This window comes from Fischerella muscicola PCC 7414 (assembly GCF_000317205.1).
Taxonomy (GTDB): domain Bacteria; phylum Cyanobacteriota; class Cyanobacteriia; order Cyanobacteriales; family Nostocaceae; genus Fischerella; species Fischerella muscicola.
The window spans coordinates 1-49259 of record NZ_AJLK01000152.1; the positions used below are offsets into that span (position 1 = coordinate 1).

The following is a 49259-nucleotide window of genomic DNA, read 5'->3' on the forward strand; positions in this document are numbered from 1 at the left end:
ATATAAATAAATATATTAACAATTTTCAAATCTCTACTCTTCTCTGGTGCGTTCTCTGCGCCTCTGCGGTTAAATAAATGACTTTTTAACCACAGAGGACACAGAGTAAAAATTTAACAGTGCTAAGCGCCTTCTCGCAGCTTATCTAACACACTTCTATCCTCTAAGGTAGAAGTATCACCTGATACTTCTTGCCCAGCCGCCAGATTTCGTAATAAGCGCCGCATAATCTTACCAGATCGGGTTTTAGGCAAAGCATCAGTAAAACGAATCTCTCCAGGACGAGCGATCGCACCAATTTCACTAACGACGTGCTGTTTTAGTTCTTTATTGAGTGCTTCACTCGGATTATTACCACCCTCTAAAGTCACAAAAGCAACTATTTCTTCCCCTTTAAGTTCATCTGGTTTACCTACCACAGCCGCCTCAGCCACCGCAGGGTGGGAAACTAAAGCTGATTCGATTTCCATTGTTCCCAGACGATGCCCTGATACATTAATCACATCATCAACACGACCCATTACCCAGAAATAACCGTCTTCATCTCGTCTTGCACCATCGCCTGCAAAATAAATATACTGCCCATCTTTCGGGGGAATATGTTCCCAATAAGTACGGCGGAAGCGCTCAGGATCGCCGTATACTGTCCGCATCATCCCAGGCCAAGGATAGCGAACTGCCAAATAGCCGCCTTCGTTGTCGCTAACAGAATTACCTTCCAGATCCACCACATCGGCTAATATTCCCGGGAAAGGACGAGTTGCAGAACCAGGTTTGGTAGGAATTGCCCCTGGTAGCGGTGTAATCATAATTCCACCAGTTTCAGTTTGCCACCATGTGTCGACAATCGGACAGCGTTCGCCACCAATCACCCTGTGATACCACATCCAAGCTTCCGGGTTAATGGGTTCACCTACAGTTCCCAGCAAACGCAGAGAAGATAAATTCCGGGCTTTGGGTAAATGTTCACCCATTTTGATAAAAGCACGAATCGCTGTAGGTGCAGTATAAAAAATCGTCACACCATACTTTTCAATAACGTCCCACATACAACCAGGATTAGAAGCACGGGGCGCGCCTTCATACATTACCGTTGTGGCACCGTTGGAAAGCGGCCCATAAACAATGTAGCTGTGTCCCGTAATCCAACCGACATCGGCAGTACACCAGTAGACATCGGTATCTTGCAGATCAAAAATCCATTTAGTGGTCATGTGGGTGTACAGGTTGTACCCAGCAGTTGTATGCACAACGCCTTTGGGTTTGCCTGTGCTACCAGAAGTGTAGAGAATAAACAGCATATCCTCGCTGTCCATCTCTTGGGGCGGACAATCTGCACTCACACCCTTTTGCAAATCATGCCACCAATGGTCACGTCCAGGTTCGATGTTAATTTTTTGATTGGTACGCTGAACGACTAAGACGTTTTGCACAGTCGAGACTGTACCATCTGCTAATGCTTTATCTACTTGTTCCTTGAGGGGAACGATCGCATCTTTACGCCAACCACCATCAGCAGTGATTACTAGTTTCGCTTGGGCATCTATTAATCGATCTCGTAAAGCTTCGGCACTGAAACCACCAAACACAACACTGTGGGGTGCGCCAATTCTCGCACAAGCAAGCATGGCAATGGCAGCTTCGGGAATCATCGGCATATAAATACCAACGCGATCGCCTTTTTGCACTCCCAATTGTTTGAGGACATTGGCGAATTGACACACTTCCCGATGTAGCTGGGCGTAGGTGAGAGTGCGTGAGTCTCCTGGTTCTCCTTCCCAAATAATCGCAGCTTTATTTTTGCGCCAGGTAGTTAAGTGTCTGTCAAGACAGTTGTAAGAAATATTAATTTTGCCATTAACAAACCACTTCGCAAACGGTGGTTGCCAGTCTAAGACTTTGTCCCACTTAGCAAACCAGTTTAATTCTTGTTCTGCCAGTTGTGCCCAGAATTGTTCGGGATTGGCTTTGGCTTTTTCGTAAAGCTGCTGATATTCTTCTAAGCTTTTGATATGGGCATTTTGGGAAAATTCTGGGTTAGGTGAGAATAAACGTTTTTCTTGCAGGATTGATTCTATCGTTGGTTGAGACATAATCGCTTCAATGGTGTTCTGCAAACTATTCTGTATGGAGATTTGCCATAAGTGTTTTGATTTTCATGAAGATTGATGGAAAATGCAAGGATAAATAGAAAAGAGGGTAGGGATGTAAGAAGTCCAGATATGCAAACTGGCTAAAATAAACATAAATCAAGGGGGTACTACTTATGTCTGAACCTGGTACTATAGAAGTCGTCTTTAATGAAAATTCAGACGCAGAAGTTTTCTTTCCTCCCGGCGATTTATGGAGTGACGAACCACCTTTGGAAAGCGATCTACACCGCGATCAAATCGAACTCTTAATTAGTATCCTCAAATTGTGGTGGCGAGAACGCCAGGATTTTTACGCTTCTGGCAACTTAACGGTTTACTATAGTCCCAACCAGAAAAAGTCAGAGGATTTTCGTGGGCCTGATTTTTTTGTAGTTCTAGGAACCGAGAAAAAAGATCGTAAAAGTTGGGTTGTCTGGCAAGAAGAAGGCAAATATCCTAACTTAATTATTGAAATTTTATCTGACTCTACTGCTGCTGTTGACAAAGGCTTTAAAAAACAACTTTATCAAGACACCTTTCGCACCCCTGATTACTTCTGGTTTGATCCTGTTACACAAGAATTGCAGGGATTTCATTTGGTTGATGGCAAATATCAAGAAATTCAACCTACCGCTGATGGTAAATTATGGAGTCAGCAACTAGAACTTTATTTAGGAGTGCATGAAGGCAAATTACGTTACTTTACACTTGAACAAAAATTAATACCTTCTGCTGAAGAAATAGCCGAACAAGAAAAATTACGCGCCCAACAAGCCGAAGAACGTTTACAACAAACAGAGCAAGAATTATCTAGACTACGAGAGATTTTACGCGCCCAGGGAATAGATCCCGAGAATATTTAGGAACACGAACCAAATAAAATACACTACCTCATCCCTCTCTTTTTGGTATCCGAAAAACTCTGGGAACCTTTGCGCTGACTTTGCGTCCCTCTGCGTTTAAAAAAGCTACGATTTTATACAAAACTGTACTTAATATTACTCTTCAGTTTCGGCAAAATTTACTTTCTCGTAAAGATCATTCAAACTAATTTGAAACTGGATAGAACTTAATTCTAAAATTGTCTCTGGGGATTCATACTCAGTTAATAACCATTTCCCATCAGGGGTTTTCGTGTACTGCATCAGATAATATCTGGCTTGGTCACAATTTTACATCGCCGATATAGACGCGATAACTTTGTCCTCTCAAGCCAAATTTGAGATGAGCATAAAAATTTCCAGCAATTTCATTATGATTAGTTGTCCCTCCTGTCATCGGGATGATTTCTCCGTCGCATCTCAAAAAATGTAAATATTTGTCTTAATTGCGTAAATATCTCAAGCGCCTCCGATAAGTATACAAAGCTTTGATTGGGTGGTTCTACTTCCAGGTATTTGTCATATGTGTAACCATGCATTTTTGTCTGGAGATTTCCTGATGACTGCATTTAGCAATACCCAGCTTAATAAATACCTAAGTGAGCGATCACCAATTGTACAGATCATGCTATGTGTGTCTGCAAACATACCAAAAGATAGAAATTGAAACTACTCCAAAGGCAGATGAGGAAGAAAGTTAGGCAATTCAAAACAGAGGCAGCTATGTCTATTTATAGCTAGTAGCAAGTCAATCAATCAATTAACATCACTCGAAAATTTTCAGGACTATTTTAGGGATGGGTTTAGCAAATATCTAATTGCCTGGAATCAAATCTCTCAAACAAAACCCACCTCTACAAACAATTGATGCAAACAAATGAAAACATTCTTAATTTATGAATTTAACAAAATTTAGAAGGCAAGTTGTGGATTATGAAGACAAAAACATATTTACCTGGTTTGAAGACAGCTTTAGAATTCCCGCTACTAGAGGCGTTATTTGGTAGACGCGCTCGTCGCTTCTCTCTTGGTGCTGCAATTCCGGATGGGCCATTGGCGTTTACATCTCGCCATCAGCCTTTACCGCTTTCGGAACTAGAGCAGATAATGGTTCTGACCGCAGCAGCGGGTAACACTGGCTGGCACCACATGATTACACGTCATGCCAGATACGCCCCACACTTATCGAACTACTCTGCTGCTGCGGGCGGACGTACCTTTCCTTCAGCCGCAGGTTTCCATACCAGTGAAATATTTTTACCAATGACGATGGCGTCTATTTCTTTGCCACGCGCGATGCACACGCTTTAGTAGAACGGCAAGCAGACGAGGACATCAATCTGGATGCACTGTTAGCAGCCCATCGCCAACGGATTCGCAAGCTGAGTGACACTCGCTTGCATATTCCAGCTGCTGAACCCTACATGGAAGGACACAACACCTGGTGTGTTAATCGTCCAGGAAGTCTGCTGATTATTCCCGTAGGTGACATTGCCCAGCATATGATTGCTAACCTCTGCTTCTTGGTGCAAAACGGCTATTGCATTTATGACGATGTGAATCGAGAACAAATTCCAGGACTGGAAAAATTCAAACATCTGGTGAATTTAGACGAACCCTTCCCCATGACCTTCATTGATCAGTATGCTTTGACGGAATGCACTGCTGAGCTTTCGACCTGTTGTTACGCAGGTGTGCTAATGCTGCAAGCAATGGGGTTGGGTGGTTGGATGTTCGATGGCATTGACCGCCATGTTGTATTGGGTGCTAGTGGCGATCCGGATGTACCGGGTTTGGGTTTCCGCTACGACACCGACGAACGTTGGGCCCTACCTAACCCGACTGGTTTACCTGGAGTATTCGAGGCTTTTTGTCCGCCCCACTATCCCGATATGTGTGCAGCGGTAGAAGCCTTTGCCAAGCGGAAGTTCGGGCCAGGTGGACCATTCCACCCCGACACACCCGGGCCTTGGAAAGAAACCGCTAAGGTACGTAGAAGTGCGGAGGTTCACAGTGACGAGTTTAGAGAATGTGTTGCTGTGATGGCACAGTACATATACGACCGTTTCGGCAAATTCCCCGCTACTGTACCCAGTGTGTTTATTCTGACTTATCTCCAGGCTCATCACTTAGATTTAGAGTTCTACGACCATCACTTCCTGCCAGGAGCTTATCTAAAGACTCACGCTCAACATATGGCGAATTGGCATTCAACTAACGAGATATAAAGTAGCTAAGGAGAGAAATTATGGTTAACCTACATGTTGCCACTATTACAGGTGAAGAAACTGTTCTTGAACAAGCAGCAGTGGAAGCATTCAAGGCCAGCCTGCGCGGTGAACTGCTCTGTTCCACTGATGCAGGCTATGAGGGCGCCCGCAAGGTCTACAATGGCATGATTGACCGACACCCCCGCTTGATTGCCCGTTGTACCGACGTGGCGGATGTCATCAATGCTGTTAATTTTGCCCGTGAAAACAACCTACTCCTGGCAGTTCGAGGCGGCGGTCATAATGGTGCAGGCCTGGGGATTTGCGATCACGGCTTGGTTATTGACCTCTCGCTTCTGAAGGGGATTCGCGTTGACCCTGTAGCGCGTACAGTGCGAGTCGAAGGCGGTTGCACCTGGGGAGATGTGGATCATGCAACCCATGCATTTAGTCTAGCTGTACCCAGTGGAGCTATTTCTACTACCGGCGTTGCTGGACTAACTTTGGGTGGTGGACACGGCTATTTGACCCGTAAGTATGGCTTAACTATCGACAATCTACTCGAAGCAGACGTAGTACTGGCAGACGGGCATTTCGTTACTGCTAATTCAGAAGAAAATGAGGATCTGTTTTGGGCGTTGCGTGGTGGTGGTGGCAACTTTGGTGTTGTCACTTGTTTTCTGTTTAGGGCACATCCTGTGAGTACAGTTTATGCTGGGCCGACGCTGTGGCATTTGGATCAAGCAGCCGAAGTCATGCGGTGGTATCGGGAGTTCAGCATCAATGTGCAGGAAGATATGTATGGCTTCTTTGCCTTTTTGAAAGTACCACCGGGGCCACCATTTCCAGAACATCTGCATACAAAGACAATGTGCGGCATTGTTTGGTGCTACACCGGAGCATTGGAGAAAGTAGAGGAAGCGTTCCAACCGATCCGCAATTTTGCTACTCCAGCTTTTGAACACATTGGCCCAATGCCCTATCCTGCTTTGCAGAGTATGTTCGATTCCCTATACCCGGCAGGGTTGCAGTGGTACTGGAAGGGCGATTTTGTGAAGCAGTTGAGTGACGAGGCGATCGCACTACATCTAAAATATGGTTCGCAACTGCCAAGCTTGCTGTCAACGATGCATCTGTATCCGATTGATGGCGCAGCCAACCGAGTCGGCAATCAAGATACGGCTTTCAGTTTCCGTGAGGCGAAGTGGTCAATGGTTATAGCTGGCATCGATCCAGATCCGGCTAATCGCGATCGCATCACTAGCTGGGCAAAGGAATATTGGAGTGCATTGCATCCCCATAGCTGTGGCGGTGCCTACGTAAATTTCATGATGGAGGAGGGTCAAGAGCGCGTCCAGGCTACCTATCGCGACAATTACGAGCGTCTAGTTGTGATTAAGAATAAGTACGATCCAACTAATTTGTTCCGTGTCAATCAAAATATCAAGCCAGTCACGGCTTAGTATGGGTTTGCATTAATTTGTAGTGTTTTTAAACGCAAAGGATCGCAAAGGAAAGCGCACCAGAAGCGCAGAGTTTGGTTAGAGTCATTTTTACACTCTTGGGGAGCAAGGGTAAAGGCTTGTCTAGTGCCTTTAACTTTGTTCCCTTTACTTTTTCCCGGCTGCTGCAAGAAGTATCCTGCTTTTATAATGTGGCGATCGCGTAGAGTATCGCTGCTTGCGACGTTGCCACATCTGGTTAGAAATACTGCATTAGTAACCTATGGTTAATAGCGTGCATTCCTCGAGGACTAAAACATGTTTTAGCATGGATTTGAGTCCACTTGAGTGGACTTAGACTTTTAGCCAAGAAATAAATTTCTTGGCAGGAGATTAGGTTGGCGCAATATCTCAGTTAACCTGTACCCTTATGTGTTGCGATCGCTAAGTAAGTCGCTGAGAAAAATTCAATGTATATGAAGAAAAATAAATTATGTGTAGGGTGCGTTATGCCGTAGGAATCGCGCACCGTGAATTGCTGATGGTGCGTTGCGCTGCACGACAACGTACCCTACATTTAAATTTGTTAATCTAGCTTGAAATATTAACGCCGACTTACTTACACTAACCCAAGTCTTGAAAAAAACCGTGAACGTCTTGCACTTAGCCCATTTACCGGCAGAGAATAAATTCTCTAGCTAATAGCTTAACTCCACGCTTAGTGGACTCAAATCCTAAAATAAAATGGCAATGAAGAATGTAGACGCGCAAGCAGCTTCCTGAAGGGTAGAAGTCGGGGATCTTTTGCTTATTTTTCAAGATAAAACTTAGCTATCTTGCTTATTTATTTGCTCAAGTTCATCTAATGCTTTTTGAATAGCTTGGCGACAAAATTCTCGTGGCTCGTCAACCTGACTCAATCTATTTTTCATTGTTTTCGTAATCCGCATTGTCCATTGTTCAGTTAATGGTTCTTCTCTGTTAGTCACGAATTTTTTAAATTTTCAGGAGTTCCTTTAGGATTAGGCATTTTTGTAAAAATATTCAAATAGACTTGGATTAAATGAGTTTATCTAAAAAAAATATGTATTTTGCGCTTAAGTATCCTGGTTATTCAAATTTCGCTTATCTAAAGCCTCCTGGATAGCTTGCCTAACAAACTCTGGGTAATTTTCCAAAGTTTTCAATTCATTCATCATTGACTGAGGCACTCTAACAGTTAACTTTGCGGTTAACGGTTCTGGTCGATTAGTTGTTAATGGTTGAAGATTTTCTGGATTACCCCTTGGGTTAGGCATTGTTTAGAAATATAAATAAAGCTTGAATGATATGACGACATATATATAGATTCTATTAAAGGTGGTTATCTTCCGTCGTCAAACTTGCGATAACCACCTGTCCCAATAAACAATGAGACAACACTATGTTATCAAGAGAATACCTGGAAAAACTGGAACTTGAAGAATTACAATCGTTAGCCAAAAGCTATGGTGTTCAGCCGATTGGGAACTATGTTAAGCGAGAAGCTTGGATAAATGTTTTAGCCAACTTCCCCTATAAGGCAATTGACCAAATGAAAGATGGCATAGGATTACATAGTCCAGGAATGAATGCCTACTTTATGTTGACTACCGTGCTAGATATGCTTGGAGAACCGACAGATAGTCAACTGGCGCTAATTCGAGCAACTCGCAAAGATGAATGGTTAGTAGATGAGCAATGGCAATTCTACCAACATAAGCTGAATGAGCTTTACACGATTAAGACTATGCTGCAACAGATAGTTAAGATGCTTGCTGGTTAGTCAGTTTGATCTGAATTTTGGATTGTAGAGACGCGATGTGCCTCGCGTCTTTATAATCGTTACGGGACTAAACGAACTGCATTAGAACGCAGAGGACACAGAGAAATAAGAGTTTGAGAGGTTTTTTGTGTAATACCGTTTGACAAAAATCCTGATACATATTGGATTTATTAGGTCTGTTGCAAAAATCAGGATAATTGTTAATTACGAACACAGATGAACACGGATTTTATCGGTGTTTATCTGTGTTCATCTGTGTTCGTTTTTTTAATAAAATTTTGGATTGTAGAGACGCAAGGAACATTGCATCTCTACAATCATCTTAAGCAACTATGTCTTCCACGACAGCACCCTGCATTTTCTCAAAGGCATCTATCAGGGTTTGCAATTGCTGATCTGCCTTGAACACTCCCAAACCCCGTACTGTGACTTTTCCTGGTGAATAAACAAAACGAGATTTGAGATTTTCTGGTAAATTTCCTGCTAACAAATTCCAAGCAGGTTCTTCCATTGGTGTTTCTAAAACAACGTGTTGTTTTGCTTCTGGTTTAATGCGACTAAAGCCTAGTTTTTTAGCTAATTGTTTCAATTCCATCACCCGCAATAGTTGAGTAGCGGGTTTGGGAATTGTACCGTAGCGATCGCTCCACTCGGCAGCAATTTGTGTTAGTTCTTCTTTAGATTTGGCAGCAGCAACCGCACGGTAAGCGCTCATCTTTTGATCAATATCGGGGATGTAATCAGCAGGAACAAAGGCTGTGAGGTTGAGATCAATTTGGGTGTCCTCAACTTTGGGTATTTCTTGTCCCCGGATTTCCCGAATGGCTTCTTCCAACATTTCCATGTATAAATCGAAACCGATCGCTTCCATTTGCCCTGATTGTTCTGCACCCAACAAGTTACCAACACCGCGAATTTCCATATCCCGCACGGCTAATTGATACCCGGAACCCAACTGTGTAAATTCCTGGATGGCTCGTAGGCGCTGCCGGGCAGCATCAGATAATGTGCGTTGTTTCGGATAAAATAGCCAAGCGTGAGCCTGAATCCCTGCACGTCCTACCCGTCCCCGCAGCTGATACAACTGTGCTAAGCCAAAACGATGGGCATCTTCAATCAAAATTGTGTTGACGCGGGGGATATCTAAACCAGATTCAATAATCGTCGTACAAACCAAAATATCTGCTTCCGCACTACTGAAGGAAAGCATGATCGATTCTAATTCGCCTGCTTCCATTTGTCCGTGAGCGATCGCTATTCTCGCCCCTGGGATCATTTGCCGCAACTCATCTGTTCTTTCTTCAATACCTTCGACACGGGGTACGACATAAAACACCTGTCCGCCTCTGTCGAGTTCTTGCCGAATGGCACTGCGGACTGTTTCTGGGTTCATTGGTGCAAGATGAGTTTTGATGGGACGGCGGGATGGTGGCGGTGTAGTAATCAAACTCATCTCCCGGATACCCGATAAAGACATATATAAGGTACGGGGGATGGGTGTGGCTGAGAGAGTCAGTACATCCACTTGAGTTTTCAAAGTTTTAATTTTTTCTTTTTGGTTCACCCCAAACCGTTGTTCTTCATCCACCACTAACATTCCCAAATCTTTGAAATTGACATCTTTACTCAATAGTTGGTGCGTACCCACAACCACATCTAATTCACCGGATACTAGGCGTTTTTGAATATCGCGGCGTTCTTGGGGACTGCGGAAACGGTTCAGTAAACCAATGTTAATTGGGTAAGGCGCAAAGCGTTCTTTAAGAGTGTGATAGTGTTGCTGCGTTAGGATAGTAGTAGGTGCAAGGAGTGCCACTTGTTTGCCGGCGGTGACTGCTTTAAAGATAGCGCGGATAGCCACCTCAGTTTTACCGAAACCGACATCGCCACACACTAAGCGATCCATCGGGCGATCGCTTTCCATGTCCCGTTTTACATCTTGTACAGCTTTAAGCTGATCGGTTGTGGGTTGGTAGGGGAATGAATCTTCTAGTTCTTGCTGCCAAGGCATATCTACCGGATAGGCAAAACCTTTTTGTTGCGATCGCGCTGCATATAATTTCAGCAAGTCCACCGCCAGTTTCTTTATGGCTTTGCGGACTTTATTCTTGGTATTTTCCCAAGCCTTACCAGTCATTTTATTTAGTTCTGGCGGCTTGTCGCTGGTGGTACGAAAGCGTGATAAAGCATTGACTTGATCTGCTGCTACCCGCAACAAACCATCTGCGTATTGCACGACCAAATAATCACGGGTTTCATTGTTAACAGTGAGACTTTCCAACTTGAGGAATTTACCGATGCCGTGATTTCTGTGAACTACATAATCACCGGGACGGAGTTTGTTGGGGTCTACTTGCTTAGAAGCAGCTTTACGACGCTTGCGGACATAACCGAAAGTTGCTAGAGTATGTTGCCCGTAAAATTCCCGGTCAGTGACAATCACTGTGCGAAAAGTCGGCAGGATAAAACCTTCCAACTCTGCCAAGCCGGAATATTTCAGAGCAACTGGTACGTGATTAACTTGCAACTTGTCAATCGCTTGGTAGTCGCGGGGATTAGGGATAAACTGGGCAGGACAATCGTGTTCTTGCAACAGCGAGACAGAACGGCTAGGTTGTGCCGAAATTAACCAAATTGAGAAATTGCGATCGCGCTCTTGTCTAAGTGTTTCGGCAATTTTGGCATAGGAGTGCGGTGTCGTCGGTAGTCCACGACAAGCAAGATTTATACCTTGATTTTCTTCGGTAATTTCTGATAGATATACCTTTTTAAATGCTTGGGAAGCAGCTAAACAATCCTCAAACCAACAATGAATTTTAGGTAATTGGTAATTGGTAATTGGTAATTGGTTGGATTCTTCCTGATTCTCGCTTGCCCACTGTTCCTCGGCATTTTCCACCCAGCGATCGCTATGAGCATGACACTGTTCTGGTTCATCAATCGCGACTAAAGTATTAGCTGGTAAATAATCTAATAACGAAGCAGGTTGGGTGAAAGCCAAACCTAAAAACCGACGGCTACCTTCTAAAGATGTACCTGCTTCAATCTGTTCTTGTTCGGTTGCGGAAAGATAAGCTTTCACTTTTTCTAGCCTCTCTCCACTCAAAGCTGCCATCACCACAGGCGCAAAGCTAGTGGGAGTGAGAATTAACTGGTCAATTTTATCTAAAGCCGAACGTTGAGTTGCGGGATCGAATTCTCGGATTTGCTCGATTTCGTCACCAAACCACTCCAAACGTACTGGTAGTTCAGAAGACACGGGGAACACGTCAACAATATCACCGCGGCGACTCCACTGCCCCTCTGTTTCTACTAAAGCAACCCGTTCGTACCCCAGACTTGCTAGTTTTTCACTGAAACTATTTAAATCCAACTCCATTCCCTGTTTGAGGGTGAGACACAAAGGAGCAAATCTCTCTGGTGGCGGTAAGTGGGGTTGTAGGGCCGCGTGGGTGGCGATGATGGCCATTCGGCTGTTAGTGATGGGGTGATGGGGTGAAACTGTCTCCCCATCTCCCAACCTCCCCACCTCCCTATCTTCCTGGGTTCCAAATCTTACCAGGTCTGCCAATACCTGCATCTGTCCCCAAGTCAGTTCGGTTTCAGGGTCAAAAGGTTCGTAAGGGGACGCTTCGGATGTGGGATAAAAATGTATAGTTTGCCATCCCATCGCCTCTAGTTGTGCTGTCCAGCGTCCGGCTTCCTCCAGAGTGGCACAGACCACAAATAAATTTTGTCCTTCAGCTTGAGCCAGTGCCGAAGCTAGCAAGCCTTTTGGCAGGCGAGGAATGCCATTTAAATGTAAATTTTTTTGCCGATTCAGCTTAGAGATAAATTCTGTGGTGAGCGGCGATCGCCCTAGAGCGCGCACAATGGAAGAAAATGCCATAACTTTTTAAATAGGTGGGAGTCGTTCTGACCAGCAATGCACAATGATAGCGTTTACTTTAACTATTTTAGAAATGTCAACGATGATAGAGCTTACCTTGAAAAAATGTTAGTCCCTAGTACAATTACGACTGGACAATAGCTAATATACGTAAACAGTAGTTTTTTACCATTGACAATTGGCTATTGACTTTACTAAGTAAAGCTAAGTAAGTGTTAAATAACGCATACAGATTCAAATTAAATTTAAGTGTGGTTGCCGATAGCATCGGCAATTTTAAATAATGTCACCAACTGCTGAAATTTTACTTGTTTTATTACTAATCCTCGCCAACGCCCTGTTTGTCATGTCAGAGTTGGCTATTGTCTCAGCTCGAAAGGTGCGCCTGCAACAACTGGCAGAACGGGGAGATCAAAAGGCTCGTGTGGCGTTGGAACTGGCATCTTCCCCCAATCAATTCTTAGCAACTGTCCAGGTAGGGATCACTCTGTTAGCAATTTTATCTGGTGCTTTTGGTGAATCAGTGATCGCCAAGAGACTGGTTCCTATTTTTAGTTCTATCCCTTTTTTGGCACAGTATAAGGATGCTGCTGCTTCTGTCATAGCGGTTTTAATCATTACCTATCTCACATTGATTATTGGTGAATTGGTTCCGAAACGAGTAGCATTAAACCACCCTGAACCAATTGCCTCTATAGTTGCTATTCCGATGCGGATGTTGTCAACAATTGGCTCACCAATTGTTTCTTTATTAAGTATTTCTACTGATGCAGTGCTACGTATATTAGGCATTAGACCATCCACAGAACCACAAATCACAGAAGAAGAAATCCGGGTTTTAATCGAGCAAGGTACTGAAGAGGGGACTTTTGAAGAAGCGGAACAAGATATGGTAGAGCGAGTATTTCGCTTAGGCGATCGCCCTGTCAGTTCTTTTATGACACCGCGTCCGGATATTGTCTGGCTAGACTTGGATGATTCTCCCACAGAAAATCGTCAAAAGATAATTGAAAATGGTTATTCTCGGTATCCGGTTTGTCAAGGAGGACTAGATAATGTTCTCGGTATAATTGCTGTAACTGACTTGTTGGCTAGGAGTTTGTGTGGAGAACAGCTAGATTTAACTGTAGCATTGCGAAAGGCTGAATTTGTTCCAGAAAGCACCCGTGGCTTGAAGGTTTTGGAGTTGTTCAAACAAACTGTCACTCACATGGCGCTGGTAGTAGATGAATACGGTGTGATTCAGGGATTAGTCACTCTCAACGACGTGATGATTGAAATTGTTGGTGATGTTCCTACAGCAGATGAACTAGAGAATCCTCAGGCTATACAACGGGAAGATGGTTCTTGGTTATTGGATGGAATGTTATCTGTAGAAGAATTTTTTGAAATGTTCGACCTTGAGGAGTATCTACGAATTCATCAAGGAAATTACCAAACATTAGGTGGTTTTGTAATTACCCATCTCGGCCGAATTCCGGCAGCAGCCGATCACTTTGAATGGCAAGGTATGCGTTTTGAAGTGATGGATATGGATGGTAATCGTGTTGATAAAGTCCTGGTAATACCAAAACAGATGCGATCAGCTGACCGGGGAGATTAGGAGATGGGGAACTCACCGGCCCCCACTCCCCCAAGGGAGTGGGGATTAGGGGCAGTGGGGTGATGGGGTGATGGGGTGATGAGAGGGGTATGAGGGGTGTGTAGACACGTAGCGGCTTCCCGTAAGGGTGGAGTATGAGGAGTATGAGGAGTATGAGGAGTATGAGGAGTATGAGGAGTATGAGGGGTATGAGAAGAAAAGGCATTATATATCTTCTTTATTCCCCCACTCCCCCGTCTCCCCACCTCCCCCCATTTCTCACACTTCTCACACTCCCCACACTCCCGACTCTAGGCTGTTTTAAAAAATCTGATAATCTCACGAACATGATCGAGAAATTGCCCATCGGTAGAAAGTTGAGTGATCGCAGCCCTTGCTTCTCTTGCTAAACGTTCGTGTTCTGTTTGATTTGTGGCGCGTAATTCTTCTAAATTGGCAGAAAGACGAGCTAATTCTTTGCGCGTTTCTTCTGTGTAACGTTGCTGATTTGCTACTAACGAGTAGGAATTTTCGGGGTCTAGTTGTTCTTCTATCCGTTTAATCCTGTCTTCGTTGACATCAAAGCGGTTACGGAGTTCAACAATATCTTGGCGAGGATACTTCCATTCATTACCTATCGTAGTTAGGCGTGTATATAAGTATTCATAAGCACTGATCGCTGGACGTAAACCTGTTAGGAGTAAAGCCGCACCAGAACCAAAATATCCAACAGCACTAATACCTTTAAGAGCAAGAATATAAAGACCGATTGCTGATATTAAGTGTAAAGCAATGGCAATTAAGAGCGATCGCTTGGCCAAAATCTTTACATAATCCACTTGTTTATCATCAACAGGAATTTCTTTTTCTGTTGATTGTTCTGCCTCTGCTAATACTTCTTTAGCTTTAAAATAGACATTCCAAGGCACTGTCACAATCACTAACAACCACCAAAAACTTGCACCACCAATCACCCAATCCAAAAAGTTGCCAGAAGGTAGATGAAACCATTGGAATATACTAAAAATTAGCAATACGGAAACTACAATTCCAATACTGGAACTGAGAAAAAAGTTAAAATACATAATGCTTGAGTTCCCATGCTGGTATTTTTTCCATCATGGCTTTTGGCTAATAGAAGAACATAAAAGCTTGTGATGGTTTTCAGAGCTACACACAGTCATGGGTAATGGGTAGTTAATTGCCAATGCTACAAAAGTAATCACACATTTTGCATACCCCCGTTGCTGAAGAAATTGCTTTAGCCTAGCTGCTTTTATGGATTAGTTGTCGGCTTTAGGAATAGCCATGCGACAAAAAATGTGGCTGCTGTAAATAATTGCGTTAAATCCAATGCAGATAGATATCCATCTGCAAAGGAAGCAATACTTCTGTCTGTAATGCCAAACAACCAAGAAGAAATGCCAAACAACCAAATTCCATTCTTAAGATAGCCGACAAATTCCTTGGATTCAGAAGGTTGCTGCTTATTCATGCTTTTTTGTCTCCGTTAGTTAATAAATACGCAAAGAACCTAGATATGACGAAAAACCACCAGTAGCTGTCTTGGCTACCAGTGAAATATCCCTGTGATATTGATTACATGTGCGCTTTTTTCCTGGGTACTATTAATTTCTGTATAACTATATTAATAAATATTTTAATGTATTGACATAACTATCCAAAGGTACATTGTGATCAAACCATGTCAAAAGCAAAAGGTTTGAGGTTAAAGTGACTTTGATGAATTTCCTTTCCCCTTACCCCTCTCCCACTGCCAAGCCCCAAAAAATAAAACTTTATACTTGAAGAAGAAAGAGTAGTTTTCAATAGGAGGGGAGAGCAATGGCTCCCAATCCCGCCATCATGCAAGCTGTAGAACGGTTGGGTTATCGTGTCACAGTGGGCGATGTGGCATCCCAGGCAGGATTAAATGTCGAAATCGCAAGTGCTGGACTATTAGCACTCGCCTCAGATGCTGGCGGACATATGCAGGTAGCAGAATCAGGCGATATTGTTTACCTGTTTCCGCGCAATTTTCGAGATATTTTGCGTAACAAATACTTGCGGTTGCAGTTGCAGGAGTGGTGGAGAAAAATCTGGAGTATCCTATTTTATATAATTCGGATTTCTTTTGGTATTCTACTCATAGCTTCTATCGCCTTGATTTATATCACTATTCTCGTGATAATTATGTCTGCTAACTCTGATCGCGATAGTGGCGATCGCGGTGGTGATTTTGGCGGAGGCTTTTTCTATTTTCCCAACTTATTTTGGTATTTCAGTCCCGATTACGACACCTACTACCAAGAAAGACAACAGCAACGCAGACAAAGCGATCTGAACTTTTTGGAAGCAGTATTTTCATTTTTGTTTGGTGATGGGAACCCCAACGCCAACTTAGAAAAACGTCGTTGGCGCACAATTGCAGCAGTCATTCGCAATAATAAAGGCGCAGTGGTAGCTGAACAAATCGCTCCCTACCTTGATGATATTGGTGAAACATATCAACAAGAGTACGAAGACTATATGCTGCCAGTTTTGACTCGATTTAATGGTAAGCCAGAAGTAAGTCCAGAAGGACAAATTGTATACTATTTCCCAGATTTACAAGTGAGTGCTGCGAAAAAACGCGATCGCTCAATATCACCCTATCTAGAAGAGTTACCCTGGCGTTTTAGTGCAGCTTCTTCAGGACAAATTCTCCTCAGTGCTGGGTTGGGTGTAGTCAATATTGTCGGTGCTTTAATTCTGGGAAGCTTGTTAAGAGATGGTACAGCAGCAGCAGTTTTAGGCGGATTAGTAGCTTTCGCCCAAGGAATTTATTGGCTACTGTTAGCTTATGGTATCGGTTTTTTGGGAATACCCTTAGTACGTTATTTTTGGATTCAATGGCGTAATCGTAAAATAACTGAACGCAACCGTACTAGACAAGCACGAGCCAGAGTATTAGCAAGTGCAGATACTCAATTGCAACAAAAAATAGCCTATGCAGGACAGTTTGCAGCCGAAAAAATAGTTGGTAAAGAAGATCTGGTGTATTCTACTGAAACCGACTTGCTAGAACAGGAAGTAGAACGCAGTGATCAAATTGACGCAGAATGGCAGAAGCGTCTTGAGGAAGGGAGTGGGGAATAGGAGATGGGGAGATGGGGAGATGGGGAGATGGGGGAGTGTGAGGAGTAAACAACTAACTACTGACTACTAACCACTAACTACTAACAACCAACCACCAACAATCAACCACCAACAATCAACAACTAACCACCCCATTGTGAAAAGGGGTTTTTGACTAAATTACTGTTGAAATATCTGGGATCTTCTGAAACTTCTTCACCAATCCAAGGTGGTAGTTCAATTTGTTGTGTTTCTTGAGTGAGTTCTACTTCTGCTAATATTAGCCCTTTATTAACACCTTCAAACTCGTCTATTTCCCAAACTAAACCACCCCAGCCTATTTTATATCTAGTCTTTTCTATTAAAGGGCGATCGCACAACTTATCCAGCATTTCTTGAGCATCTTCAATCGGAATAGAATATTCAAACTCAGACCTAGAGTAGTTAATACTGGGGCCTTTTATCGTTAAATAACCTTGGTTGCCTACTGTGCGGACACGTACAGTAGCTTGTTTTTGTGTAGCAATGTATCCCTGACGATATACACTACCTTTAGCCAGTTTTCTCCACTCATCTCCTTTAACTAAAAATTTACGCTCTATTTCTTTCGCCATAATAATCCCTTCATTAGTTGGTGTTTTGTTGGTAGTAGTTATTAGTTATTTGTTGTTTAGAGAAGTGTAATTTTGATATATAACGTCAATTTACTAAGAGCAATAATATTTCAATAGTAATGAATAATTAACAATCAGCAATTACCACTCAACCATCAACGCATAACCTATCTGTAATCTGTGTTTATCGATGTTTATCGGTGTTTATCGGTGTTCCTTTCTAAAACAGAAATTTTCTTACCGCCTTAATTCATATCAGACATAATTTATATTTATTTACATATCATATTGATTTCTGGAATTTTATTTAGCTATCTAGTAGTTCTATCTAAGCTTAAGTTTTTTTGAGAATTGTTTGGGTCTTGCCTTAAAAGTGCATAAATTGATTTAACTGCATCATATAGTTAAATCAGGAAATTTTTGAGAAATTTTGAAGTGTTCCCAAGCATTAGTGTGGTTGATGAAAAAGCTTGACATAAACTCTACTCTATAAAGGAGAATTTATATGTCGAAGAATGCCGAGCATGTATTTGTAGATGTTGTAGAGACTAATCACAAATCAGTAGTTCAAAGATATCTACAAAATCCCTTTTCTATTGCATGGTCAAAATTGGCTGCTTTAACACAATCTGCCCGCAGCCGCACAGCAGAAGTACAGCAAGATAATCAATCCGAAGAAGACAAATCAGATTCTACCCAAGAGCGATATTTATACCGTCCCTTCACAGACCGCATTGACCCATCGCTTTACTATGCGATTTTCTTTCACAACCAACACTTATAAGCTTAGGTGAATAGAAATTAACAGAAATTAAAAGCTGTTTATTTATCCAGTCAGCTTACGTTTGTACCCATGATTAGCCATCATTCGTGAACGATAGGCAAATCACTAGCTTTGTTATTCCCATAGAAAATAAGCAGCTTTTACTTTTTACAACCATATCACCGCCTCATTGTAGTGAAACCTATATTGAAAATAGGGTAAAGGTTGAAGGGACGACAAGCTTGATAAAGTCCTTGCTGTATGAGATCCATGCTTGGTGGTGAAATTTTTTATTGGGACTGGCTTCTACTTAATTTCCGGTCTATTTGTGTAAAACGTGTAATGATCTAGTAAGTGCTGCTAAATGCTGCTTGTGCAGTTACACTACCATTGTTAAAGCTAGAATAATTTTTATTTATAGATCGTGAAGAACAATCTTTCCTGGGAGTTAATTAAAATTCTTCACTTCAATTCCCAAACACACCAAGAAGAAGTACACGCTCCGCCATTATCGGCCCTTAAAGAGCGTGACTGGAAGGCATTGAAAGAACTTTTTGACAGGAAAGATGGTGATGAAATTGAAGCAGATATCAACAGTAAATTGTGTTTGATGGTTCCAGAACCATGTTGGGAAGATGAACCCTTTGATTTCTTGCGCGAATATCTTTAAATGATTTGTTGGTGGTTAGTGGTTAGTTGGTGGTTGGTGGTTGGTTGTTGTACCAGACGTGTCGTGGCACCTCTGTACAGTGGTTAGTAGTTAGTGGTTAGTAGTTAGTGGTTAGTAGTTACTTATTCTTTAAACTACTTACTCCCCCCACCTCCCCACCACTCCATTCAGGCGACTCAGAAAAGTACGCAGGCGATCGCTTCGGGGATTTGAGATCACTTCACTAGCCGGGCCTTGTTCTGCCACAATGCCTTTATCCATAAAGATAACGCGATGTGCAACTTCACGAGCAAATTGCATTTCATGGGTAACAACTACCATTGTCATGCCCTCAGTTGCTAATTCCTGCATTACTTGCAAAACTTCTCCGACTAGTTCTGGATCTAGGGCGCTGGTGGGTTCATCAAATAGCATTATTTGGGGATTCATGCATAAACTGCGAGCAATAGCTACCCGTTGTTTTTGTCCACCAGAAAGCTGTTCGGGATAAGCCGATGCTTTGTCAAATAGTCCCACTTTTTCTAGATAAAACCCTGCTTGTTGTGTACTTTCTTTGCGGGTTATACCTAAGACTTTGCAAGGCGCAAGTATTAAGTTTTCCAAAACTGTGAGGTGAGGAAACAAGTTGAATTGTTGAAAAACCATGCCAACTTGAGTGCGTAATTGTCGCAGTTGCTTTTGATTGAATTGGGGATGGGATAAATTAATACCGTTGACTGTTAAATGTCCGCTATCAATTTTTTCTAAGCGGTTGAAGCAGCGCAGTAGGGTACTTTTTCCGCAACCAGAGGAACCGATGACAGCGACTACTTCGCCTCGGTTAATTTCACCGCTAATTCCTTTGAGGACTTTGAGGGAACCGAAGTTTTTTTCAATGTTATGAAATGTGATGACGGGGGTGGAGGAGTTCATGAAGGGAAATGATCGGTGTTAGGTTTATTTAGTTTATTTCAAAAAACCACACAGACGCAGAGGGCGCAGAGGAAAGAGAAGATGAGGGTTTTAAGCTGGTTGCGGTTTAGTTTGATTGTGGGGATGTGTTGTTTTTTATTGCTTGGTATTGATAGTTTTAACAGTAGTCTTAGTGTTGCACAGAAAACTTTGAAGGTGGCGACGGAACCTGCTTTTCCTCCTTTTGAGTTTATAGGGGAGGGTGGTCAACCCCAAGGTTTTTCTTATGATTTGATGAGGGCGATCGCTAAGGCGGCTAATTTTAATGTTAATTTCCAGAGTATACCGTTTGATGGGATTATCCCAGCTTTACAAGCAAAAACAGTGGATGCAGCGATTAGTTCGATCACTATTACGGAGGAGAGGGCGCAAGCTGTTTCTTTTTCCCGTCCTTATTTTAAGGCGGGGTTAGCGATCGCTATTCGTGCTGACAATCAAGATATTACTAATTTTGCAAGTTTGCAGAATAAAAGAATTGCTGTGCAAATTGGTACTACTGGTGCGAAGAAAGCTCAAAGTATTCCAGGGGCGAAAATTCGCAGTTTTGATTCTGCACCTTTGGCATTACAAGAGTTGGCAAATGGTAATGTAGATGCGGTTATTAATGATGCACCAGTGACTTTATATGCAATTAATACTGGTAATCTCCAGGGAATTAAGGTGGTGCAGGAGTTGTTAACCCAGGAGTATTACGGTATTGCGACGGCGAGAAATTCACCTAATTTGGCATTAATTAATCAAGGTTTGACAAGTGTACTGAAAAATGGTGAATATGCCCAAATTTATCAAAAATGGTTTAAAGCAACGCCGCCTGATTTACCAGCAAAATTACCATTTACTACTGATACTGGTTCTGGGGGATCTGGACTAAATAATTCTGTTAGTGTGATTTTGCGGTCTCTGCCAATTTTATTACAAGGCGCTTTGGTAACGCTGCAACTAACAATATTTTCTATTGTTTTGGGTTTGGTTGGGGGTTCTTTAATTGGAATTATTCGCCTTTCTCATATCAAGCCTATACGCTGGGCAGCACGAGCGTACATTGATTTTTTCCGGGGGACACCATTATTGGTACAAATTTTCATGATTTATTTTGGCATACCTGCAATTATGCAAGAGCTTGGTTTGACGTTTAATTTTAATCGCTTTGCAGCAGCAGTTATAGCGTTGAGTTTGAATTGTGCTGCTTACATTGCAGAAATTGTTCGTGCTGGGATTCAATCAATAGAAATAGGACAATCAGAAGCAGCGCAATCATTAGGTTTAAGTTCTGTACAAACGATGCGCTATATTGTTTTCCCCCAAGCTTTTCGGCGAATGATACCACCTTTGGGTAATGAATTTATTAGTTTGCTCAAAGATACGAGTTTAGTAGCTGTAATTGGTTCTGAGGAATTATTTCGCAAAGGACAATTAATAGTTGCAGATAATTACCGCCCCTTTGAAATTTATGCGGCTGTAGCAGTAATATATTTATGTTTAACGCTGCTTTCTTCCCAACTCTTTAGTAAGTTGGAAACTTGGATGAATCCAGCGAAGAAATTATGAATTATGAATTATGAAAAAACAACAGATGCACATCGAGAAACCATCTGTGTGCATCTGTGTGCATCTGTGTTCGTAATCATTTAAAACTTGATGATTACGAGAAATATATAGTAACTCTATCTGCAAAAGTGAGAATCGCAAAGCCCAGATCCCCGACTTTTTAGAAAAGTCGGGGATCTTGTCTCTCACGAATGATTTAGGAATGCTATATTATAAATTCATAACCATTTTGCCTTTTAGCTTTTAGCTTTTAACTTATACAAACTTCTATATTCCCAAGGTTTCACAAATTTGGTATCACCCCAAACGCCTCTTTGATTTGTTTTAGCTTCGGTTTCGGCTTCTTGAATAATCTCTCTACTAGGACATTTATTTAGATAGGGACGATAAACTAGTGCTAACCCTTCACGTACTAACAATTCTTGAATAAAAGTACCATTACGCAATCTGACTTCTGCAACTTTGCGTCCATAGCGATCGCTATCTGTAACTGTGAGATTAACGCGATCGCCTGCTTGGTTGATTAGTTCTTGCACTCTTGCTTGCGCTTTTGTTCCCCAAGTAAATTGGTTGCGATCGCTGGCGGCTTTACTTTGTCTTTCTTTGGTCGAATGAGGTATTTCTGGTGCATCAACACAAGCAAAGCGGACGGTAAATTCATTACCTTTTGTATCTTTGATTCTGAGAGTATCACCATCGCTCACTCGTTCTACTGTATCGCCTGAAGGAAAGAGGCGATCGCATCCCATCAAACCAAAAATTAGGATAGCCCCACAAAGCCAAAGTAAAGGTTGTTTACTTATTTTCACAACGCTAAAATTCATAGTCCTCCTTGTCTGGTTGCTTGCCAAATGTATCAGAATTACGGCGCATCATCACGTAGACAGAAGTTGAATAGATATTGAGTGTTAGTATAAGAAATGTAAACTCCCAACAGTAAGTATAAGTTTCTCATGAACTTTTTGACTTACGTCATGCATCTTGTGGGTTCGGGTGCAGTTGCATACTACAGCGCCGCACAAATCCGTGACTCTAAAACCCGTCCTAATGTTCTCGCAGGTTTTCAGTTAGCAGAATCTGGTTCTGTGCCTTTTTTGACAAAACTTAGCGATCGCGCCGCCGCAGAAGGCGATACATGGTTAGCAGAAAAATTGGCAAAACATGCAGCAGATGAAACTAGACATGGTCAAATTTTTGCCCATGCTTTAAAGCAGCTAAATAAACAAGTGATTGATTTCAAAAGCTTACCGCAAGCAACTGAGGAAAACAAATCACAACAAAGACGTAGCCCTTTTTTTGCTGCGTACTACGATGGTTACACTCAAGAACAGTTAAAACCAGATGTGATTGACTGGGATGTTTTCATGGGTAGTACCTACATCCTAGAACTAGACGCCAGTAAGGATTTTGCACGGATGGCAAACGTGTTGCCTGATGATGATCCAAAAAGTCGTAATCTCAAGTTAGGAATGTTGAGTATTGCCAAGGATGAAACTGGCCATGCTGCATATCTCTATGAAGCGATGATGCGACTGATGTCTGCTGCTGAGGTGCAAAAACTGGTAGATGAGTGGCGTACTCGTAAAGTAAACGCTTTGTTAGCGTTTGCAAGTAATATATTGCAAGGTAAAGGACAAACTCGTTCTTTAGTACAAGATGGTGCTGCTTCGGAAAGTGACTCTGAACTAATTGTCGCTTAATAATTGCACAGGGGAATGTAGGGAGAAATAATTAGATATCTTGCACGAATATTTTTTACCCCACCCTAACCCTCCCCTTGTAAAGGGGAGGGAACTATATATGATCTGTGAGAATCGCAAAACCTAGATCCCCGACTTTTCTAAAAAGTCGGGGATCTTTGTTGTATAAAATTTTTTGCAATTAGAATCGAGTATTATTTACATTGCCATTTGAAAACTACACAATATCGTAAATTTTTGAAGAACGCATGACTAAATATACTGATCCAGAATCAATAATTTGATATGCTGTTACAGCATCTAAGACAAAGCTGCTTAAGTACACACTTAAGTAGTATCTGGGTTTTTATTTTTATGTTTTCATTAGATCAAAAAAATAGTTCAAAACAATCTTTTCAATCTTCAACAAATAGATTTTCTTGGTATTATCAAAATATAGTATTCGTAAGCGTGTTTTTTGTTGTTATCTCAACTTGCGTCTATGCTATCTGTTCCTTGAGATTCACTTTAATTACTTCTCATTTGAGTCGTTCATCTAATTATTTTTACCCAACATCCATTCCTTGGCTAACCAATAAAGCTGATTGTGAACACAACCTTGGTAGAGTTTGGCGTGAAGGTCATTGTTGGGATTATGAACACGATCCTAATTTTTGAAGTGCATAAATTTGGTTATTTCCCAATAACTACTAACTACCAATAAAATATTGTTGAACTTGCTGTTTTTGTGAAGATTGCTGTTGATTTTCAGTTGGTGATGGCTGTTCCAATAAAGCAGGCGGTGTCGCTTGGCGGTAGGGGCCACAGTAATACATTGTCATGACTGCTTTAAAAGCCCAATGGTCGTTTGGTACATCGCTAAAAGGATTTGGCAAAGTCTCTGCTTTGTTTTGAACACAAGCATTGAGAACTTGATTGGATGATTTGGCTGGTACTTGAGTATTAGGCTGTTGAGCTTGTACAGAAACAGCTAAACTACTAGAAGCTAATACAATAACTGTTGCTAAAAGTTTGGTATTCATGAATTTTAAGTCGTTCACTGTTTCTATTTTAATTTTTTAGATGATTATAAGACCTTATCGAGTCAATTTAGCAACAGCTAGTGATACTGAAACAAACCAAAAATGGCTTGTATTCTCCCACCACAACAATAAATCTAACTATCTGTTTGCATAGGGAGTTTTCAGCGATATTGATCAATTGATTTTGTCTGACTTGTTAACCAATAACCTACTATAGCAATCGCAATAGTAATTACACCAAGCACAACATTAGGATAAATCGTGATTCCACCCAACTCAGGCTCGCGAATATTGCCAAGAACTGGGTCACATTGAGAAAAGCGTAAGAAGTTCCAGTCCATAAGCCAGCAGCAATCAGTCCAATCCAGAACGTAGACCCAAAAAATGCGGCAAGATCCATCGAAAAGCGATCGCTCACCGGACGAGCCTTCAAAATCGCTAATGCGGTGCTGCCTAATGAAATGGCAGCAAAAAAAATGAAATGGCAGCAAAAAACGACATGGCACAATGTTGTTTTGCGTGAGGCAGCCAGGCAGGGTTATCCATATGACCTTTTGCCAGCAAGACCGCATCTACACCAATCGGAATGATAATTGTCGAAAGCGCAGCAACTTCGAGTAGCCATTTGGCGAGATGTTCTCAATGCATGTTGATTTTCTCGTGTTCAAAACTTGACAGACAGTTTCATCAGAACTTCGTAACCGCACAGATTACTTGGAGTTTTGCCGAATTTAAGCAGAAGCAAACATTGTCACCAAAATTAACATTACAGCCAAACCACAAACCCAAAGTATTAAAGATCCCCAGCTAACAGAATCTTGTTGCATTTTCTGCCATAAACTATTTTCTGAATTATTGCGAGTTGCCATAATTCCTAACCTCCAATTTTTGATTGCACCTCAATACGCACGCAATTACTCAGCAATGATTTTTAAATCACTACATGCGTAATTAGCCAATGCTTGCTTTTATTAAGCTTTTTTCTACTTAAAAAGATGATCAATGTTGTTTGATTATGTTTTTTATTTTGCTACAATAAAGCGATCGCACAGTCAAGCTTGTGAACATTCTTAATATATTTTTTGTTAGCTGATTACTAGCTTCAACCTGCTAATGAAAACTAGAGTCTCTGACTCTTCACTTGGTTGAGGGTGTTGCTAGTAGTTCACCACATTGATTTTGATAGGTAACTCCAGATAGGTGCTTTGGTTATCCATTGTTATGCTTAAAAAGTGCAGTACTCCAATGCACTTTTTGAGCTAGTCTGCTTATTGTGAAGTTCTTCTCAATCTGTGTTTTCTTCAGGGGTCTTACTCCCCATTCACCAGCTGTATTCTCTAAGAAGTCGGGGATCTTGTCTCTCACAAATGATTTACGTTTCTAGATAGTGATCGCTCCAGCTACTGCGTCCTTGGGCTGCTGACGAATGATTTCGACTCCTAGTTCTGTCAGGATATAAACCAGTTCTCCAACCCATTGATGTTCAATAATGGCAACGATGGCAGAACTACCAGGAGCCATAGAGTTACCAATTTCTCTAAGTTCTCGCTCGTCAAATCCCAAATTGATCACTTTTGGGCTGAAAGCACCAGGTGCAGTATCTAACACAATACCTGCAATTGGACCACCTGCAACAATGCCGATAATGGCGCCCAAAATTCCGCAAATACCTGCACCGCTTTTAATTCCTACTGTTTGGACTGTCTGTTTCAAAGACAGCTTACCGTTTTGATTCTTAGTAATGACTGCTGCATTCCAAAGGCCAATTATTTTTTCTTTTTTGAGCAGCTTTAACTCCTCAAGTACTTCAGCAGCCTCTTTTTGGTCTCTAAAACGAGCAATAATTAAGTTAATAGGATTTTTTTCCATAGAATCTGTCCTACTGTTGTTGAGTGTGTTCTCAAAGTGGTTATTGGCTAGTGCTATTGTTTTAAAGAGATGTTCATACCGATACTTTCCATACCCCAAGGGCGGTGTTGTTGTCGAAGGTGGTAATGCAACCGTCTAGGTGATTCTTGCCAAATTGTTTGATCATGTAATCTTGCAGGAACAAAAATAATCGTTACCACAATTACTTTGCTTGCATGGATAAATTGCATGTGCAATTTATCATGCTTCGCTTTCACAGATAGAACTTTTAACAAGGGTCTGACAACTGTTTGTTGATATGGCATGGTACTTCAATAATTTTGACAATCATTTTGTACACTGGTATTAGTTAGAAGATTTCAAAACATTTATTTCATAGAACTCCTTGATTAACCTATATCCTGGGAAATAATGCATAACTAATGTTGATTGTCTGTGTCAGTTTAGATTATATAAATAAGAAGGTGATAAGGAATTTATAAGAGATAAATAATAAAATTACATTAAATAAAGTAAGACTAATCAAATTATATAAACTTGCATTTTACATCAGAAAATTGAATTTTAACATCTATTTTTTGTGAAATTCTTTATACTATAAAATTGTGAAATTTTAATTTATGATTGCAAAAGCCCTACTGGTAAAATTTTAATTTTAGCTACATCTATGGCAATGATTTTTGAGGTTGGTATATTAATTGATAAGAGTTGAAATTTCCGCTGACTTTCTGTGACAAACTTCTTCCTAATCTTTCCTTGTGGAGAAATCAAATGAGATTGCTATAGATATTTTTTTTCTGAGAGATCATTTATAGATAAAAATCTATGCTTCATGCTCTGAGTCGACGAGCAATTGCGAACACCTCACCACTCAATGGGCAACTGAAGCTGACTTATGCAAGACGGCATAGTCTTGGGAAGTAGTAAGGATGAACCATATGCCATAACTTGTCATTTTTTCGTGTTGAGAATTTGTGTGAAAATGACAAAAAAACATCTGATACACCTCATATGTTTGCTACTGGATGCTGCTATATCCTCTGCTCGTAATAATCTACAGCGCTAGCCTCAGAATTAACCCCGGTGCAACCGGGGTTAATTTTTACCCAATTTTATGGGCGAGATTCACTGTTTCGGAATGGCCACCATGTGACTATAGTGACATAGGAAACGTTCAACCCAGCCCCAGTCCCACTGGGGTTTTCCTTATGAAAGCATCAATCCTAGCGCCAATTTGTAATAACGTCAATCTATCATTTTGTCTAATAAATTCTACTTCAAAGCAGTTTTAGGTTTAAAGCTTGCTAAGCAATAACACTTTGCTTCTAATAAATTATTGCCTGTTATAACAATATTTACTAGTGAAAATCTTCATTTTAATATTTGACTTAAGTTTTTAATTATTAGGATATTAGTAGCTGCATGAATGCGAATTCATACAGCAAATATATGATACTTGATGTTTTAGCCTTATGATTGCAGATAACCTATTTATAGGAATTTCGGCTAATTATACTAATTCAATTAATGATTGCAACACATCCTTGGATAAAGACGCGATGAATCATCCTTGGATAAAGACGCGATGAATCGCGTCTCTACAAGATGGCATATATGTCGCATTCTTTTGGCAAATTGGTATTAATTACGGTATTATGCTTGGTTGTTGGGAATTGGGCATTGGAAAATCATCAGTATCTTAATTACCAATTATCAATTACCTGTTACCTACACTCCTTAACAGATATGATACGCCCTCAAATGGACATGATATTAAGGTGAAAAAAATAAGCAGAAAATAAGAAATAGATAAAATAAGACTAAATATTATTTTTGAAACCTCTTAGCTTATTTGTGAATCCCAATTAAGTATTTCAGCAATTTGTTTGGGCAGTTTAATTGGGTTGAAAGGCTTGGCGATCGCTCCAACAATTCTCATCTGTTTAAGCTGTTGATCTGAAAACCAGCAGGCTTTTGCGGTGATCAAAACAATTGGAATAGGTTGGATAAGTGGATGGTTTCTAAATTCTTGAATAACCCCAAGACCATCTGTTGCGAGCATTGGCATATCTAGAAGAATAGCATCGGGTCTTCTGATCAATAATGCTTCTTTAAGCATTAAAACTTCCAGCCCTTGACTGAGAGAGGAAGCTGACAGCACATTCCAGCCACCAAGACGACTTAAGCAAACTTGCAAAATCGCTCGGACAGAAGCTTCGTGATCGATGAGTAAAATGAGCTTACCAGACATGACTGAATTTACTTTAGGTCGCTCAAGAGGGCATCCGAAGGGGGATTTTGAAGATGGATTAAACTCTGTCACTGGGTTTTTCTAGGATTAAATTACTCTACACAGAAGAATAAAACCAAAAACTAAGACACTTGTAAGCAATTTCTAAAACCAGTTGATTATCATTATCGCATAATTAGCTATTTTTGCTTTCTCAAGCTACCAGCCCAAAATTGTATTCACCTGATTCCAAACTGTCATGGGGTCAAACGGTTTGGTGATCACACCAGCCACTCCCATTTTGGCAAAGCGTTGGCTATCGCTCGGTAACACCTTAGCTGTAAGCAGTATAACTGGAATGGATCGTGTCGCTACATCTGAACGAAGGCGATCATATACCTGAAATCCATCCATATCTGGCATCGACACATCTAAGAGAATAGCGTCTAGGGGTTGTTCAGTTTTTGCTTTGAGTAATCCTTCCTCACCTGACTCAGCCAAGAAAGCTTGCCAGCCTGCAAATTTTTCCAGGGAGATTTGAACTACTCTGCGAATGTCTTTTTCGTCATCTACAATTAGGACGCGTTTGATCATGCCTCCGCCTCTCCCCTCCTGAGTGGCAATGTGAAATAAAACGTACTTCCTTCTCCCAGCACACTCTCCACCCAGATATGTCCACCATGTTGTTCAACAATGCTCTTGCAGATGGACAATCCTAGCCCAGTTCCCCCTTTTTGACGAGAATCAGAGGCATCAACTTGCTGAAAGCGTCCAAAAATGCTTTCGAGCTTTTCTGGAGGAATGCCACGTCCTTGATCTTTAATGGCAAAGAGGATATGGGAATTAGGCAAGTGGGGTGATGGGGTGGTGGGGTGGTGGGGTGAAAAGTTTCTTCCTATCTCTCCATCTCCTCTTCTCCCCATCTCCCTATCCCCCCATCTCCCCATTTGTTTATTTAATACTTCGGTACTTAACCAAACTGTACCACCTACAGGTGAGAACTTAATAGCGTTACTTAACAAATTGATTAATGTTTGCATGATCGCATCTGGGGCTGCCCAAATTTGCATGTTGGGAACCATGACAGAAATTTCCACCTCGGCTTCTTTGGCGATCACCTGCACTGTCTCAATGGCTTGCTGTACCAGATCAGCGATTTCGCATGTTTCCATTACAAGTTGGGTTTGGCCAGACTCTAGTCGTTCGAGATCGAGGATGTCGTTCACCAAACGCACAAGGCGATCGCTGTTATTAAAAGCTATTTGCAGCAATTCTTTGGCTTGTTCGGGTTCATGATCAAAGACACCCGTTTCTAAAATTCCCAGAGAACCGCGAATGGCAGTTAATGGCGTGCGGAGTTCGTGACTCACAATCGAAATAAATTCATTTTTCATGCGATCAACTTTGTAGCGATCGCTAATATCTTCAATTTGAGCAATAAAATAGAGCGGTTGTCTGTGTTGATCTTTGACAAGCGACACATTCAACAGAATATGGATCACATCTCCTCGCTTGTGTAGATATCGTTTCTCCACCTGATACACAGGAATCTCATTCGCCAACATGCGTTGCATGGCTTCTAAACTAACCTCAAGATCATCAGCATAGGTGACATCCATAAAAGTAAGAGCGAGCATTTCTGCTTCGCTGTATCCGGCAATTTCACACAGAGAACGATTTACCTTGAGAAATTGTCCCTGCATTGAAACTAATGCCATACCGATAGGCGCAGCATCAAACGCCTTACGGAATCGCTCTTCGCTCTCGCGCAGGGCTTCTTCGGTTTGCTTGCGATCAGTGATATCCAACGATGTACCGATCAGTTTGATTACCTGTCCTTGGGCATTCACTAGTGGTTCTGCACGAGAATCCAGGTAACGAATTGAACCATCCGGCAGCACAATTCGTAGATCAAAGGCGTAGGGAATTCCCTGGGTAATTGCCCGTTCAACATGTTGTTGTAGCACCTGTCGATCCTTAGGATGAACCCTTTCGAGCAGTTCAGCAAAGCTTGGTTCACCTTGAGTTGGTTCTATTCCCCAGTGATGGAACGTTGTTTGTGACCAATTGATCTTCTGACTTTGGAGATCAAATTCCCAACTGCCGATTTGAGCAACTTTTTGAGCCATTGCCAGATGTGCTTCACTTCGGCGCAATGCTTCTTCAGTCTGTTTGATATCGGTGATGTCTATGCCGACGCCATCCCAAACTATCTGACCATCCCGCAAGCGTCGGGGCGTTGAGCGCACATCTAACCAGATAATGTTTCCTCGTAAGGTGCGAAACCGCATCTGCATCTCAAAAATGCACAGCGTTTTTAGAGATTTCAGGGCTAACTTTTGTCGAATACTTTTGTCTTCTTCATGGATTAAGCTTCTGAGAACATTCGCATCCTGGATAATTGCTTCTGGCTTCAGCCCAATTAGGTCTTCAATTCCGGCACTAATGTAGGAGAAGTAAGCTCCTTGGTCTGGAACATAAACAATTTGGAAAATGAACCCTTTAGGCAAATTGTCCCCGATCGCCTGTAGTATTGCTTGGCGTTCCTGCAACACTAATTGCATCTGTTTGCGTTCAGCTAGTTCAATTTGTAACTGCTGATATAGATCTGCTTGATGAATGGCGATCGCTAATTGGTCACTGATTTGCTGCAAAAACTCTGCCTCAGATGCTTCCCACTGGCGGTAGTCGGAGCAGGCATGAACTATAAGCAATCCCCAAACTTTGGTTGAAGAATCTTCCAAGGTTTGGACAATGGGCGCAACCACTTTTGATTTCACCCCAATTTGCTGCATAAACTCAACCAGACACGCCGCCCACTCATCCTTGGCCACATCTGGTAAAATGCGAGGATTCCCTTGGCGATAGTACTCATAGCAGTCATCTGGGAAACATTCATCGACCCAGCGCATTTGATATGTCATGGGATACTCTGGAACCACGGCTTCCTCGATTATCTGTCCCGAACCATCTTGATTTAAGCGGAAGATCAATACGCGATCGGTCTGGAGAGTTTGCTGGACTTCGACTACTGTAGTTCTCAAAATTTGTTCCAGGTCGAGTGATTGACGAATGTGCTGAGTAATGGTAGAGAGTAGGCGTTCCTGTTCTGCTTGTAATTGCAAAGACTGCTCCAGTTTCTTCCGCCTGGTAATGTTGAAGCAGCTGCCAATCAATCGATAAATCCGCCCATCTTTACTTTGCAGTGGACTCAGGTTAGTAATCCACCAGCTTTCTTTGCCTTTAATTACTAGACGCTCTTCATAGGTGATTCGTTTTCTTGCTATGACGCAGGCACGATAACGAGCAGTCACAGCCTCTGCATCTTCTGGTGACAACACTTGTGCGGGGGTTTTGCCAGCAACTTCTGCTAGTAAAAGTCCAGACATACGCTCGTGGGCGGGGTTAATGCCAACATAGCGAAAGCTGCCATCTTCTAGCACATCAACGATAAACACCCCAGCAGCAATGCCTTCATAGATACTGCGTAAAAACTGTTCACTTTCTCGCAGCGCTTCCTCTACCCGTTTGCGGTCAGTAATATTCCGCGCAATGCTCAGAACTGTTGCAACGGAACCATCCTCAGCCAATTCCGGAACCAGACGACAAAGCCAATAACTTATTCCTTTAGGACAGGGAAACTCAGTTTCATAGTTCTGCTCTTGTTTGGTCTCAAACACATGCTCTAAGGCTGCGTGCCATGAGTTGACAATGGTTTGAGGAAAACCCATTTCTAACCCAGTCTTACCAATCCACTGTGCTGGCGGAATGCCTGTTTCTAGCTCAACACGAGGATTGACATAGCGGAAGCGATACTCTCGATCAACTCGAGAAATCAGATCTGGGGCATTTTCCACTAATGCCCGAAATTCTTGCTCCCGTTGGCGCAAAGCTTCTTCAGCACGTTTACGCTCAGTGATATCTTCTGTTAATCCGATGTAGCGTAAGAGGTTTCCTGTTTGATCAAAAATTGGAAACACTTCGGCAAACATCCAGCGAATTGTGCCATCCGATTTAATAATCCGATATTCTCGCTGAGCATGTTTGCCTTGATACTGTTGATCGAGAGACTGCAATACTGATGGGCGATCATCTGGATGTACCGCCTCTAGCCAGGATCTGGGATTTTGATAAAGGCTCTCACAAGTTAGTCCGTAAATTTTTTCATACCCAGGACTAATATAAAGAAACTGTTGAGAATCGGCAGACCAGACAAAGAAAAGTTGGTTAATATTTTCTGCAATCTCACGAAATCGCTCTTCACTTTCTCGCAGGGCTGTTTCGGCTCTTTTGCGTTCAGTAATATCTCGAATCAGCCAACGTAGAGCAATGAGTTTTTGGGCATCACGCACAGGAGCAACTGTAATTTCAACAGGAAAAGGCTCACCATTTCGGGGTTGCAGGCTTAGTTCCCAGGTTTGTTTATCTGGCGGCAAGGATAAATTATTTAATTGCGTACGAAATGCTCGCCGAGCAGATGCTGGAATAAAACTAATTAAGAGTTTGCCAGCTAAAAATCTCAATTCTACAGAGAGTAGCGTTGCGATCGCATGGTTTGCTTCTAAGATTCTCCCTTGTGCATCTGTAACTAGGTATCCATCCGGGGCAAAGTTAAACAAATCTCCATAGCGCTGTTGCTCAATCAGCAACTGGTGATTCTGTTCTTCCCGTTCTTCCTCAAGTACCTGTAGATTCTCGAGAGTGCGTTGCAACTCCTGATTTACTGCTTCTTGGTTAGTGCTGTATTCTTCTAATTGCTTGTAAGCTGCCTGTAATGCTTGCTCTGTTTGCTTACGAGCAGTAATGTCAACTCCAACCATAGTCACAACCCAGCAACCCCCTGTTTGATCCCAGCGAGAGGCCAAGGTTTCGGCGATCCATCGTAGAGAGCCATTTTTGTGATAGAAACGATACTCCACTGTAATCGTTTTTTCTTGGGGGATCGCTGCAAACGCTTGTTCATTAACAGCTGCCACATCTTCTGGTAGAACCCGTGATGACCAAACTGTCCCAGTTAATTCTTGGGGAGAATAACCAAAAACTGTTTCACAACCTATGGAGCGATAGTCATTTTCCCAAGTATGATCAGGGTAAACACGGAAACAGGCAATTGAGGCTTGGGCGGAGTTGAGAATATCATTGAGTTTCGCTTTCGATGCTTGCAACGCTTCTTCCAGTTGCTTGCGATCGCTAATATCTTGTCCAATTCCGACTGTCCAACCATTACTAAGGCGGATATTTGCCCAAGTCGTATCCACGTAGCAACCGTCTCGACACCTGGTTTTGAAATCTTGCCATTTTCCAGTTGCAGCTTGAATATGTTCCACAACCTGCTGACGTTGTTCCAAATCGGGATAGCATTTTACTAACCAGTCACTCTCTCGAAGTTCGCTCAAAGACCAACCCAGAACACGCTCATATTCCCGGTTAATTAATACGGTTTGACCTGTTTGATCCCGAAGTTTCAACATTACAGGCATGTGGTCAAACAGCGTTTGCAAAATTTCGTGCTGCTGCTGTAGTTTTTCTGTGCGTTCAGCAATTTGAGCTTCTAGAGTTTGATTATAGTTGGCTAAGAGTTTCTGTGCTTGTTTGCGTTCGGTAATGTCAGTAAAAGCCGCGATCGCATAAATGACTGTGCCTGTCTCATCAAAAATGGGAGTTGTCAAAACCTCCAAAGGCACAGTTTTATCGGCTTGACGTAACTCCATATCATCAATTTTGACAGATTCACCCGCTAAAGCGCGCACGATGGGCAGTTGGTCGATGGGGTAAAGCTGATCACTTCCAGCCTGATAAACTTGAAAAACCTGTGATAATTGCTCTGTTGTGACTTCTAATTGAGCGGTGATCCCCAGTAACTGCTGTGCCTTCAGATTGCTGTAAATGAATTCACCATTGGTATTGTGTGCTGTCACTCCTATCGGTATTGCCTCAAGAATCTGATTTAGTCGATGCTCTCTGGCGCGTAATTGTTGTTCACTTTCACGCAACTGAGTGTACAGTTTGGCATTGTGAAGTGAAATTGCTGCTTGTGCAGATAGTAGTTTTATTACTTTTAATTGCTCTTTTGTAAATACCCCATTAGTAATATTATTTTCCAGATATACTATGCCAAGCAATTCTTCTTGATGAAGCAGTGGCACACACAAAATTGATTTAGTTTGATGTTGTTGAATATAAGTATCATTAATAAAATTGCCCTCACGGGTAGCATCATCCACAGCTACACTTTCTAAAGTCTGGATCACATAATCAATCACCGATACAGGTAGGTGATCCGCAATCGGCAGGGACTGTAACACCCTGATTTGCCATACAGGTGTTGCTAAATGATCCTCATTTGTGGTAACATCTGCTGTGCCAGAGGCTGCAATCACCCATTTTTCTGTGCTTGTTGATGCTGTTTGGCAAGGCAAAATTAAATAACCCGTTTGTGCTTCAGCATTCTCAATCAAAATTTTCATCAAGACACTGAGCGATCGCTCTAGTTCAATTTCACTCGCAATTGCCTGATTTGCTCTAATAACAACTTCTAAATCCGTTGAAGTGCGGCTGTTGGCTGGTGAGAGTTCAGATAGTAACTGGGGATATTGTGTTTCTAACTCTTTTATTTTTGCCGTTGCATCTAAGCGTATGTAAGCGTAGTGTGCCTCTTTTATGTAATTCTGAGCAAACCTGAGCCTACCCCGTTCGAGATAAAACTTCGCAGCTAATTCATACGCTAAAGCTTCTGCTTGCAGAGATCCATTTGCTTTTGCTGTATCGATCGCTTGTTCATAATATTCTTCTGCTACAGTGAATTTACCCAGAACTTGCGCTTTCTCTGCCTCAGCCAGTAAGTGTGATGGGGATTTGCTCATGTTCTCCTACACTTGGATACACAAGGAAAATGGGAGTTGCGGGGATTTGAGTTGGAATAGCCATGTCAAATAGGGAAACTATACGGTGAATTTATTTACAAAGGATACAAACAGTAGGTATTACACCCTCTTGCCTTTGCAGTATAAAGTGCTTGATTAGCAGTCGCAATCAAATTTTTATAAGATTTTTCTGGGGTCGGTATAGAACCTGTGATACCGAAACTTAAGGTGATGTTGCTATTTGTGGTCAAGGATGGATGAGAAATTTGCAGAGTAGCGATCGCCTGCTGAATTCGCTCTACGACCTGCAACGCACCATCCAAAGACGTATCTGGCAAAACAATCATAAATTCATCTGCACCAGATCGGGCGACTAAATCGCGGCTAGGGTCAATGCATTGGCAAATCGCTTGGGCTACTTGTTGCAAACAAGTATTCCCAGTGTGATAACTGTAGTGATCATTATAAGCCTGGAAATGATCGATATCACAGATAATTAAACAGAGCCAACTTTGTTTGTGGATGAGGCGTTGCCATTCTTGCTCGAGGAATTCAGCCAAATAGTGACGACTTGCCACTTGAGTTAATAAATCAATTTTTGTTTCTTTTGGAGATACTTGCAATTGCTGTTGCTGGCAGTGCAGCAGTTGTTGTTGCATTCGAGTTCGTTCAATCCGGCTTAGTACACGAGTCACGAGTTCTGGTCCAACGATAGGCTTAGCAATGAATTCATCTGCTCCGGCTGCAAACACTTGCTGAATAGAGCTAGTACTAGTATGAGCAGTAACAACAAGTACGGGTAAATCTGCGTATTTTGAGTCTTGCCGCACAACCCGACACAGTTCAAATCCATTAAATTTAGGCATTTCCAAATCTAACAGCAGCAAATCTGGTTCGGTAGAGATTAGCACTTGCCAAAACTGCTGCGGATTGCAAACACATGTCACCTGAACTCCCCAAGGTTGCAACAGAGCTGTTAAGGCTTTCAGTTGTACCGGGTCATCATCAACAATCATCACTTTGGCATTGGGAATGGTGGGTGATGGCAAAATTTTGGCGATCGCCTCAAATATTTCATCTGTAGTGGTGGGTTTAAGAAGATAACGACCATTTTCCCAACGAGCAACGGTAATTCGAGTGTCTAAACTATCTTCCTCAGCTAGGGTAAGCACTGGAATTGCCGGAAAATGTACTTTTAACTTTTCCAGTAAAGTTAACCTCGCCGCCATGGAATTACGATCAAAACTAACTAAAACCACACTAGGGGGATTGTTAGCGATTTGATGTAGTGGAGTTGACTTGTCAGCAATCTCGATTTGCAGTCCTCGCATGGGTGCGGCTTGTCGTAGTGATTCACACAACAGATGGTCATCGTCAATCACCAATACTAAAGGCATGATCCCCGCTTGTGGCTGGGAGATTGCAGCAGAGACTGGTGGCTGATCAATTTCTTGCTGCAACTGCGCTAGCAGTTGTAGAAATTGGTTCAATTCTTGCTTACCAAGTTCGGATTTCTCTCTAAATAGGTGTTCAATGGCCCGTGCTAACTCTGAGCCTTTAGCATATCCAAACGTCCCTAAACCGCCTGCTAATCGATGTGCTTCGTCGATGACATGTTCTCGTTGTGCAGAGTCGAAATTGTCATTTTGGAGCGATCGCGCGGCTTTTTCCAAAACATCGATTCTTTCTGCCAACGAAGCCTGAAAATCCTGTGCTACCTCCTCAATCAGCTCTAAGCCCTCTGGCTCCAGATCAGTCTGTTTCTCATCTTCCGATTCTGCTTGATCTTGTTTCTCTTGTATGTTTCCGCTTGGCGCAACCTTTAATCGGTATCCCAAACGATACACTGTCTCAATTAGCTCCTCCATCATGCCCGCTGCTTTCAGTTTACGTCGCAGGTCTTTAATTAAGTTCGTCACCGCAGCATCTGTAGGTGATTCATCAATTGACCACAGGTGATCAATAATGGCGCTACGGCTAAAGATGCGTTGAGGATACCGTAAAAAAAGCTCTAGTAAGCTATATTCCTTGGGGCTAAGGGTAATGAGTTGTTGCTGATAAGTTACTTGAATCAAGTTTGGATCGAGACACAATTTTCCCCATAGCAGAACTGAAGAAGACATTGCAGTTGCTTGACGACGCAACAAAGCACGAATTCGCGCTATCAGCTGAGAGGGTTCGCAGGGCTTTGTTACATAATCGTCTGCTCCCATATCTAGACCAACAACAACATCCTCGTCAGAGTCTTTTGCTGTTAGCATGAGGATTGGGGTTTGGCATCTCTGCTCACGTAACTTACGACATATACTCAATCCATCGAGTTTGGGAAGCATAACATCCAGCACGATGACGGCGTACTCTCCTTGGATAGCTAATTCCAATCCAAGTTGACCGTCTGTGGCAAGGTCGACGGTATATCGATAGGCTGTCAGTGTCCTTGAGATAAACTCACCTATAGATAGATCATCTTCAACTAATAGAATTTTCATGAAGGACTAACCTTCACTTACAAGGAATCATACAAAATCCTTAAGGATTTATATAATAAATCCTACGATCATAAATCTATCTATGGAGTTATTTTTACTAGTAATCTCTAATACATTTTAAGCAAAGAAAGCTTTCTACCAAAGGAAAAGAGATAGTTACTCAGGCAGTTTTATTTTAACAGAGAAAATAAAACATAAGTAAACTTTAACTAAAGGTTAAGATAAAAGTTCTAGAGCTTTGAGCGTAATCGAACAAAAATCTAATTTGACCCTGTTGCGATCGCAACAGGGTGAAGGCGCATAAATGAACACAAGAGATTTAGTAGTTCACCAAATTGATTTGGACAGTTTGGCTAGATCCCCGACTTCTTAAAGAAGTCAGGGATTTTGTCTCTCATGAATGATTTAGGAATGCTATATCAATTTACTACATCATATCGGAGCAAATAATTAAAGATAATTCAATAAGCAAAGCTGGAGAAAAAATCATAAACTTTTTAACACTAAATATAACTGTTTGCTCGGTGTATTTATTGATCTGGAATCACATATTATTGTTTAACGAGAGAAAAATTATTGATTAATTACCTTACTATAAATTGTTAATTTTCACTACAGTGATATATTTGAGTATCTTAAATGAATCAGATATAAATGAATCTTACAACTAAGTTTGTAGAATTAGAACTTGATATTTTGAATCAGCTCTAAGATTATTAATTGTTTAACTTTAAGTTTCTCTAAACAGAGCAGTTGAAGTTAGAATGAGCGTGGAAGTAAAAATGAATTAATCTAGATGAATATATCAATTTAAGTAGATACGCATCTATCTACAGATATATGGAAAACCAAAAAACAAAACGTATTCGTGGTGTCATCTTAACTGCCGTAGGACTAAAGCGTTTACAAGCTGCGATTGAGTTAGCAGAAATACAAGAAAATAATGGAGAACGTTTTACTCAAGAAGAACTCAGCGAGCGGATGAAAGTATCTACAAAAACTATCAGCCGCCTATGGTCTCTGACTACTGGACTAGACCAGCGTACTTTGAAATTTTGCTTCAGTGCCTTTAATCTTGATTTAAGAAAAGAAGATTACACTTGTTCAGATAAAAGTGGTGAATTTAATAGAGCATTTGACTATATCCATCTTTTGGATAACCAAGAAGCCGTAGATATTTGTTCTAGTCAGCATCATGTGGTTGAAGCACAACGGCGACAAATCCAAAATTCCACAAAAGATTGTAGTGTTTACCAACCTCTGGCTACTGTTCTGAAATATCCTAGCGGCCCTGTACCCCTAGATTCGATATATTACATTCCTCGCCCTCCCATTGAAGAACTGGCTTATCGAGAAATTACTCAACCAGGATGCGTAATTCGCATCAAAGCTCCTAAAGAAATGGGAAAAACCTCCCTCATGTTCAGGATTTTGGCCCGTTCCAAAGCTTTGGGTTATCGGATTGTCACTTTAGATATCAATCAAGTTGATGTCGCCATTCTCAGCAACCTTGATAGATTCCTGCGATGGTTTTGTAAAAGTGCTTCTGTGCAATTGAAATTGGAACCCAGGTTAGATGAATACTGGGATCAAGAAACTGGTAGCAAGGTAAGCTGTAGCTTATACTTCAAAAACTATCTACTGGAGTCTGTTGATACTCCTGTGGTTTTAGCATTAAATGAACTAAACCGAGTTCTTGAATACTCTGAATTAGCTCAAGAGTTTATACCTCTGTTACGTTCCTGGCATGAGGAAGCTCAACAAGAGGAGATATGGCAAAAACTAAGGCTCGTCATGACTTACTCTACAGAGTTTTACATACCCCTAAATCTGTGCCAATCTCCATGCAACGTGGGGCTACCATTACAGTTACCTGAGTTTACTCACTCACAAATCGAGGAATTGGCAAAACGTCATGGACTCAATTGGCAGTACAAGGAAACTGAACAATTGATGGCAATGGTTGGTGGACATCCAGCTTTGGTGCGGATTGCTCTTTACTACCTTTGCCGTCAAGAAATTTCATTATCGCAACTGTTGCAACAAGCAGCTACAGAAGTAGGAATTTATCGCACTCACTTACGGCGGCTACTGGTTATGCTGCAAGAAAATCCTTACTTAGCTGAAGCTTTTGCAGTCTTAGTCAGTTCAGAACCCAGTATTTACCTAGAACCAACGATTGCTCATCAATTAGAGAGTATGGGGTTGGTGAAGTTTCAGATGGATGGTGGAATAAGCATCAGTCGTGAATTGTATCGCATTTACTTTAGTAAGCACTTGTCTAACGGCAGACTTCGGGTTATCCACTCCAGCAATTCCAGACACAAATCTGTTACCTCAAGTTCAATCTAGTTGTTTATTTCGCACCGCCTTGCTACTGCAAACATCCCCCTGATGGGGATTAAAAATTGCAGCAATCGCGTCTTGGTGTGAGGATGCGATCGCACAATTCATTATTTTGTTTAGCCTTCAGAGTTGGAGCATTATTTTTCTCTTCTCGTAGTAAGAAAATAGGGATAATAGCGATCGCGTCTTGGTGTGAGAATGTGATTTCTCGTCACCGGGATAATTACTACAAAATCACATCCTGTAACTTCGCCACCATTTCCGCCCGCGCCGAAACTCCCAATTTGCGAAACATTCTTTTTAAGGCTTGCTTCACCGAATTTTGGGTAATAAAAAGCTTTTCGCCAATTTCCCCATTGGTTAACCCCTGGGCTACCAACTCAGCAATTTCTAACTCTCGTGGTGTCAGGCGACCAACTAAGGGGGAATTGAAGGTTTTTGGTTTCGCCCTCAAAGTCGCAAGCTTGGCTGACAAATGCAAACACAAAGCACTCAAATCAGCTAAATCGTTGGCGTCAAAAGGAGGATGACCGTCAGCGCGGGCGAGGTTAAGCGTCCCTACCAGACGACCATCACAGACAATCGGCCCACTCATGACGTGGGCGTGGTCTTGGCGTGGGCAAATATCTTGCCAGTCTCCAGGGGCTAAAATTAATTGTTCATGGGCGGGTGCATGGCGTTCAACCACATAGCGTCCGACTGGATTTCCCTCTAAACAGACCTCCGGAATCTTTTGTACCTCAACGTTTTCTGCTGTAGACAGGTCGTCACACAGATATAAACCCCAACGTTCGACACCAAAATGCTCCCCGACTGTGTTCGTCACAGCGAGTCGTAGTTCTTGTTCATTATTTGCTTTAGCGATCGCATCAAGTAAAGTGTGGAGAGAACTAACCATAGAGTGTACCCACTTGGGGACTAGGCGGGCTTGAGAATTACTTCTATGCTAGCTAATAGTAGCAAAGCTAAAAAACTAACATAAACTAACAAATATAGGAGAAACCAGTGACTGCAACACAAGTATCTGCTCAAGAACTCTTCCGCGCTGCCTACGAGAACCGTTACACTTGGGATCATAATTTCCCTGGATACACCGCAGATATTACCTACAAACAAGATGAACAGGTATTTACAGGCAAAATTCGCGTTAACGCCAATCTCAAAGCAGAAGTATTTGAAGTAGAAGATGAGCAAGCCAAGCAGGCGATTAATCATCAAGCTTGGGAAATAGCAGTTCATCGTATCCGTCGTAGCTTTGAAGAAACCCACGGTGCCAATACTTTTAGCTATGGTGATACCGATGAGACAGGCGCTGTTGAAATTATCGTTGGTGGTAAGTCCGCAGGCGATAAATACAAAGTCCGCAATAACATAGTCAGCCTTGTTCATCGTCATATCCACGGTGTTGTTGTCACAATTAACACCTTTAGTGTTCATGATACCGGAGAAGGCTACCTCTCTCACACTTATGACTCCGTATATCACGATCCGCAAACGGGCGAACAAAAAGGTGGTAGGAGCGAATTTGAAGATCAATACGAAAAGGTTGGTAATTACTTTATTCTGAATCGCCGTTTCATCAGCACCGATACCAAGAACCAACCCTCTGTTCAAGAGTTTATCTTTTCTAACATCCAATTGTTGGAACCTGTTGCTGCTTAAGTCGTTTCATCAACTGCATCCAAGATAATTGAATAAGGTAGGAGTTAGAAGGCAATTAGTGGGGGATTCAGAGCCCCACTAAATCGAATTTAGTTGTTTATCTATAGCAATCCTATCTGCAAAAGTGAAAATTGAGAGAGCCAGATCCCCGACTTCTTAAAGAAGTCAGGGATCTTTTTGTTCGCTATAGTTATGGTATCGTTTCGTAATTATGCAAGGTAAATTTTACTTCTAAGATTAATCTCTCTCTTTGAATCGGAATAGTTCCCTTATGAAAACAAAATGGATCTTCTACAAATCCAACCCCTGCTCGTTCGCAAATAGTGAGAATATTTTCTGAGCCATAATAGCTAATAATATCCTTGTCATCTGTTTCTCTGAGTAAAGAAAACTGATGACTAAGCTTTTTTCTCTTATGGCTACTTTTAACACAGACATGAGGACTACTATGTAGATCAACATTTGTTAAATAAAACATAAATTTTAGGCACCAATAGTCTTCCAAATCATAATGAAAGCAAAAAAAACTCTTGGCACGCTCCTCCACTTCTTTTTTTTGAGGAAACGTCCACCAAATTTTGCTTATAACATTTGCAGGTTTTTTTTCAAAATATTTTGTAGCAATAGACCATAATTTGGGATCATTTTCCAGTTTTTTGATAGCCGGACAAATTGAAGAAATATCGAAATTATAACCAGTTATGAAGTCTTTTCCGTGTTTCTGTTCTTCTTTTTGTTTTTCAGCAAGATAAAAACTGAATTGTAAATTGGCATTACCAAAGTAAGTTATATGTTTAGAACAGTTTATTATTTCCTGCAAGATATGTTCAGGCAAGTTAAGACCCAAATATATACCCTCTTTTTTGAGGGTATCAACAATATCGTTTACTTCAATATCTTCAAAAATAGAATTACCTTCATATCTTAGAATCGTTTTTTCTTTGCAAATAAATTGCACAAAATAACGTATAATATGAATACGGCTAAAGCAAAACATGAAAATATAATCAGGCTTTTTAATGGCTAGATTTAAATAATAGAAAAGCCTGCGCTTAAATTTTAATAACAGTTTTTGAGAAAGGCTTATTGTTGTCATATTGCCTCTTGTATTCTCAGTAGTTTTAATCCACAGGAATCCTAAATAGTTTTTGAAAAAGCATTATCAGCCCTTTGGGCAAGGCAAAAGGCAGAGGAGCCAGTGCGGTGGACGGGTCTCCCGGCATAAAGCACCTGGCATCACCCAGCTTGGCAGAAGCAAAGAAAAGAGTTCTGAATTATTTAAAAGATATATAATGTTAAAAATCACATACTAAATTTACAATCAACACATAAAAAGCGTATAAGGAATTTATAAGAGAAATGTAAGAAAAAACAGTGTTGTTGAGATGATTTCTAAGATCGACTTGAGCTATTTTGAAGGGTAAGACAACAGCTATAGGGTAATGACATTAAGACTCAGCGGAAAGCAAGTTAATATATAGGTTTGAATGATTAGCACATTTGTATAGCTAATACCGATAATTTGCCCAAGCGTGTCCAAATCCTCAAGCACAAATTTATCTAAAGTTGCTGAATCAAATTCAATTGTGCGATCGCTTCACAGTGCAATATCTCAGATAAATCAATCAAACGTTTGCAGGACAGGCGTTTTCACTTATTTGAAAAGATATAGAATTTGGACTTTCAGCAATCTGGTAATTATTACATTTTGTAAATACGCTTGCTTATTAATATTTATTCTCAATAAACTTGATTCTAAATCATGAACTGTTGCTTATTAAGCTCAACAGATTCAGCAGGGTGCAATTCCATTTGCAAAATCTGCTTATGGATTGAGTTCGTTTTTGTATAGTTAGGCAGAATCTTCCACGGCTCAATTGTGTTTCCTCTCAACGTCCAAGCAAACAAGTAAATAGCTTGCTTGTAAATACCTTTACAAGCAAGTATTTCCTTAGATTAGGACAAATAAATTTTGATTATTACTAGCAATAAGGAGTAATCAGCTAGGCAATGCAAACTTACGATAATCCCAAAGTCAAATATGATTGGTGGGCGGGTAACGCTCGTTTTGCCAACCTTTCTGGCTTATTTATTGGCGCTCACGTCGCGCAAGCAGCCTTAACAACTCTCTGGGCGGGGGCTTTTACCTGGTTTGAACTTTCACGCTATCAACCAGATATACCAATGGGTGAGCAAGGACTAATATTATTGCCTCACTTAGCTACCTTAGGTTTTGGTGTGGGAGTAGGTGGTCAAGTTGTCGATACTTATCCCTATTTTGTAATTGGAGCCTTACATATCATTTCATCAGCCGTTCTGGGTGCAGGTGCGCTTTTCCATACTCTTAGGGGGCCTGAGAACCTGAAAGACGCAACAGGTCGTGCGCGTAAATTTCATTTTGAATGGAATGACCCCGATAAACTTGGCATCATTCTGGGACATCATCTACTTTTCTTAGGTGCTGGTGCTTTGCTACTAGTAGGAAAAGCCATGTTCTGGGGTGGACTGTACGACACCACAATTCATGATGTCCGGGTAGTTACTGAACCCACTCTCAACCCATTCGTCATCTTTGGCTATCAAACTCACTTTGCTAGTGTTGACAATCTAGAAGACGTAGTTAGTGGACATATCTATGTTGGCTTACTTTTGATTGCTGGCGGCGTTTGGCACATTCTTGTCAAACCTCTACCTTGGGCCAAGAAACTACTCATTTTCTCGGGTGAAGCAATTCTTTCTTACTCTTTAGGTGGTATTGCCTTAGCAGGTTTTGTTGCAGCTTACTTTTGTGCAGTTAACACCCTAGCTTATCCTGTGGAATTTTATGGGCCTGCATTAGAGATCAAGTTTGGTGTTTGTCCCTATTTTGCTGACACTATTCAGTTACCTTATGGAAATTACACTTCCAGAGCATGGTTAGCAAATACTCATTTCTTCCTAGCTTTCTTTTTCCTGCAAGGTCACTTGTGGCACGCACTACGAGCTATTGGCTTTGACTTCAAACGAGTTGAAAGAGCATTGAGTGCAATTGAAACAAGTTCGTAAAACATAATCTTGCAATCTATAAGTATGCCTAGAACTTTAGTTCTAGGCTGATAGCAAAAGTCATCTTCAGATGACTGTTTCTTTGGGGCATGAGATCCCAAATCAAAACTTATAAAATCCACATTCAAAAGGTATTGAACAGTGGCAATATCGACTGATAAAACCTTTGCAGCTAATACAAACTCATCTTGGTTAATTGGTAATGCTCGTTTAATAGATTTGTCTGGTCAACTATTAGGCGCCCATGTTGCTCATGCAGGTTTAATTATGTTTTGGGCAGGAGCAACTACCATCTCAGAAGTAACGTGCTTTGTTCCTGGCATACCAATGTATGAGCAGAAAATGACTTTGTTACCCCACTTAGCAACTTTAGGATGGGGTGTAGGTGCTGGGGGTGAAATCATTAATACTTATCCTTATTTTGTGATTGGTATTTTACATTTAGTTGCATCTGCTGTCTTAGGGGCAGGTGGTTTATTTCATGTTTTTCGTGGCCCAGAAATTTTATACATTAGCGGCGGACAAGTTGCCAAATTTCACTATGAGTGGAATGACTCGCAAAAACTGGGTTTAATTTTAGGACATCACCTGATTGTTTTGGGTTTTGCTGCATTCTTATTGGTTCTAAAAGCCATGTTTTTTGGAGGAGTTTATGATACCCATTCAGGAGATGTGCGTTTGATTAGTAACCCGACTTTAGACCCAGTCAAAATATTTAGTTATTTGGTGGGACTAAAAGATGGTAATTGGACTTTATTGGGAATGGCAAGTGTTGATAATTTAGAAGACGTTATAGGTGGTCATATTTGGATTGGTTTCATTTTGATATTTGGTGGTATATGGCATATTCTTGTACCACCATTTACTTGGGTAAGAAAAATTTTACCAATAGACAATGGCGAGGAAATTCTGTCTTATAGTTTGCTAGGTTTAGCTTTGATAGGTTTTATCTCGGCTGTATTTGTTGGATATAACGAAACTGTTTATCCAAAAGAGTTTTACGGTGATAATCGTGATGTTCTAGCAACAATTCAGTGTTTTTTGGGAATATTGGCACTGGCAGGTTATTTTTGGCATTATTGGCGTTCCCGTCAATTCAATTAGGAATTAGGAAACAAGAATAACGAATTGAATTTACACAAATATTTACTCAGTTTGAGGTGTTACTTACGAACTAGAAACTCATAATTTTTCTTTCCTCGCTTTCTGATTTTGACACTAACACTAGCTCAATAAAATTCATGCCTGCGGTTTACAACTGTTAGCTGCCGGCTATTTTTTGGGAAATTTAGAGGATGATTTATGCTGCTGAGTAAATTGTTTTGTGGTTTATGTGCTTGGGCAATTTTGATTTTGGGTTTTTGTAGTATCTTGGTATCAATAAGAAAAGGAATTAAGCATGTCAAGAAACTACATCAAGTACCTTGTGCTGGTTGTGTTTATTTCACCAATGATCATCGTCTCAAATGTACAGTCAATCCAATCGTAGCTTGTACAGAAGATGCTATAGGTTGTCGTGACTTTGAGTCAAAGCAGATAGTAACTGACGCACGCAAAGGACTAACAATTTCACAAACTTTGTCAATGTGCCAAAATCAAACTTCGGGCTTTTTTCCAAGCAGGAACAATTCTGCAAGCCGGATACATAAAAGACCGTAAACTCAAATCTTGCACCCACCTGATATCCCGCCTCGGAATAAATTCTGATGCTAAAAGCGTAAGTCAGTTAAAACTGACTTGGGCTATGATATGAGCCTTGAACTTCGGTTCAAGGCGTACTCAGGGCGAGGTGCTTCTTTTTCATACTTAGGGAAGAGGTATGTATGACCAAGAATATTGTAATTATTACAATAGGGTAAAGCACAAACGCTATTTGTAGCGCTCTGGGATAGTTATGAAAGAAATTGATACGCATAACAGAACTAGGGATGCCCAAATGCAAAAAACAACGCAGAACAAATTTGGCTTTGGGATGACTGATGAAGATTGGTTTAATTTAGGAAAATCTGATGCGTGGGCTGGACAACCCAAAGTGCCACCACAACAAGATGCTCAAGCTGCTAGCATGTACGAACTAGGTTATTGTGAGGGAGAGATTAAACGTGCGCCAATTGAAACTACATTAGCAGATCAGTAGTTAGAGATGGTCAAGCGATGCTGTATTTGTCTACAAGGAATCATTAATCCCTATTCGCTATTAGTTCCATGAACTGCATACACCAGCACGCATGAAAATACCTTATTCCTCTCCTTCTGCCCTTTGCCTTCTGCCTTCTTTACAAACTTGTCATTGCTTGTACTAACTCATCAGATAAATCAACTTTAACTTCTTGACATTTTTTAAATAAAACACCAGCTAAGAAGTAATAATCGCCAGAATAAAATGCCATTTTGTGCTTGCGTAATTCTTCGATGTGTTTTTTGACTTTGGGTTCAGAGCTATAGTAACCAAATTGCAAGGGTAAAATCAGAAAACTACTCACACAATAACCATTATTTTTGGCATGGTCAATTGTACTTTTGGGATTAGAAAAGCTAGAGATTAACAGTACAACATTTTCATAGCCGAGTGATAAAAGATTATTGGTAACTGTAGCTCCATCTATACCACCAAATAACAACGGCATGTAAATATCGTTATCTGGTGCAGGGATATAGGGTGGATTGGCAACAAGATACTGGGCTTCTGGTTGAGAAGACTCAAATAAACATGAGTTATGAATGACGTATTTGTGACCAAGATTATATTCGTCTATGGTTAAATTGGCGGCTTTCCAAGCAGAGGTGTTTAATTCAAATCCCTGGATGAGACCATCAAATTTATTTCTTAGTAAAGAATTGATGACCGGGCTACCATCTCCTGAGCCAAATTCAACAATACATTCAGATTTTTTACAATTTCTGAGAGCAAAATTTTCTAAGCAATTTGAGTAGAAGTTAGATTCTTCAGGGCAAAAAAATATGTCTTTCATTAGAGTTTAAGAGTATGTGCAATAGAGTAGTTGTAGGTAAGGCATATGCTTTACCTACTTGCAATAATTAGATTGAAAGTATTAATTGCAAAAATGAAGTTTAAGAAGCAGTTTCCTCTGCTTGACGTATGGCTTGTACAACAGCTTTAGCAGCGCGATCGCTCATGATTTTTTCTTGGTCGTACCCTAAGACTATTTCCCACGCATGATTAGGGTACATATCTGCTAAAGGTAATGCCACATCATCTAACATCCAGCGACCATGACGTTCATCCTCACGGATATGCAGTTCCCAATAACCCATTGCTGCATCAGATAATCCCAGACGTTGTGCTGCTGTCAGATAATTTCTGTAAGCCGCAGGACCAGCCACTTCAAAATATGTTAGTCCACCAGCGTAACGCAGATAATGACGCTTGCATTCTGTCATCAAAAAGTTGTGGTTGGCACAAGCTAATACTTGCCAAGGTACTAAGTCAAAATATGCTTCTGGTTCGGTGTTCATGCCAAACTCATTCAGCATTTGAGCAAAAAACGTCGAATGCTTGCGAGAGAAGCGACCGTTGCCGTACTCTTCTAGAAGTACCCGCACAAGTGTACATTGCACTTCATTGGCAGCACCACCAAGGATGCGGGAAAGGCGACTACCTTCAACTAGGCCGTCAAATGAACCAATCGCCAACAAATGCTGATAGCCAGCCTTACTCATTTGTTCACGAAGATAACGGCTTTCTGGAGATAATGGGGGATCTAAATCTTCAGCTGCACGGTCAATGAGTGCTTGCTTCACATCCAGTTGTTGCAATCCTACTACGTCGATTTGAGCAATTTCCCACTCTTGCCAAGCTGCTTCTATTTGATTGCGTACTTGATATAAATAGAGTGATCGCTCATTCGTATAATGCCGTAAATCATCATACCAAAATAAATTTAAGCGATTTATTCTGTATAGTATACGTTGGAGAAAGCGATGAGCTGCATCATCACCAGAAGCATTTTGGTAAGCTGCACTAATTGCTATAGAAAGTGCATCTTCAAACTCACTCCTGAGTGAGGGTTCTTTCTCCAGTTTTTTGTCTAAATTATCTATTGCTAACAGTTCTGTTAATTGCTGTTCAGCAGCTTGATAATTAGTAGCTTTTGTTACCCCTACATGATCAAATTCTCCCACTACAAAAGCGAGAGGAAATTTAACTAACTTGCTCTGCATAGATGATTTATAGCTTTGCCATCAGTGCGGATAATTCACACTTCATATACATACTTAGGTTCTCATTTTGTAGCTTTGTGTACCTCTCTCTGCGGTCATAAAGAAAATATAAAGTAGTAGTTCAAATATTCTACTCAAGGGGAGATGGGGAGGTGGGGGGCTAGGGGTCCCCACTTTGTGGGGTTGGGGGGCAATGGGGAACTCACCGGTCCCCACTCCCTTGGGGGAGTGGGGATTAGGGGCAGTGG

Annotated in this window: 41 protein-coding genes; 16 read left to right on the plus strand and 25 right to left on the minus strand. The window is 41.3% G+C overall.

What is annotated here, in order from left to right; genetic code table 11:
* Positions 1-122 precede the first annotated feature (122 nt).
* A complete protein-coding gene (gene acs / locus UYI_RS0123855) occupies positions 123-2093 on the minus strand; it encodes an acetate--CoA ligase (RefSeq protein WP_016869196.1) in 1971 nt (656 codons plus the stop codon).
* A 173-nt stretch (positions 2094-2266) separates the two neighbouring features.
* Between acs and UYI_RS0123860 the strand changes: the two genes are divergently transcribed.
* Complete coding sequence (locus UYI_RS0123860; protein ID WP_016869197.1) at positions 2267-2995, plus strand: Uma2 family endonuclease; 729 nt, start codon at positions 2267-2269, stop codon at positions 2993-2995.
* Between the two features lie 135 nt (positions 2996-3130).
* Here UYI_RS0123860 and UYI_RS39230 read toward each other — a convergent pair whose 3' ends face one another.
* Positions 3131-3277, minus strand: coding sequence for a hypothetical protein (locus UYI_RS39230; RefSeq protein WP_016869198.1), 147 nt, complete (start codon positions 3275-3277; stop codon positions 3131-3133).
* Between the two features lie 19 nt (positions 3278-3296).
* A complete protein-coding gene (locus tag UYI_RS39235; protein ID WP_235148010.1) occupies positions 3297-3410 on the minus strand; it encodes a Uma2 family endonuclease in 114 nt (37 codons plus the stop codon).
* A gap of 536 nt (positions 3411-3946) precedes the next feature.
* Here UYI_RS39235 and UYI_RS39240 point away from each other — a divergent pair.
* From UYI_RS39240 to UYI_RS0123875, 3 genes are all read left to right on the plus strand, one after another.
* Positions 3947-4324, plus strand: coding sequence for a hypothetical protein (locus tag UYI_RS39240; RefSeq protein ID WP_235148011.1), 378 nt, complete (start codon positions 3947-3949; stop codon positions 4322-4324).
* Positions 4325-4410: 86 nt separating this feature from the next.
* Entirely contained in the window at positions 4411-5241 is an 831-nt protein-coding gene (locus tag UYI_RS39245; protein WP_235148012.1) for a hypothetical protein, read from the plus strand.
* Between the two features lie 20 nt (positions 5242-5261).
* Complete coding sequence (locus UYI_RS0123875; protein WP_016869199.1) at positions 5262-6686, plus strand: FAD-binding oxidoreductase; 1425 nt, start codon at positions 5262-5264, stop codon at positions 6684-6686.
* Positions 6687-7492: 806 nt separating this feature from the next.
* On the opposite strand, the gene UYI_RS37145 is transcribed toward UYI_RS0123875, so the two are convergent.
* Positions 7493-7654, minus strand: a complete 162-nt coding sequence (locus UYI_RS37145) for a hypothetical protein (protein WP_016869201.1) — start codon at positions 7652-7654, stop codon at positions 7493-7495.
* 108 nt (positions 7655-7762) lie between these two features.
* On the minus strand, positions 7763-7963 hold the full coding sequence (locus UYI_RS0123890; protein WP_016869202.1) for a ribbon-helix-helix domain-containing protein: 201 nt from the start codon (positions 7961-7963) through the stop codon (positions 7763-7765).
* 125 nt (positions 7964-8088) lie between these two features.
* Here UYI_RS0123890 and UYI_RS0123895 point away from each other — a divergent pair, with 125 nt between their 5' ends.
* Complete coding sequence (locus tag UYI_RS0123895) at positions 8089-8469, plus strand: hypothetical protein (protein ID WP_016869203.1); 381 nt, start codon at positions 8089-8091, stop codon at positions 8467-8469.
* A 322-nt stretch (positions 8470-8791) separates the two neighbouring features.
* Here the strand turns inward: UYI_RS0123895 and mfd are convergent, their stop codons facing one another.
* Complete coding sequence (mfd, locus tag UYI_RS0123900) at positions 8792-12358, minus strand: transcription-repair coupling factor (RefSeq protein WP_016869204.1); 3567 nt, start codon at positions 12356-12358, stop codon at positions 8792-8794.
* A gap of 283 nt (positions 12359-12641) precedes the next feature.
* On the opposite strand from mfd, the gene UYI_RS0123905 reads away from it, so the two are divergent.
* Entirely contained in the window at positions 12642-13961 is a 1320-nt protein-coding gene (locus UYI_RS0123905) for a hemolysin family protein (protein ID WP_016869205.1), read from the plus strand.
* On the opposite strand, the gene UYI_RS35975 is transcribed toward UYI_RS0123905, so the two are convergent.
* From UYI_RS35975 to UYI_RS0123915, 3 genes are all read right to left on the minus strand, one after another.
* Positions 13958-14206, minus strand: a complete 249-nt coding sequence (locus UYI_RS35975; protein WP_081589261.1) for a hypothetical protein — start codon at positions 14204-14206, stop codon at positions 13958-13960. The genes UYI_RS0123905 and UYI_RS35975 overlap by 4 nt on opposite strands.
* 45 nt (positions 14207-14251) lie before the next feature.
* Complete coding sequence (locus UYI_RS0123910; RefSeq protein ID WP_016869206.1) at positions 14252-15025, minus strand: hypothetical protein; 774 nt, start codon at positions 15023-15025, stop codon at positions 14252-14254.
* Positions 15026-15216: 191 nt separating this feature from the next.
* Positions 15217-15435, minus strand: coding sequence for a hypothetical protein (locus UYI_RS0123915; protein ID WP_016869208.1), 219 nt, complete (start codon positions 15433-15435; stop codon positions 15217-15219).
* A 350-nt stretch (positions 15436-15785) separates the two neighbouring features.
* Between UYI_RS0123915 and UYI_RS0123920 the strand changes: the two genes are divergently transcribed.
* Positions 15786-17078 carry a hypothetical protein gene (locus tag UYI_RS0123920; RefSeq protein WP_016869209.1) on the plus strand — a complete coding sequence of 431 codons (1293 nt, stop codon included), beginning with the start codon at positions 15786-15788 and terminating at the stop codon, positions 17076-17078.
* A gap of 122 nt (positions 17079-17200) precedes the next feature.
* Here UYI_RS0123920 and UYI_RS0123925 read toward each other — a convergent pair whose 3' ends face one another.
* On the minus strand, positions 17201-17671 hold the full coding sequence (locus UYI_RS0123925; RefSeq protein WP_016869210.1) for a CYTH domain-containing protein: 471 nt from the start codon (positions 17669-17671) through the stop codon (positions 17201-17203).
* Positions 17672-18176: 505 nt separating this feature from the next.
* On the opposite strand from UYI_RS0123925, the gene UYI_RS0123930 reads away from it, so the two are divergent.
* The gene (locus UYI_RS0123930) at positions 18177-18455 is read left to right on the plus strand and encodes a hypothetical protein (RefSeq protein ID WP_016869211.1); all 279 of its coding nucleotides are present in this window, start codon (positions 18177-18179) and stop codon (positions 18453-18455) included.
* A gap of 403 nt (positions 18456-18858) precedes the next feature.
* Complete coding sequence (locus tag UYI_RS0123935) at positions 18859-19104, plus strand: hypothetical protein (protein WP_009453664.1); 246 nt, start codon at positions 18859-18861, stop codon at positions 19102-19104.
* A gap of 138 nt (positions 19105-19242) precedes the next feature.
* Here UYI_RS0123935 and UYI_RS0123940 read toward each other — a convergent pair whose 3' ends face one another.
* Positions 19243-20016, minus strand: coding sequence for an amino acid ABC transporter ATP-binding protein (locus tag UYI_RS0123940; protein ID WP_016869212.1), 774 nt, complete (start codon positions 20014-20016; stop codon positions 19243-19245).
* An 81-nt stretch (positions 20017-20097) separates the two neighbouring features.
* Here UYI_RS0123940 and UYI_RS0123945 point away from each other — a divergent pair, with 81 nt between their 5' ends.
* Complete coding sequence (locus UYI_RS0123945; RefSeq protein ID WP_016869213.1) at positions 20098-21603, plus strand: ABC transporter permease subunit; 1506 nt, start codon at positions 20098-20100, stop codon at positions 21601-21603.
* A gap of 236 nt (positions 21604-21839) precedes the next feature.
* Here UYI_RS0123945 and UYI_RS0123950 read toward each other — a convergent pair whose 3' ends face one another.
* On the minus strand, positions 21840-22427 hold the full coding sequence (locus UYI_RS0123950) for a thermonuclease family protein (protein ID WP_016869214.1): 588 nt from the start codon (positions 22425-22427) through the stop codon (positions 21840-21842).
* A 129-nt stretch (positions 22428-22556) separates the two neighbouring features.
* Between UYI_RS0123950 and UYI_RS0123955 the strand changes: the two genes are divergently transcribed.
* Entirely contained in the window at positions 22557-23303 is a 747-nt protein-coding gene (locus tag UYI_RS0123955; protein WP_016869215.1) for a hypothetical protein, read from the plus strand.
* A 689-nt stretch (positions 23304-23992) separates the two neighbouring features.
* On the opposite strand, the gene UYI_RS0123960 is transcribed toward UYI_RS0123955, so the two are convergent.
* The 9 genes from UYI_RS0123960 to UYI_RS0124005 all read right to left on the minus strand — a co-directional run bounded on the left by UYI_RS0123960 (position 23993) and on the right by UYI_RS0124005 (position 37776).
* The gene (locus tag UYI_RS0123960; RefSeq protein ID WP_016869216.1) at positions 23993-24325 is read right to left on the minus strand and encodes a hypothetical protein; all 333 of its coding nucleotides are present in this window, start codon (positions 24323-24325) and stop codon (positions 23993-23995) included.
* 232 nt (positions 24326-24557) lie between these two features.
* The gene (locus UYI_RS37775; protein ID WP_162140417.1) at positions 24558-24758 is read right to left on the minus strand and encodes a hypothetical protein; all 201 of its coding nucleotides are present in this window, start codon (positions 24756-24758) and stop codon (positions 24558-24560) included.
* Positions 24759-25056: 298 nt separating this feature from the next.
* Positions 25057-25194: a hypothetical protein gene (locus UYI_RS38135; RefSeq protein ID WP_016869218.1), complete on the minus strand. Its 138-nt coding sequence runs from the start codon at positions 25192-25194 to the stop codon at positions 25057-25059.
* A gap of 511 nt (positions 25195-25705) precedes the next feature.
* Positions 25706-26194 carry a DUF1269 domain-containing protein gene (locus tag UYI_RS0123980; RefSeq protein ID WP_016869220.1) on the minus strand — a complete coding sequence of 163 codons (489 nt, stop codon included), beginning with the start codon at positions 26192-26194 and terminating at the stop codon, positions 25706-25708.
* Positions 26195-26247: 53 nt separating this feature from the next.
* The gene (locus UYI_RS0123985) at positions 26248-26499 is read right to left on the minus strand and encodes a hypothetical protein (protein ID WP_016869221.1); all 252 of its coding nucleotides are present in this window, start codon (positions 26497-26499) and stop codon (positions 26248-26250) included.
* A gap of 1538 nt (positions 26500-28037) precedes the next feature.
* Positions 28038-28445, minus strand: coding sequence for a response regulator (locus UYI_RS0123990; RefSeq protein WP_016869222.1), 408 nt, complete (start codon positions 28443-28445; stop codon positions 28038-28040).
* A 198-nt stretch (positions 28446-28643) separates the two neighbouring features.
* The gene (locus tag UYI_RS0123995; protein WP_016869223.1) at positions 28644-29018 is read right to left on the minus strand and encodes a response regulator; all 375 of its coding nucleotides are present in this window, start codon (positions 29016-29018) and stop codon (positions 28644-28646) included.
* Positions 29015-35287 carry a PAS domain S-box protein gene (locus UYI_RS0124000; protein WP_016869224.1) on the minus strand — a complete coding sequence of 2091 codons (6273 nt, stop codon included), beginning with the start codon at positions 35285-35287 and terminating at the stop codon, positions 29015-29017. Before UYI_RS0124000 ends, UYI_RS0123995 begins: the two co-directional genes overlap by 4 nt.
* Before the next feature lie 95 nt (positions 35288-35382).
* A complete protein-coding gene (locus tag UYI_RS0124005; protein WP_016869225.1) occupies positions 35383-37776 on the minus strand; it encodes a response regulator in 2394 nt (797 codons plus the stop codon).
* A gap of 840 nt (positions 37777-38616) precedes the next feature.
* Between UYI_RS0124005 and UYI_RS0124010 the strand changes: the two genes are divergently transcribed.
* Positions 38617-40128: an AAA-like domain-containing protein gene (locus UYI_RS0124010; protein ID WP_016869226.1), complete on the plus strand. Its 1512-nt coding sequence runs from the start codon at positions 38617-38619 to the stop codon at positions 40126-40128.
* Positions 40129-40348: 220 nt separating this feature from the next.
* Here UYI_RS0124010 and UYI_RS0124020 read toward each other — a convergent pair whose 3' ends face one another.
* A complete protein-coding gene (locus tag UYI_RS0124020) occupies positions 40349-41020 on the minus strand; it encodes a LuxR C-terminal-related transcriptional regulator (RefSeq protein WP_016869227.1) in 672 nt (223 codons plus the stop codon).
* A 107-nt stretch (positions 41021-41127) separates the two neighbouring features.
* Here UYI_RS0124020 and UYI_RS0124025 point away from each other — a divergent pair, with 107 nt between their 5' ends.
* A complete protein-coding gene (locus UYI_RS0124025; protein ID WP_009458101.1) occupies positions 41128-41784 on the plus strand; it encodes a DUF3386 domain-containing protein in 657 nt (218 codons plus the stop codon).
* 190 nt (positions 41785-41974) lie between these two features.
* On the opposite strand, the gene UYI_RS0124030 is transcribed toward UYI_RS0124025, so the two are convergent.
* Entirely contained in the window at positions 41975-42880 is a 906-nt protein-coding gene (locus UYI_RS0124030; protein ID WP_016869228.1) for a hypothetical protein, read from the minus strand.
* Positions 42881-43794: 914 nt separating this feature from the next.
* Between UYI_RS0124030 and UYI_RS0124035 the strand changes: the two genes are divergently transcribed.
* From UYI_RS0124035 to UYI_RS0124050, 3 genes are all read left to right on the plus strand, one after another.
* Positions 43795-44829 carry a chlorophyll a/b binding light-harvesting protein gene (locus UYI_RS0124035; protein ID WP_016869229.1) on the plus strand — a complete coding sequence of 345 codons (1035 nt, stop codon included), beginning with the start codon at positions 43795-43797 and terminating at the stop codon, positions 44827-44829.
* Between the two features lie 141 nt (positions 44830-44970).
* The gene (locus tag UYI_RS0124040) at positions 44971-45933 is read left to right on the plus strand and encodes a chlorophyll a/b light-harvesting protein pcb (RefSeq protein ID WP_016869230.1); all 963 of its coding nucleotides are present in this window, start codon (positions 44971-44973) and stop codon (positions 45931-45933) included.
* An 832-nt stretch (positions 45934-46765) separates the two neighbouring features.
* Positions 46766-46966 (plus strand): hypothetical protein, encoded by a 201-nt coding sequence (locus UYI_RS0124050; protein WP_026086140.1) that lies wholly within the window; start codon positions 46766-46768, stop codon positions 46964-46966.
* Between the two features lie 139 nt (positions 46967-47105).
* Here UYI_RS0124050 and UYI_RS0124055 read toward each other — a convergent pair whose 3' ends face one another.
* Both UYI_RS0124055 and UYI_RS0124060 read right to left on the minus strand, forming a co-directional pair.
* The gene (locus UYI_RS0124055) at positions 47106-47801 is read right to left on the minus strand and encodes a class I SAM-dependent methyltransferase (RefSeq protein ID WP_016869234.1); all 696 of its coding nucleotides are present in this window, start codon (positions 47799-47801) and stop codon (positions 47106-47108) included.
* A gap of 100 nt (positions 47802-47901) precedes the next feature.
* Complete coding sequence (locus UYI_RS0124060; RefSeq protein ID WP_016869235.1) at positions 47902-49011, minus strand: iron-containing redox enzyme family protein; 1110 nt, start codon at positions 49009-49011, stop codon at positions 47902-47904.
* Positions 49012-49259: the final 248 nt, after the last annotated feature.

Bases quoted from the DNA above. Each gene is read 5' to 3' on its own strand.
- acs (WP_016869196.1), bottom strand. From the start codon at position 2,093: ATGTCTCAACCAACGATAGAATCAATCCTGCAAGAAAAACGTTTATTC.
- UYI_RS0123860 (WP_016869197.1), top strand. From the start codon at position 2,267: ATGTCTGAACCTGGTACTATAGAAGTCGTCTTTAATGAAAATTCAGAC.
- UYI_RS39230 (WP_016869198.1), bottom strand. From the start codon at position 3,277: ATGCAGTACACGAAAACCCCTGATGGGAAATGGTTATTAACTGAGTAT.
- UYI_RS39235 (WP_235148010.1), bottom strand. From the start codon at position 3,410: ATGACAGGAGGGACAACTAATCATAATGAAATTGCTGGAAATTTTTAT.
- UYI_RS39240 (WP_235148011.1), top strand. From the start codon at position 3,947: ATGAAGACAAAAACATATTTACCTGGTTTGAAGACAGCTTTAGAATTC.
- UYI_RS0123875 (WP_016869199.1), top strand. From the start codon at position 5,262: ATGGTTAACCTACATGTTGCCACTATTACAGGTGAAGAAACTGTTCTT.
- UYI_RS0123890 (WP_016869202.1), bottom strand. From the start codon at position 7,963: ATGCCTAACCCAAGGGGTAATCCAGAAAATCTTCAACCATTAACAACT.
- UYI_RS0123895 (WP_016869203.1), top strand. From the start codon at position 8,089: ATGTTATCAAGAGAATACCTGGAAAAACTGGAACTTGAAGAATTACAA.
- mfd (WP_016869204.1), bottom strand. From the start codon at position 12,358: ATGGCATTTTCTTCCATTGTGCGCGCTCTAGGGCGATCGCCGCTCACC.
- UYI_RS0123905 (WP_016869205.1), top strand. From the start codon at position 12,642: ATGTCACCAACTGCTGAAATTTTACTTGTTTTATTACTAATCCTCGCC.
- UYI_RS0123910 (WP_016869206.1), bottom strand. From the start codon at position 15,025: ATGTATTTTAACTTTTTTCTCAGTTCCAGTATTGGAATTGTAGTTTCC.
- UYI_RS0123915 (WP_016869208.1), bottom strand. From the start codon at position 15,435: ATGAATAAGCAGCAACCTTCTGAATCCAAGGAATTTGTCGGCTATCTT.
- UYI_RS0123920 (WP_016869209.1), top strand. From the start codon at position 15,786: ATGGCTCCCAATCCCGCCATCATGCAAGCTGTAGAACGGTTGGGTTAT.
- UYI_RS0123925 (WP_016869210.1), bottom strand. From the start codon at position 17,671: ATGGCGAAAGAAATAGAGCGTAAATTTTTAGTTAAAGGAGATGAGTGG.
- UYI_RS0123930 (WP_016869211.1), top strand. From the start codon at position 18,177: ATGTCGAAGAATGCCGAGCATGTATTTGTAGATGTTGTAGAGACTAAT.
- UYI_RS0123940 (WP_016869212.1), bottom strand. From the start codon at position 20,016: ATGAACTCCTCCACCCCCGTCATCACATTTCATAACATTGAAAAAAAC.
- UYI_RS0123945 (WP_016869213.1), top strand. From the start codon at position 20,098: ATGAGGGTTTTAAGCTGGTTGCGGTTTAGTTTGATTGTGGGGATGTGT.
- UYI_RS0123950 (WP_016869214.1), bottom strand. From the start codon at position 22,427: ATGAATTTTAGCGTTGTGAAAATAAGTAAACAACCTTTACTTTGGCTT.
- UYI_RS0123955 (WP_016869215.1), top strand. From the start codon at position 22,557: ATGAACTTTTTGACTTACGTCATGCATCTTGTGGGTTCGGGTGCAGTT.
- UYI_RS0123960 (WP_016869216.1), bottom strand. From the start codon at position 24,325: ATGAATACCAAACTTTTAGCAACAGTTATTGTATTAGCTTCTAGTAGT.
- UYI_RS38135 (WP_016869218.1), bottom strand. From the start codon at position 25,194: ATGGCAACTCGCAATAATTCAGAAAATAGTTTATGGCAGAAAATGCAA.
- UYI_RS0123980 (WP_016869220.1), bottom strand. From the start codon at position 26,194: ATGGAAAAAAATCCTATTAACTTAATTATTGCTCGTTTTAGAGACCAA.
- UYI_RS0123985 (WP_016869221.1), bottom strand. From the start codon at position 26,499: ATGCCATATCAACAAACAGTTGTCAGACCCTTGTTAAAAGTTCTATCT.
- UYI_RS0123990 (WP_016869222.1), bottom strand. From the start codon at position 28,445: ATGTCTGGTAAGCTCATTTTACTCATCGATCACGAAGCTTCTGTCCGA.
- UYI_RS0123995 (WP_016869223.1), bottom strand. From the start codon at position 29,018: ATGATCAAACGCGTCCTAATTGTAGATGACGAAAAAGACATTCGCAGA.
- UYI_RS0124000 (WP_016869224.1), bottom strand. From the start codon at position 35,287: ATGAGCAAATCCCCATCACACTTACTGGCTGAGGCAGAGAAAGCGCAA.
- UYI_RS0124005 (WP_016869225.1), bottom strand. From the start codon at position 37,776: ATGAAAATTCTATTAGTTGAAGATGATCTATCTATAGGTGAGTTTATC.
- UYI_RS0124010 (WP_016869226.1), top strand. From the start codon at position 38,617: ATGGAAAACCAAAAAACAAAACGTATTCGTGGTGTCATCTTAACTGCC.
- UYI_RS0124020 (WP_016869227.1), bottom strand. From the start codon at position 41,020: ATGGTTAGTTCTCTCCACACTTTACTTGATGCGATCGCTAAAGCAAAT.
- UYI_RS0124030 (WP_016869228.1), bottom strand. From the start codon at position 42,880: ATGACAACAATAAGCCTTTCTCAAAAACTGTTATTAAAATTTAAGCGC.
- UYI_RS0124035 (WP_016869229.1), top strand. From the start codon at position 43,795: ATGCAAACTTACGATAATCCCAAAGTCAAATATGATTGGTGGGCGGGT.
- UYI_RS0124050 (WP_026086140.1), top strand. From the start codon at position 46,766: ATGCAAAAAACAACGCAGAACAAATTTGGCTTTGGGATGACTGATGAA.
- UYI_RS0124055 (WP_016869234.1), bottom strand. From the start codon at position 47,801: ATGAAAGACATATTTTTTTGCCCTGAAGAATCTAACTTCTACTCAAAT.
- UYI_RS0124060 (WP_016869235.1), bottom strand. From the start codon at position 49,011: ATGCAGAGCAAGTTAGTTAAATTTCCTCTCGCTTTTGTAGTGGGAGAA.